Genomic DNA, 57671 nt, shown 5'->3' with positions numbered 1-57671 from the left:
TGTCTCCTGGTCTCTGACGTGGTTGGGCACAAAAGATGCCACGTGGGGTTGCGGTACTCGGGTGCCCGATGGACGCGTCAGCCGGAGGAGAGAGGGGTCCTGTGCGACTGTCGAGTACAGCTGTCCATTGTGCCACACCGCGCCGGGTCACCCCACCGCGACCGCCGCTTCCGGGATCCGGAACGGCTTTCCGCACCCGCCGCAGACGATCGGCGCCTGGGCGAGGACCGACGGGACGACGCGGACGTTGCGCCCGCAGTCGCAGACGGCCTTGACCCGCACCCCTCCCCCGGACGAGCCGTGCCGCGCCGCGGGGCCGCGGAACGAGCGCTTGGTGTCGGCGGCGGTGGCGACGGTGTGCGCCTTGAGCGCACGCTGCAGCCGTTCCGTCGTCGGGCGGTATCTGCGTTTGGCCTCGGGATTCAGCGTCACCAACGAGAATCCGCTGCTGGGGTGGGGCTCCTCGGCATGGTCGAGGCCCAGCTCCTCGGCGATCGCGAGGAAGCGTCGGTTGTGGTAGCGGCCGGCGCGGGAGGTGTCCCGGACACCTCTCGCGGCGGCGATGCCGTGGACTGCCTCATGGAGCAGCCGTTCGAAGGAGAGCTCGGCGCCACAGGCGGACGAGGACTCTCCGATCAGGGACTCTGGCGCGGCAAGATCGGGCAGCTCGGGGTGGTACCGCTGAATGTCGGCCCACGCCTGTGCCAGCTCTGCGGCAAGTACAGGTGGTGTCGTGCTCACGTCGTGACAACGAGCCTGAGTGCTCCGGTGTTCCTATTCCGGGGCATCCCAAATAATTTGCACGTACCAGTCAGTTGTCGTTGATGCGTCCGGACGAGGGCGGGTGCGCAGATCAGCGGAGAAGGCTCACAGCTCGCACCAAGGTGGTACGTAGCAACGCGTACGCACCGGCGCCGACAAGGGCCGCGCGGGCGACATTACCCGGCACGGAGCGACCGGTGCGCCGAGGGGGCCGAGGGAGCGGGGAGCGCTCGACGTGCTGCGCCCCGTGTGTCGGGTAAGACTGTGAGGAAGCGAGCAGCGGGCGCGCTGCTGCCGGTGTCCGCCCGCACCACGCGGCGCCGGGGGCGCACGACCGGAGCACGCAAGCAATGCCATCCCACCCCGTCCGACCCCTGGACGGGACCGCCGATGCGGAGTTCTCTGACATACGGAGGCTGTGGGCGCGCATACACAGCACACAGACATGGGGGACCTCACTCGGGCACGACCGACCTCACGGCGGATTGGGGCGCATTCCATGACACCTACGCTCGTCCGGCACCACAGGTACGCGGATTCGTCCGCCCCGGTGGACACCGGTACCCGTGCCCGTGACTGGGCCGAGATCCAGGAGCGCATGCTGGCGCCGCTCTACGAGGCGGTGTACGAGCGGCTCGAAGTCGGGGCCGGGACGCGGATGCTCTCGCTCGGCTGCGGTTCCGGGCTGGCACTGCTGATCGCGGCCTCGCGCGGGGCGCGGGTGACCGGCGTCGACAGCGACCGTGACCGTCTCGCCCTGGCCCGTGAGCGCCTCGTGTCCGGTCCGGGGCAGGAGCCCGTTCCGGGCCGCCCGGAACCACGGGCGAGGCTCGTGGAGGACCTTCCGTCGGCCGCGGGGGACGGTGCGCCGTACAACCTTCTGACCGCGTTCCAGCCGGTCGGCTGCGCCGCCGGTGACTCCGAGGGGCTCGCGCCCGCGCTGGCCTCCGCCGTGCCGCTGGCCGTGCGGGGCGCCACGGTGGTGCTGGCCGGCTGGGGACCGCCGGAGCGGTGCGCCACGGCTCCCGTGTTCCAGGTCGCGGCGCGGCTGACCGGGTCCGCCCGCACCCCGCGCCCCGTGAGCGGATGGCGGCCGGCGCTGCGGGACGAGCTGGAGGAGGTCGCGGCGCGGGCCGGGCTGAAGCCGGACGGCTCGGGCCGGGTGTCCTGCCCGTTCGGCTACGCGGACGTGGACAGCGCGGTGCGCGGCCTGCTGTCGACCGGGCTGTTCGACGCGGCGGTACGGGCGACCGACCGCGTCCAGGTGGAGAAGGAGGTCGCGGAGGCCCTGCATCCGCATCTGCGGCCCGACGGCACGGTGTGGATGCCGAACGTCTTCCGCTACCTGGTGTGCGTGGCCTGACGGCGGCCACCCGGTGTGCGTGCCCGACGGCGACGCGAAGGGGCACCCCGCTCGTGCGGGGTGCCCCTTCGCGTGTGTCCGGGCGGTCAGCCCATGAACTTCTTGAACTCGTCGGGGAGTTCGAAGTTCTTGTCCTCCTGGGCGGGCAGACCGAACGCGCCGCCCTGGGCCGCCTGCTCGCGTCGGGCGGCCGCGGCCTGCTCCTCGGCCTTGCGCTTCATCGGGTTGCCGCTCTTGCGCTTGCCCTTGGCCTGCTTGACCTGCTTCTTCTGACGGCCGGCGCCGCCACCCATGCCCGGCATCCCCGGCATCCCGGGCATGCCGCCGCCCTGGGCCATCTTCGACATCATCTTGCGTGCCTCGAAGAACCGCTCGACCAGGCTCTTCACGGCGGAGACCTCGACGCCGGAACCCTTGGCGATACGGGCCCGGCGGGAGCCGTTGATGATCGTCGGCTCGGCACGTTCCTTCGGGGTCATCGACTTGATGATCGCGGCGGTGCGGTCGACGTCGCGCTCGTCGATGTTGTTGATCTGGTCCTTGATCTGCCCCATGCCGGGCAGCATCCCGAGCAGCTTGGAGATGGAGCCCATCTTCCGGACCTGCTCCATCTGCGCCAGGAAGTCGTCGAGCGTGAAGTCCTTGCCCTTGCTCGACGCCAGCTTGGAGGCCATTTTGGCGGCCTCTTCCTGGCTGAAGGTCTTCTCCGCCTGCTCGATCAGGGTGAGGAGGTCACCCATGTCGAGGATGCGGGACGCCATGCGGTCGGGGTGGAAGGCGTCGAAGTCCTCGAGCTTCTCACCGTTCGACGCGAACATGATCTGCTTGCCCGTGACATGGGCGATCGACAGGGCCGCGCCACCGCGGGCGTCACCGTCGAGCTTGGAGAGCACCACGCCGTCGAAGCCGACGCCGTCGCGGAAGGCCTCGGCGGTGTTGACCGCGTCCTGGCCGATCATCGCGTCGACGACGAAGAGGATCTCGTCGGGGCTGACGGCGTCGCGGATGTCCGCGGCCTGGCGCATCAGCTCCTCGTCGATGCCGAGGCGGCCGGCGGTGTCGACGATGACGATGTCGTGGACCTTGGACTTGGCGAACTCGATGGAGTCCTTGGCGACCTGGACCGGGTCACCGACGCCGTTGCCCGGCTCCGGGGCGTACACCGCGACGCCCGCGCGGTCGGCGACGACGCTCAGCTGGTTGACGGCGTTGGGGCGCTGGAGGTCACAGGCGACGAGCAGCGGGGAGTGGCCCTGGCCCTTGAGCCAGAGGCCGAGCTTTCCGGCGAGGGTCGTCTTACCTGCACCCTGGAGACCCGCGAGCATGATCACGGTGGGCGGGTTCTTGGCGAACCTGAGTCGCCGGGTCTCGCCGCCGAGGATGCCGACGAGCTCCTCGTTGACGATCTTGACGACCTGCTGGGCCGGGTTCAGCGCCTGGGAGACCTCGACGCCGCGCGCCCGCTCCTTGACGTTGGCGATGAACGCGCGGACGACGGGGAGGGCGACATCCGCCTCGAGCAGCGCGATCCGGATCTCGCGAGCCGTGGCGTCGATGTCCGCCTCGGACAAGCGGCCCTTGCCCCTGAGGTTTTTGAAAGTCGCGCTAAGGCGGTCGGAGAGAGTATCGAACACGGCGCTCGTCGGTCCTCAGGGTCGGGGGCGGGGCAGGTCAGTCGCCCTCCAGGGTATCCGGACCCCGGAGAACGCAAAGCCCTCGCCCGTTTTCGTGACGAACGAGGGCCGGCGCGGGGCGTCAGCCCAGCTCCTTCTCGACCTCCCTGGCCACCTCGGCCGCGCGCTGCGGCGCCAGCGGTTCGCCGTCGACGTCCGTGACGTAGAAGGCGTCCACGGCGTTGGCCCCGAGCGTGGAGACATGGGCGCTGCGCACCCGCACCTCGCTCTGCTCCAGCGCCCTGCCGATCCGGTGCAGCAGCCCGGGGGCGTCCTGGGCGCGGACCTCTATCACGGTGGCCAGGCGTGAGCCGGCCGCCGCCACGGTCACCCGGGGCGGCGGCGCCTTCACCCCGCGCCGCCGCGGATAGGCGGCCTCGCGCTCGGCCAGCCGGGCCCGGATGTCCAGGGAGCCGTCCAGGGCTCGTACGAGGTCGGCCCGGAGCCGGGCGGCCTGCGGGAGCGAGCCGTACTCGGCCGCGACCCGCCAGCTGAGCACCAGCAGGTCGGCCGATTCGCCGAGCTCGTTCGGGAGCTCGACGGCACGCAGGTCGGCGGCGCGGACGGTGAGGCGGTGCAGGGCCAGGACTCCGGCCGCGGCGGGCAGCACCCCGGGACGGTCGGGCAGCGCGATGAGGAGCTCGACGCCGACGGGCTCGGGCTCGCCGTCCTCGGCGGCCGGTTCGGACCGGGTGTGCAGGGAGAGGACGGGCTCGCCGGTCCGCAGGGCCTCCACGGCCAGGCGCTCCTGCTCGGCGCTGGGCGCGAGCGGTTCCGGCTCGGGGGGCTCCTCGCCCGCGAGCAGCGCGGCGACCCGCTTGACCAGGTCGGTGACGAGCGAGGCCCGCCAGGAGCTCCAGGCCGCGGGGCCGGTGGCGAGGGCGTCGGCCTCGGTGAGGGCGTGCAGCAGCTCCAGGGTGGAGGCGCTGCCCACGGCGTTGGCGACGGAGCGCACGGTCGCGGGGTCGTCGAGGTCACGCCGGGTGGCGGTCTCGACGAGCAGCAGGTGGTGGCGTACGAGGGTGGCGACGACGGCCACGTCCTGCTTGTCGAAGCCGATACGGGCGGCCATGTCGCGGGCGATGACCTCGCCCGCGACGGAGTGGTCTCCGGGCCAGCCCTTGCCGATGTCGTGGAGCAGGGCGGCGATCAGGAGGAGGTCGGGGCGGCTGACGCGGCGGGTGAGCGAGGCGGCGCGTACGGCCGTCTCGACGAGATGCCGGTCGACGGTCCAGGTGTGGACGGGGTTGCGCTGCGGGCGGCAGTGGACGCGTTCCCAGTCGGGCAGCAGGCGGGTGATGATGCCTTCCGCTTCGAGGGCCTCCCAGACGCCGACGGTGGATTCGCCGGCGCCGAGCAGGGTGACGAGCTCCTCGCGGGCCTGGGACGGCCATGGCACGGGCAGCGGCTGGACCGCGGTCCGCAGATGGCGCACGAGGTGGCGGGAGAGCGGCAGTCCCGCCTCGGCCGCCGCGGCCGCGGCCCGGAGGGTGAGCACGGGGTCGCGTTCCGGGCGGGCGGTGCGGGCGAGCACGACTTCGCCGTCGGCCTCGACGACGCCTTCGGCGAGGGGCGTGCGTTCCGGGGCGGCCTTGGCGCCGCCGCCGAGGATGGACCGCAGCCGGGGCCGGACGGAGCGGGCGCGCAGGACGCGGTTGACCTCACGCCAGGTGACGTCGGTGGCGTACGACACGGTGCGGGCGGCCTCGTACACCTGGCGCAGCAGGGCGTCGGAGTCGAGGAGGCCGAGGGACGTGGCGACCTGGTCCTGCTCCTGGAGGGCGAGGCGGTCGGTGGCCCGGCCGGTGGTCAGGTGCAGGGCGTCGCGGGCGTCGAGGAGGGTGCGCCGGGCCTCGGCGAGCCCTTCGCGGGGTGCGTCGGCCACCCAGGAGGCGGCGACGGCGCGCAGGGCGGTGGCGTCGCGGAGGCCGCCGCGGGCCTCCTTGAGGTCGGGTTCCAGGAGGAACTGGAGCTCGCCCATGCGCTCGGCCCGCTCGCGGCAGAGTTCGTCGAGGGCCGGGAGGCGCTTGGGAGCCTGGTTGCGCCAGTCGGCGAGGACCGCGGTGCGCAGTCCGGCGACGAGGCCGAGGTCGCCGGCGACGGGGCGCGCGTCGAGCAGTCCGAGCTGGACCTTGAGGTCCTCCCCCGCGGTCTTGCGCGCTTCGGCGGGGGTGCGTACGGAGTGGTCGAGCGCGAGGCCGAGGTCCCAGACCGGGTACCAGATCCGGTCCGCGAGGGTGGCCACGGCACCCGCGTCGGCGCTGCCGTCGTGCAGGAGCAGCAGGTCGAGGTCGCTGCGCGGGGAGAGCTCGCCCCGGCCGTACCCGCCGACGGCGACGAGGGCTGCGCCGCGCAGGCCCGACTCCTCGGCGGCCGCCGCGAACAGCGCGGTGAGCCAGTCGTCGGTGAGCCGGGCCAGGGCGGCACGGCGCGGCGGCCCGGACTGCGTCTCCTCCTGGAGGAGACGCAGCCGGGCCGCCGCGTAGCCGCTGGGTCCCGAGTCCTCGGATTCGGTGGTCACTTCGGTGCTCGTCACCCAGCTGCCTTTCCGTTCACAGGGACCGTCGGTCAGAGTGCGTCCGGGCCGCGTTCACCGGTCCGCACGCGGATCGCGGTGTCGACCGGGACGCTCCAGACCTTGCCGTCACCGATCTTGCCCGTACGGGCGGCCTTGACCACCACGTCGATGAGCTGTTCGGCGTCCTCGTCCTCGACGAGTACCTCGATGCGGATCTTCGGCACCAGGTCGACGGTGTACTCGGCTCCACGGTAGACCTCGGTGTGTCCGCGCTGACGCCCGTACCCGCTGGCCTCCGTGACCGTGAGGCCCTGGACGCCGAAGGCCTGGAGGGCCTCCTTGATCTCGTCCAGCCTGTGCGGCTTCACGACTGCGGTGATGAGCTTCATGCGTCCACCTTCTTGTTCGTCGGGGCTGCCGTCGTGCCGGGGGCCGGCGGGGTGGTGCGGGTGGCCGCGCCACCGCCGGCGCCGCTGAAGTCGTACGCCGTCTCGGCGTGTTCGACCTGGTCGATGCCGGAGACCTCGTCGTCCTCGCTGACCCGCATCCCGATCGTCTTGTCGAGGACGAAGGCGAGGGCCGCGGAGACGACCAGGGAGTAGGCGAGGACCGCGAAGACACCGACGGCCTGCTTGCCGAGCTGGTCGAGACCGCCGCCGTAGAAGAGGCCCGCGGCGTCGGACTGCACACCACCGGTGGCGAAGAAGCCGACGAGGAGGGAGCCGAGGATACCGCCGACGAGGTGGACGCCGACGACGTCCAGGGAGTCGTCGTAGCCGAACTTGTACTTGAGGCCGACGGCCATGGCGCAGAGGACACCGGCGATGACACCGATGGCGATGGCGCCGAGCGGGCTGACCGAACCGCCCGCGGGGGTGATGGCGACGAGGCCGGCGACGGCGCCGGACGCGGCACCGAGGGTGGTGAAGGAGCCGTGGCGGATCTTCTCGTAGGCGAGCCAGCCGAGGACCGCGGCACCGGTGGCGACCTGCGTGTTGACGAACATGACGGCGCCGACGCCGTCGTCGTTGCCCAGCCACGAACCGGCGTTGAAGCCGAACCAGCCGAACCACAGGAGGGCGGCACCGAGCATGACGAGCGGCAGGCTGTGCGGCCGCATCGGGTCCTTCTTGAAGCCGACGCGCTTGCCGATGACGAGGATCACGCCGAGGGCGGCGGCACCCGCGTTGATGTGGACGGCCGTACCACCGGCGAAGTCGATGACACCCAGCTCGAAGAGCCAGCCGCCGGCGCCCCAGACCCAGTGCGCGACCGGGAAGTAGACGACGGTGACCCAGAGCGTGATGAACAGGGCCCAGGAGGTGAACTTGACGCGGTCGGCGAGCGCACCGCTGATCAGGGCCGGGGTCAGGATCGCGAACATCAGCTGGAAGACGGCGAAGACGTACACCGGGATGGTGTAGCCGTCCCAGAGTTCGGTGACGCCGATGCCGCTGAGGCCGACGAAGTCCGAGCTCCAGCCGATGACGGAGCCGACGTCGGTGCCGAAGGCGAGGCTGAATCCGTAGAGCACCCACAGGACCGTGACGATCCCGAGGCTGATGAAGCTCATCATCAGCATGTTCAGGGTGCTCTTGACGCGGACCATGCCTCCGTAGAAGAAGGCCAGACCCGGGGTCATGAGCATCACCAGCGCGGAGCAGATGAGCATGAACCCTGTGTTGGCGGCAGACAGCTGCGGGGCGTCTGCGGCAAGCGTCGTGATGCCTGGGGGCATCGGCGTCTCCTCGTCGTCGGTGCGGCCACGTGCGGGGGTGCGGGACCACGGTGAAAAGGTGCGGGCCGGTTATGCGCCATGAGATTCGCGCAGCGCGGTTTCCACGAATGCCGCACGATGTTTCACCGCAGTGACGAAGGCGCTGCGCGTGTTACGTCCCAATGAACCAGGAGTGTCGGGGCCGGTGTGCTGCCTACCATGCTGCCTGCGCCGCATACGGCGGGGTTGAACGCCCGGGAACGTGAACCGGCCACGACAGCGACCCGCTGACCTGGCAATGGGGGAGCCGGTCGGGTGGTACGGGGCGGCTGTCGTGGCCGGTGGCCGGAATTCCGGTCAGACCGCTTCGGCGGTCTCCGGGAGCTGCTGGGTGAGCAGGTCGGTGAGCGTGGCGACCTCGGGAATGTCGCCGAAGTCCCTGGCAGCGGTGTCGACGGTCTTGCGGAGCCTGGTGTTGACGCGCTCCGACCTGACCTTCTTGGCGACGCGCAGGGCCTGGGTGGCCAGCACGGTCGACTGCTCCGGCTCGCGCTTGAGGAGATGCACGGTGGCCATGCCGATGAGGTTGAGCGCGTAGGACCGCTGGTGCTCGTCGTCGTCGCCGAAGAGCTCGACGGCGCGGGCCATGACGGGCTCGGCCAGCGAGGCGTAGGTCGGGCTGCGGCCGGCGACATAGGCCAGGTCACGGTAGGAGTGGGCGTTCTCCCCGTGCAGTTCGGCATCCGAGAAGAAGCGGATCCAGTCGGGCTCGGGCTCGTCGTCGAGCGTGGCGTCGACGAAGGTGTCCTCGGCCATCCGGACGGCCCGCTTGCACTTGCTCGGCTGGCCCATGTTCGCGTAGGCGCGCGCCTCCATCGCATACAGCATGGCCTGGGTCCGCGCGGTGGCGCAGTCACGGCTGCCGTACTGGGCGAGGTGGATGAGTTCGAGCGCGTCGTCGGGCCTGCCGAGGTGGATCATCTGGCGGCTCATGCTGGAGAGGATGTACGAACCGAGCGGCTTGTCGCCCGCCTCCTTGGAGGCGTGCAGGGCGAGCACGAAGTACTTCTGGGCGGTGGGCTGGAGGCCCACGTCGTAGCTCATCCAGCCCGCGAGCTCGGCGAGTTCGGCCGCGCAGCGGAACAGCCGCTTGGAGGTGGCCTCCGGCTGCGGTTCCTGGAGCAGGTCGGTGACCTCGTGGAGCTGGCCGACGACGGCCTTGCGGCGCAGACCGCCGCCGCACTGGGCGTCCCACTGGCGGAACATCGCCGTGGTGGACTCCAGCAGGTCGAGCTCGGGGCCGGAGAGCTTGGAGGGGCGGCTCTGCCCGGCCGGCCGCTCCGGATCGGTCCGGCCGGGTGCGACGGGCACCAGCCAGCGCTGCATCGGCTCGATGAGGGTGGGACCCGCGGCCAGGGCGAGGGAGCTGCCGAGGAAACCGCGACGGGCGAGCATGAGGTCGCTGCGGGAGAACTCGCTGAGCAGCGCGACGGTCTGCGGGCCCGCCCAGGGCAGGTCGACCCCGGCGACGGAGGGTGCCTGGTGGGCGGCGCGCAGTCCGAGGTCCTCGACGGCGACGACGGCGCCGAAGCGCTCGGAGAAGAGTTCGGAGAGGATGCGCGGGATCGGTTCGCGCGGCTGCTCGCCGTCGAGCCATCTGCGCACCCGGGAGGTGTCGGTGCTGATGTGGTGGGCGCCGAGCTGGCGGGCCCGCCGGTTCACCTGGCGCGCGAGCTCGCCCTTGGACCAGCCGCTCCGGACGAACCACGATCCCAATTGCCCGTTGGGGCGCTTTCCGGCATTCGCCTCGCCTGCGCCGCTGCCACTCACGGATACGCCCCCATCCCGCCGAAATCTGTCGCGCGAACCTCTATCAGAATGCCGTGCCTCCGTGCTGCCTGTACGAGTGTCGAACACCTGGGACAGATCACCGGGTTGCCCGGGGCATAACCACGCGCACATGCAATTGCAGGTTCGGGTACCGACGGTAATCCTACGATCACCGCCGCCGCCAGGGTGTTGCGGAAACGCCACCATTCGCCACCCCTTCGGATGAACCCGTTCGACACAGACCGCGATTCACTTGACAGGCCGCGATCAGCAGTCGGGCGGAGTGAAGCATTCGGGGGCGCGGGAGTCGCGTCACGCACCTCGGTGTCACCACCTCGTGCGCCTGGGTGTCGCCGGCGACGGCCGAGGACGTCCATGACTCCGGGTCGTAACCACCGGTGAGTCGGACCCGTTGGAGGGGGCATGGGCTTCACGATCGGCGGAATCCGCGAGATGCGGTCCGGCACGCGGCGGCGCGGCCGTGCGGCCGGGGCGACCGCGGTGGCCGAGTACACAGGACTCTGGGGCTGGGCGGTGGCTCCGGGCGCGCGCGCCGCGGACGGCGCCTGCTCCTGCGGCGACCCCGCGTGCGCGGCCCCGGGCGCGCACCCGCTGGACTTCGCCCGCGAGGTGCCGCCCGGCGCCACGCTCGGCATGGCGGCGGACACCTGGGCCGAGGTGCCGGGCGCCTCGATGCTGCTTCCGGTGGGCCGGACCTTCGACGTCCTCGACGTCCCCGAGGCGGCGGGGCGGCGGGCCCTGGTGCGGATGGAGCGGATGGGGCTGCCGCTGGGCCCGGTGACGGTGACGCCGACGGGCCGTACACAGTTCTTCGTCGCCCCCGGGGCCTCGGCCGGACTGCCCGGGCTGCTCTACCGGATGGGCTGGGACGACGCGGATCTGGATCTGCGGGCGCTGGGCCGGGGTGCGTACATCACGGCTCCCCCTTCGGACCTGGGCGGCCTGGGGCCGGTCCGCTGGCTGCGTCCGCCGCTGCCCGGCGCCGCCGCCACTCCCCCGCAGGCAAGGCTGCTGCTGGGCACGCTGGCCTACATATGCCACCGCTGGTGAACGCGGAAGGGCGGTGACCCCTTCCGGGTCCACCGCCCTTCCGCGTTCACGGCCGTACGTCCGTCAGTCGCCGATCAGCGCGTCGACGAAGGCGCCCGGCTCGAACGGGGCCAGGTCGTCCGGTCCCTCACCGAGGCCGATGAGCTTCACCGGGACGCCCAGCTCGCGCTGGACGGCGATGACGATGCCGCCCTTCGCGGTGCCGTCCAGCTTGGTGAGGACGATGCCGGTGATGTCGACGACCTCGGCGAACACCCGCGCCTGGACCAGGCCGTTCTGACCGGTCGTGGCGTCGAGGACGAGGAGGATCTCGTCGAGCGGGCCGTGCTTCTCGACGACCCGCTTGACCTTGCCGAGCTCGTCCATCAGACCGGTCTTGGTGTGCAGCCGGCCGGCGGTGTCGATGAGCACCACGTCGGCGCCCTCGGCGATGCCCTCCTTCACCGCGTCGAAGGCGATCGACGCGGGGTCGCCGCCCTCGGGCCCGCGCACCGTACGGGCGCCGACGCGCTCGCCCCAGGTCTGGAGCTGGTCGGCGGCGGCGGCACGGAAGGTGTCGGCGGCGCCGAGCACGACGCTGCGGCCGTCGGCGACGAGCACCCGGGCGAGCTTGCCCGTCGTGGTCGTCTTGCCGGTGCCGTTGACCCCGACGACCATCACGACGCCGGGTGTCTCCTCGCCGCCCTCCGTCTTCACGGCACGGTCGAAGTCCGGGCCGAGCAGGGTGACGAGCTCCTCGCGCAGCAGCGTGCGCAGCTCTTCGGGCGTACGGGTGCCGAGGACGCGGACCCGCTCACGGAGCCGCTCCACCAGCTCCTGGGTGGGGGCGACGCCGACGTCGGCGGTGAGGAGGGTGTCCTCGATCTCCTCCCAGGTGTCCTCGTCGAGGTTGTCGCGGGACAGGAGCGTGAGCAGCCCCTTGCCCAGGGAGTTCTGCGAACGGGCGAGCCGTGCGCGGAGCCGCACCAGGCGGCCCGCGGTGGGCTCGGGGACTTCGAGCTCGGGGACCTCCGGCTCGACGACGACCGGGGTCTCCTCGACGGGAGTCCCGGCACCGGGGAGACCGGCGTCCTCGATGGTGCGCCGCGCTTCGTCGCGCGGCGCCTCGGCTTCGTCGCCGACATGGGGTTCGGCGGGAGGAGTGATGGTCGGCGTGCTCGACGGTGCCGAGGGCGGCAGCTGCTTCTTCTTGCGGCTGCTGACCACGAGCCCGCTGATCAGGCCGACCGCGACCAGGGCGATGACTACAGCAAGGATGACGATTTCCATAACGCGTCCAGTATCGGCCACCGCCGTGGTCCGGGCACGGTTCCGTGGGACGGCGAGCGGGACACATGGGCGGTATGCCACGTTTGGGGGTAAAGGTACGCTGCTGCCCGTGGAGAACCGCGGCCTGGATCCCGTCCCCGACGCCGAGCGCAGCGGCCGTGTCCGCACCCTCTTCCCCACCTGGGTGACGGCCAACATGACCGTGCTGCTGCTGACCGTCGGAGCCGGGCTCACCGTCCTCAACGGGCTGAATCTCTGGCAGGTGCTGGCCGTGGGGTTCCTCGCCCCCGTGTTCGCCTTCGGACTGGTCGGCCTCGTGTCGATCGCGGGGAAGCGCGGCGGCGCGCCCGGCATGGCGCTCTCACGGGCGGTTTTCGGACAGCGCGGCAATCTCTTCCCCGGGGCCGTGCTGTGGGTGGCCCGCTGGGGCTGGGAGACGGCCAACGCGGTCACGGGCTCCTACGCCCTGCTGGCCGTGCTCGATCTGCTGTTCGGCATCCGTATCACCCACACCCTGGTCCTGGTGACCCTGACGGCCTTCGTCGCCGCGAGCTTCCTCGTGTCGGGGCTCGGCATCCGGGCGCTGCGGGCGTGCTCGCGCGTCTCCGTGTGCCTCTTCGGCGGCGCGAGCGTGCTCGTCCTGGTCCATCTCATCGGCGCGACGCCGTGGCGGTCCGTCGTGGACCGGCCCGCGGGAACCGCGTCGGGGATGATCGCGGGCATCGGGACGCTGGCCGCCGGGGGCATCAGCTGGGTGCCGTCCGCCCCGGACTTCGCCCGTTACCTGCCGCGCTCGGCGTCCGGCCGGGCGATGGTCGTGGCGACCACGTGCGGGGCCCTGGTCACCGTGCTGCCGTTGGTGACGATGGGCGCGCTGCTGGCCGTGGAGGCGCCCGACCTGGCCGTCACCAACGACCCGGTGGCCTTCATCGGTGATCTCCTGCCGGGATGGATCTCGGTTCCGTACCTCCTGACCGCCGTCCTCGGCATGGTGCTGATCAACGCCATGTCCATGTACTCGGCCGGCTTCACCGCACAGACCCTCGGATTCGCGGTCCCGCGCGCCTGGGCCGTGGGGGTGAACGCGACGATCAGCCTGCTGCTCGGCGGGCTGCTGATGATGGTCGCGACGAGTTTCATCAGCACGTTCATGTCGTTCCTCGCCTTGCTGGGCGTGACCTTCTCCGCCTGGATCGGGGTCTTCGGCGTGGATCTGCTGAGAGGGCGTACGTACGACACCGATGCGCTCCTGGACACCACGGGCCGCCGCGGCTACTGGTACGCCGGCGGATACAGCGGGCCCGCCATGGCCGCCTGGGGCGCGGCGCTCGTGGCCGGCCTGCTCTTCACCGAGGTGGAGTGGTTCACCGGACCGCTCGCCTCCACCTGGACCGGCCGCCACGGCTTGGGCTGGGCGGCGTCGATCCTCGTCGCGGCGGGGCTGTACGCGGTCCTGCCGCGCCCCGCGGACGGGACCGGGCCCGCTCCGGCCCGCTTCTGACACCCCTTCCCCGGACGGCTGCCGCACGACAGGACGCTGCCCCGGCCGGGCATGGGCCTGGCCGGGGCAGCGGGTCGAGGAGAGGGGCAGCGGGGATTAGCCCATCTCCTCCAGCGCCTTGCCCTTGGTCTCCTTCACGAACTTGAGCACGAAGGGGATCGAGAGCACGGCGAAGCAGGTGTAGATGATGTACGTGCCCGACAGGTTCCAGTCGGACAGGCTGGGGAAGCTCGCGGTGATCGCCCAGTTGGCGATCCACTGTGCCGACGCGGCGACACCGAGGGCGGCGGCGCGGATGCGGTTCGGGAACATCTCGCCGAGGAAGACCCAGACGACGACACCCCACGACAGCGCGAAGAAGAGGACGAAGACGTGGGCGGCGACCAGTGCGACCGTTCCCTGCGTGGTCGGGAGCTTGCCGTCGACCAGATCCGCGGAGAAGGCCCAGGCCTCGAACGCCAGGGCGATGGCCATACCGGTGGAACCGACGAGGGCGAGCGGCCTGCGGCCCACCCGATCGACCAGGATCATGGCGATCACGGTGCCGATGATGTTGATGATCGACGTGGTGAACGAGTAGAAGAACGAGTCGGTCGGGTCGATGCCGACGGACTGCCACAGCGTCGCCGAGTAGTAGAAGGCGACGTTGATGCCGACGAGCTGCTGGAAGACCGACAGACCGATACCGACCCAGACGATCGGCAGGAAGCCGAAGCGGCTCCCGAGCAGGTCGCTGAACTTGGACTTGTGCTCACGGCGCATGGCCGTCTCGATCTCGTTCACGCGTGCGTCGAGGTCGATGTTCTTGCCCTCGACCTCTTCGAGGATCTTCCGGGCCCGGTCCCTCTTGCCGACCGAGATCAGGAAGCGCGGCGACTCGGGGATCGCGAAGGACAGCAGCCCGTAGAGGATCGCGGGCAGGACCATCACTCCGAGCATCCACTGCCAGGCCTCGAAGCCGGCGATCTCGCCGCGCTGGTCGCCGTCGGCGATCTGCAGGATGCCGTAGTTGACCAGCTGTGAGATCGCGATGCCGATGACGATGGCGGCCTGCTGGAAGGAGCCGAGGCGGCCTCGGTAGGCGGGCGGCGAGACCTCGGCGATGTAGGCCGGGCCGATGACCGAGGCCATGCCGATCGCGAAGCCGCCGATGATCCGCCACATGGCGAGGTCCCAGAGAGCGAACGGCAGTGCGGAGCCGACGGCGCTGATGGTGAACAGCACGGAGGCGATCTGCATGCAGCGGATACGGCCGATCTTGTCGGCGATGCGTCCCGCGGTGGCGGCGCCGATCGCGCAGCCGATCAGCGCGATGGCGATCACCTGGGCCAGCGTCCCCGACCCGATGTCGTAGCGGTCACGGATCGCTTCGACGGCGCCGTTGATCACGGAACTGTCGTAGCCGAAGAGGAAGCCGCCCATCGCTGCGGCTGCCGTGATGAAGATGACATGGCCGAGATGGTCCGGGTGGGCATCCCGGGCTCCGGACTCCGGTCCGCGCGCTGTGCTGGTCACATGAACTCCTGATACCTGGCCGCAACGTCAGGTGTGGGGGGTGAGCCCTCCTAGTGGCGCACAACTTCCAGCCGACCACCACTTGAAGGCAAAAACAACGTTGCTGAGATTATTCGTTCAAGTTTCGAAGTCAAGGCGCGATATGCGCCCAGGCGTCACTCACAAGTACCCAGGAGCACCCAAAAGGTGCGTCCAAGTGTTGAAGATTGAGTAAAGAGAATGTGACTGCCCCTCAGGCCGTCGGCCGAGGGCTCAGCGCAGCCGCTGGCTGATCACCTTGGAGACTCCGTCACCCTGCATGGAGACGCCGTACAGCGCGTCGGCGACCTCCATCGTGCGCTTCTGGTGCGTGATCACGATGAGCTGGGAGCTCTCCTGGAGCTCCTCCATGATCCGGATCAGACGCTGCAGATTGGTGTCGTCGAGCGCCGCCTCGACCTCGTCCATGACATAGAAGGGGCTCGGCCTGGCCTTGAAGATGGAGACCAGCAGGGCAACTGCCGTAAGGGATCGCTCGCCTCCGGACAGCAGCGAGAGCCGCTTGACCTTCTTGCCCGGCGGCCTGGCCTCGACGTCGAGACCTGTCGTGAGCATGTTGTCCGGGTCGGTGAGGATGAGGCGGCCCTCGCCGCCGGGGAAGAGCCGCGAGAAGACACCTTCGAACTCACGCGCGGTGTCCCGGAACGCCTCCGTGAACACCTGCTCGACCCGCTCGTCGACCTCCTTGATCACCTGCATCAGGTCGGCCCGGGTCTTCTTCAGGTCTTCGAGCTGCTCGGAGAGGAACTTGTGCCGTTCCTCCAGCGCCGAGAACTCCTCCAGGGCGAGAGGATTCACCTTCCCGAGTTGCTGATACGCCCGTTCGGCCGCCCTCAGCCGCTTCTCCTGCTCGGCCCTGACGAACGCCTTCGGCTGGTTGCGCGGGTGCTCCGGATCGTCCGGGAGCTCCTCGCCCTCCGCCGCGGGCGACGGGGGCACGGGCTGCTCCGGTCCGTACTCGGCGGCCAGGCCGGCCGGCTCGACGCCGAACTCCTCCAGCGCCCTGGCCTCCACCTGCTCCATACGCAGCCGCTTCTCGGCCCCCAGCACCTCGCCCCGGTGCACCGAGTCGGTGAGCCGGTCGAGCTCGCTCTTGAGGTCACGGCCCCGGCCGCGTTCGGCGGTCAGCTCCCGCTCGCGCTCGGCCTTGGCCGCCTCGGCCCTGGTCCGTTCCTCGTCCGCCCGTACGACGGAGACCTCGACGTGGGCGAGCAGCTGCCGGGCACCCGACGCCACGGCGGTGGCCACGGCGGCCTCGTGGCGGAGCCGGGCGCGGCGCTGCTCGGCGCGGGCGCGGGCCTCGCGTTCGGCGCGGGCCCCCCGGTCCAGGGCGTCGGCCCGCCCGGCGAGCGCCTTGACCCGTTCCTCGTGGGTACGGGCCTGGAGGCGCGCCTCCATCTCGGTCTGGCGCGCGTTGGCACCGTCGGCGGCGAGCCGGTCCCGTACGGAGGTGTCGGGCTCCTCCTCCACCGGGGTCTCCTCCGCGACCAGCAGCCGTTCCGCCAGTTCCTCGGCCTCCTCGGTGGCGCGCTCCAGCGCCTCCTGGGCACGGGCCGCGGAGGCGGTGCTGCGCTCGGCCTCCCCGGCGGCGCCCCTGGCCTGCCCGGCCAGCCGCCCCAGCTGCTGGGCGACCCCGGACTTCTCCCGCTCGGCGGCCCGGCGGCGCTCCCCGAGCTCCTCCACCCCTGCGGCGGACTCCGCGCGGCGCCCGGCCGCGAGGCGCTGCGCCGAGGCGAGCTCGTCGCAGCGCACGGCGAGCTCGGCCAGTTCGGCGGCCGCCTCGTCGACGGACGCCTGCACCTCCAGCAGGCTGGGCGCCCCGGCGGAGCCACCGTGCGCGAAGTGGGTGCCCAGCACATCGCCCTCGGCGGTGACGGCGGTCAGCCCGGGGTGCGCGGCGACCAGCTCCTCGGCGTCCTCCAGGGTGCCGACGACGACCATGCCGCGCACCAGCCCGCGTACGGCGGCGAGCAGTTCGGCCGGGCCGTGCAGCAGGTCGGCGACGGCGGGAGCGGCGCACTCACCGGGGGCGACGGCGGTCCGGGCCGCGGGCTGCGCGGCGCCGAGCCCGGTCCCGGAGACCGAGGGGCCGTATCCGGACCCGGAAACGGACGGGCCGTACTCGGCCCCGAAGTCCCCGGCACCGTACGTGTCGCCGTGCGCGGCCGTGCTCTGCGCAGGGCCGGGCACCGCGCCCTGCGCCCTCCCGGGGACGGTGCTCCGCTCCGGCCCGGGAACCGCCGGGGCCGCCGTGCCGTGCTCCGGTCCAGAGGTCTGGCCGGGCACCTGGCCGGCGGAGGCTTCGGCGGGCTCCGGCAGCGGCTCGGTTCCCTGCGCGGGCACCTGCCCGGTTCCCGTGCCGCTCGCCACCAGTGCCGCGCGCCCGGCGTCCTGCTTGCGCAGCAGACGGATCGCGTCCGCTGCGGCGGAGGGGTCCGTCACGGCGAGCGCGTCGGCCGCCGCGCCCAGCGCCGCGGCCACCGCGACCTCGTGCCCCGGGGCCACCGTGAGCAGTTCCGCGACCGGTCCGAGCAGGCCGGGGAGCCGGTCCCCCGCACCGAGCAGGGCCCCCGTGCCGTCCTTGCGCCGCAGGCCCAGCGACAGCGCGTCATGGCGGGCGGAGAGCGCGGCGCGGCTGCGTTCCGCCTCGGTGACCGCCTCCCGCGCCGCGCTCAGCCCCGCCTCCGCCTCGGCGAGTTCCCGCTTCGCGGCCTCGTGCCGCTCCGCCAGCTCGGCGTCGCCCGCGTCCAGGCCCTCGACCTCGGCCTTGAGCTGCTCGTACTCCTCCTGCGCCGCGACCGCCCGCTCCTGCGCCTCGTCCCGGGACGCGGCCAGCCGGTCGATCTCGGCCTGCGCCGAACCGGCCCGGCTCCGGGCCGCGTTGACCTGCCCGTTGAGCCGCGCGAGGCCCTCGCGCCGGTCGGCGATGGCCCGGGCGGCGTCCCGGAGCCTGCGCTCCTCGGCCGCCAACTCGCGTTCCAGTTGGCTGCGGTGGGCGGTGGTGTCCTCCAGGGCGTGCTCGGCCGCTTCGAGGGCGGCCTCCAGCTCCGCCTCCTGCTCGCGGATGCGGGCGGCCTCGCGCTCCATGTCCTCGGGGTCCCGCCCGCGCCGTTCCTCCTCGGGCGGCGCGGTGGCGCTCTTCACCCGGGCGTCGGCGAGCGAGATCGTGCCGCGTACCCGCTCGGCCAGCTGCGAGAGTTCGTACCAGGTCTGCTGGGCCCGCTGGAGGCGCGGCGCCAGCCGGCGCACCTCGTCCTCCAGGTCCGCCTCGCGGGCGAGCGCCGCCTTGAGTTCGGCCTCCGCCGCTTCCCTGCGCTGTTTCAGGGCGGCCTCGTCGGCGATCTCGCTGCGCAGCGCCTCCCGCAGCCGCACCAGGTCGTCGGCGAGGAGCCGCAGCCGGGCGTCACGCAGATCGGCCTGGATGACCGCGGCCCTGCGGGCCACGGCGGCCTGCCTGCCGAGCGGCTTGAGCTGGCGCCGCAGTTCGTCGGTGAGGTCCTGGACGCGGGCGAGGTTGGCCCCCATCGCCTCCAGCTTCCGCAGCGCCTTCTCCTTGCGCTTGCGGTGCTTGAGCACACCGGCGGCCTCCTCGATGAAGGCGCGGCGCCCCGTCGGGTCGGCGTGCAGGACGGAGTCCAGACGGCCCTGGCCGACGATGACGTGCATCTCACGGCCGATACCGGAATCCGAGAGGAGTTCCTGGATGTCGAGCAGCCGGCAGGTGTCCCCATTGATCTGGTATTCGCTGCCGCCGTTGCGGAACATGATCCGGGTGATCGTGACTTCGGCGTACTCGATGGGCAGCGCACCATCGGAATTGTCGATGGTCAGCGATACCTCGGCGCGGCCCAGCGGCGGCCTTCCGGTGGTCCCGGCGAAGATCACGTCTTCCATCTTGCCGCCGCGCAGGGATTTGGCTCCCTGTTCTCCCATGACCCAGGAGAGCGCGTCCACCACATTGGATTTGCCGGACCCGTTGGGACCGACGACACAGGTGATCCCCGGTTCGAACCGCAGGGTGGTGGCGGAGGCGAACGATTTGAAACCACGGAGGGTCAGGGCCTTGAGGTGCACGCCGCCGGACTCTACCTTTCACTCTCGGTTTCGCTGATGAAGGTGCAGGGCACATCAGACGGTAAGCGAAGAGCGACAGGCCGGTGACGGTCCAGGGGGGAAAGAAAGAAGGGACGCCGAGGCGTCCCTTGTGAATCTCGCGCGGCGCTGTGTGTACAGCCTTCCGCGCACAGCCTTGCGTGACGGATCGCGAGCGGACCGGATCACGAGCAATCCTCGGTGTTCCAGGACGACCGATCCGTGACGAAAGACATTCAGTGGTTGATCCCGAGCAGCCGGCGTGCGGCCCGACCGGCCCCGGCAGGGCCTGAGGGTCAGGTCAGCGCGGGCTCCGCCTGGGGTACGTCGATGTCGATGCTGTCGAGCAGCGACTCCTGGTGCTGGGCGGCGGCGTTGAGCGCGTCGTTCTCGTCCTGGATCCGTACGAGCTCGGATTCCAGGTCCTGGACGCGCTTCTGAAGCCGTCGCATCTCGGCGAGGAGTCGCGGGTCGGAACCGCCGACGTAACCGAGAAGCGCCTTTGCCATGATGGATGGTCCTCCACACTGAGTGACCGACCGATGCGGTGTGGGTCGTGAGGGAATCGCACCCGCGGTGCTCGGCAGTGTTCTGTATTCACTGCTGTTCTGCTGTCACCAGCTCTGCCGAACAGCTAAGGTGCGCGGGGTTTTCAGCGTCTCACCAAAAAGTTTGACGGTCAACACGATCACACGCCAGTGAGCCGGGTGTCCCGGGGGCGCGCGGCTCGACGATCATGCGGCGCGACTCTCTCGCGGGTCCCCGAGGGGCGTGGAGATCTTCGTCAATGCCGCAGCCTGACACGGCGGGGTCTTCTTGGCAACCATGTGCCCGCGCCGGGTCAATTCGCAGGTCATTTCGGGTGCGAGCCCCTCGCGGACCTTCCGGTGACCGCGTGCCGCACCGTGTGTACGGAGCGGATCCGCGCCCCCTTTCCGGGCGGGCTTCAGCGGATCGCGAATCCCTCGTAACCACCGCGGGGCGTGTCCCAGATCTCAGTGACGCCGTCCACGCGCCCGGGTGTGTCGTCGGAGCCGAGCCAGTCCAGCAGACGGTGGCAATTCTCACGTGGCCCCTCGGCGACCACCTGCACCCGGCCGTCGTCGAGATTGAGGGCGAAGCCGGTGAGATTTCCGATCTCCAAAGCATTTGCCCTGGTGAACCAGCGGAACCCTACTTGCTGTACTCGGCCGCGTACCCAAACGACGAGTCGTGCATCTTCGTTCATGCCCGAACGCTAACCGGCCAATTGCTCAAGGAGCACGTCGCCCCAATCCGCCATGGCGTAAGGTCCCCTCGCAATAGCCTCACCCGAACGGGTGATGCTGATCTTGAATTCGGTGACGCCGGCCCTGGCGTCCGGAGCACGAGGAAGGCACAGCGCATGGGACGGCATCGACGCGCAGGCGCGGCCCCCGCCGCTGAGCAGCACGCGGCGCACGCGGCGGAAGGGCCGCGCAGCGCCCGCCGGAAGAAGCGGACCGGGCTGCCGGTGCGCGCCGGACTTCTCGGTGTGTCCGCGGCCGTGGCCGTCGGAGCGGTCGCCGTGGCGTCCGGACTGCTGCCCGGCGGCGGCAGCTACAACGTCAGCGGCGACCCGTCCTCCGACCAGGTCCAGGCGGGCGGCGCTCCCGATCTGCTGACCCAGGGCGACGCGTCCGCCGAGCCGACCGGCCGCACGTCGGCGTCCGCGTCGGCCGAGGCCAGCAGGGGTGGCGACCGTTCGGCTTCTCCCTCGGCGTCCCCCTCGGCCACGCCGAGCAAGAAGCCGTCGGCCACCGCGTCCAAGCAGGCCACCAGGACGCCCGAGCGGACGAAGGCTCCGGCCGCCAAGCCGAAGAAGACCGCGTCGTCCGCCCCGGCCACCAAGGCCCCGGCCGCGCCGAAGACCGCGTCGGCCACCCCGAGCCGCACGGCCGAGAGCTCCCCGAGCCCGGCCGGCACCTCCGCCCAGGCGGCCGTGCTCGCCCTGGTCAACCAGGAGCGTGCGAAGGTCGGCTGCAGCCCGGTCACCACCAGCGCCCCGCTCACCGCGCTCGCCCAGGACTTCAGCGAGGACATGGCCGCCCGCGACTTCTTCGGCCACACCGACCCCGACGGGGCGACCCCTTGGGACCGTGCCGCCGCTGCCGGTGTGGAGGGTCTCGGCGGGGAGAACATCGCCCGCGGACAGGCCGACGCCCAGGCCGTGATGGACGCCTGGATGAACAGCGAGGGCCACCGCGCAAACATTCTCAACTGCGACTACAAGACCCTGGGCGTGGGAGTGCACCTCGGCTCCGGCGGCCCCTGGTGGACGCAGGACTTCGGCTTCTGAGAGGCCGTACGGACGAGAGGCCCCGCCGGTCGACGGACCGGCGGGGCCTCTCGCTGTCCCCGGCCGTTCCGGAGAGCCCGTCGAAGGAGCCCGCGGTCGCTCCAAAAGCCCCCGAAGGAGCCCGTCGGGCCTACAACCATGGCCGCCCACCAGGAGTCTTGATCGTCGGCAGTCATTTCCGGACTGCAGATGATCAAGACCGAAGGAACGAATGAACCGACCCAGAGGCACCACGGTGGCCACCGCCACCGCTGTGGTACTCGCCTCCGCAGGCGGCCTGCTCGCCACGGCCGCCCCCGCCTCCGCAGCGGTGACCTGCGCCTCGCCCGTCTTCAAGCGGATGTTCTACGCGAACACCAGCTTCTCCGGCACGCCCAAGGGCACGGACTGCGACTCCGTGATCGACCAGAACTGGGGCACGGGCGCACCCGGTTACAAGGGCATGCCCTCCAACGACTTCGGTGTCCGCTGGTCCATGACCCGCGACTTCGGCTCGGGCGGACCGTTCTCGTTCGCGGCGTCCTCCCGTGACGGCATCCGCGTCTACGTCGACGGCGTACGCAAGGTCGACCTGTGGAAGAACGTCTCCAGCACCGTCTCCAAGACGGTCAACGTGACCATCCCCTCGGGGAAGCACAGCCTGCGCGTCGACTTCGTGAACTGGACCGGCGCCGCCAACGTCAAGTTCTCGTACGCTCCCCGCACCACGGCGACCGTGGACAAGGTGAAGCCGCTGGTCCCCACCGGGACCGCCGTCACCTACAGCACCGCCTCCACGTCCACCAAGGTCAGCTGGGCGAAGAACCAGGAGATGGACCTCGCCGGGTACCGCGTGTACCGGCGGCTGAAGGGCGCCTCCTATCCGTCGAAGGCCCTCGCGACCACGACGTCCACCTCGTACACCGACACGACCGCGCCGAAGGACGGCAACGTCTACTACTACGAGGTGCGCGCGTACGACAAGGCGGGCAACACCTCGTCGGGCACCGCCGACCTCGGCATCACCACCGTGGACCGCACGGCCCCCGCCGCCCCGAAGGGCGTCGAGAAGAACTGGGCGATGGGCAGCCCGGCCAAGATCACCCTGTACTGGGACGGCAACACCGAGCCCGACCTCGCCGAGTACCGGGTCTACCGCTCGACCTCGCAGCCGGTCGCCCTCACCCCCGCCAACCGGCTGGCCTCCACCGGCGGCGGTTACAGCGGACCGCTGCCGCAGACCGGTGACGTCTACTACTACGTCGTCACCGCCGTCGACACGAGCGGCAACGAGTCCCCGGCCTCCGGCACCGCGATGTACTACAGCGACGACACGACCGGCCCGGTGGACACCGCGCTCAACGCGCGGGCCTCGGAGAGCGAGGCGGGCGTCACCATCACCTGGGACGCCTCCGCGGTGACCAGCAGCGACTTCGCCGGCTACTCGGTCTTCCGGACGAGCCGCCCCGGCACCAGCAGCGCCACCCGCACGGAGGTCGGTTCGGGCGTCAGGGGGACGTCGTTCACCGATGCCGCCCCGCAGCCCGGCGCCACGTACGCCTACTACGTCGTCGCGGTCGACCACGAAGGGAACGGCGGCACCCCGTCCGCGGGGCTCACGGTCACCGTCAACGGGAACACGACGGCGCCCCCGGCGGTCACCGGCGTGAGGACCGTCCCGGAGAAGAACGGCGTCACCCTCTCCTGGGACGCGAGCAAGGACCCCGGCCTCGCCCACTACCTCGTGCTGCGCGGCACCCTCGTCGACGGGGAGTGGACGTACAAGGCCGTGCCGCATCCGGCGGACTTCAAGCCCTGGCAGATCACGGAGACCACGTTCCACGACTACGTCCCGGCCGACGGACAGCAGGTCCGCTACGCCGTGGTCGCCGTCGACCAGTACGGGAACCAGCTCACCCCGGCCACCGGCGCGACAGCGGTCGACGTCACCGAGCTGGACCTCCGCCCGACCGCACCGGCGGCGACCGGCGCGCCGCTGGTGTACCTGGGCTCCGACCAGAACGGCTGGATCTCCTGGGCTCTCGCGAGCTCCACGACCCTCGGCGAGGTCACCGGTTTCGCCGTCCACCGCTGGAACCCGGTGACGCAGACCTTCGACCTGGTCCACACGGAGCCCAGGGACAACGTCACCTCCTGGAACTGGGTGGACCCCGCCCTGCCGCCGGCGAGCACGGTCTACTACCGGATCTCGGTGAACTACGCGGACGGCACCACGTCCGGTGCGAGTGAGGTCTCCGTCATCAGCCGCTGACGGCGACGGCGCTCCCGCTCCTCCTCCTGCGCAGCGCTCACCCAGGGTGGGCGCTGCGCAGGCGTAAGCTGCGGGTATGAGCGAGACACGGACGGAGCGGGTGCGGGACGACGGCGGCGACATGCCGTTCGACGTCTTCTCACGGCTGTGCCCCTCGCGCGGCACGCTGGAGCACGCCACCGGCCGCTGGGGCGGACTGACCCTGGGGGCGCTGTACGAGAGCGGCGCCCGCTTCAACGAGCTGCGCCGCCGGGTCGACGGTGTCAGCGAGAAGATGCTCTCCCAGACGCTCCACGCACTGGAGCGCGACGGCCTGGTCCACCGCGATGCCCGGCTCACCAATCCGCCGCGCGTCGACTACGAGCTGACGCCTCTGGGCCGCGAGGTCGCCGCCCGGCTGATGGACCTCATCCAGTTCGTCGAGGGCCGGATGCCCGAGGTCGTCGAGGCCCGGGCTCGGTACGACGCCGCGCACCCGGCCTGAGGCCGGAGGCCTCAGGAGATCCTCGGCGGACGCTGGCAGCGCGGGCAGAAATAGCTGGAGCGGTTCATCCAGGGCCGCCTGCGCATCGGCGTACCGCAGCGGCGGCACGGTTCGTCCTCGCGTCCGTAGGCGTCCAGCGAGCGGTCGAAGTAGCCGGACTCGCCGTTCACATTGACGTACAGGCTGTCGAAGCTGGTGCCGCCCTGGTCGAGTGCCTCGCGCATCACCTCCCGGACGTGCCCGAGCAGCTCGGCCGTCCTCGGACGGGTCAGGGTCGCGGTCGGCCGCTCGTAGTGCAGCCTGCTGCGCCAGAGCGCCTCGTCGGCGTAGATGTTGCCGACGCCGCTGATCAGGGACTGGTCCAGCAGGGCGCGCTTGAGCGTCGTACGGCGCAGGCGGAGCGCCGCGTGGAAGGCGTCGTCGTCGAAGGCGGGGTCCAGGGGGTCGCGAGCGATGTGCGCGATGACGTCGGGCAGCCCGTCCGGGGTGTTCTCGTGCACCGAGAGTCCGCCGAAGGTCCGCTGGTCGACGAAGCGCAGCTCGGTGCCGAGGGCGTCGTCGAAGCGGATCCTGATCCTCAGGTGCTTCTCGTCGGCGGCGTCCTCGGGCTGCACGAGCAGCTGGCCGCTCATGCCCAGGTGGCCCAGCAGCGAGGAGTCCGCCTCGTCCAGGGGCACCCAGAGGTACTTCCCGCGTCGCATCGCCGTGCCGAAGCGCAGCCCCCGGAGCCGGGCCGCGAAGTCGGCGCCGCCCGCGAGGTGCCTGCGGACCGCGCGGGGGTGCAGGACCTCCACGGCCTCGACGGTGCGCCCGGCGGTCCAGCGCTCCAGACCCCGCCGCACGACTTCGACCTCGGGCAGTTCGGGCACGGCTGGGCACTCCTTCGGAGAGGTGGCGGGACAGCGGAAGCCCCCCGGTGCGCGAGGGCACCGAGGGGCTTCCGCTTGCTTCAGGCCGGAGCGGCGTCCGAGTTCGGCGACGGGTCGGCAGGGGTGTCGGCGGCCCCTCCGTCGGCAGCGGTCTTGGCCGCCGCCTCCCGTGCTTCCGCGGCGGCGCTGATCTCGCGCCAGGCGGACTCCGCCGCCTGCTGCTCCGCTTCCTTCTTGCTACGGCCGGTGCCGGTGCCGTACGAGACACCACCGACGCGAGCGGCAGCAGTAAAGGTCTTCTCGTGATCGGGGCCGGTCTCCGTGACGAGGTACTCGGGGACTCCGAGGCTCTCGCTCGCGGTGAGCTCCTGGAGACTGGTCTTCCAGTCCAGGCCGGCTCCGAGGTTCGAGGACCTGTCGATCAGCGGGTCGAAGAGCCGGTGGACCAGCTCCGAGGCCGCGCTGAGGCCCTGGTCGAGATAGACGGCGCCGATCACCGCTTCAAGGGTGTCGGCGAGGATGGAAGCCTTGTCCCGGCCACCCGTGCCCTCTTCACCGCGGCCGAGCCGGATGAAGGAGCCGAGTTCGAGGCCGCGGCCCACTTCCGCAAGCGCACGCGAGTTGACCACCGCGGCCCGCAACTTGGCCAGCTGGCCTTCGGGCAGGTCGGGGTGGGTGCGGTACAGCGTGTCCGTGACCACCAGGCCGAGCACCGAATCCCCGAGGAATTCGAGCCGCTCGTTGGTGGGCAGACCGCCGTTCTCGTATGCGTACGAACGGTGGGTCAGCGCACGCACCAGAAGGGCGGACTCGAGGTGATACCCGAGCCGCCCTTCCAGAAGCGTGTGGGACGAGGCTGTGTTGATGTTGTCTGCCTGCTTCTTGGCGCTGGACAACTCAGACATCGGGCCTCTCACCAGCCGCTCAGACCTCGAGGACCTGGCGCTTGTTGTAGGTGCCGCAGCTCGGGCACGCAATGTGCTGGAGCTTCGGCTCCTGGCAACGCTCGCACGAAACCAGGGTGGGGACCGCAGCCTTCCACTGCGACCGGCGGTGGCGCGTGTTGCTGCGCGACATCTTCCGCTTCGGAACAGCCACGGCTACTTCTCCTGCTTCTCGTCGACGCCCGGTTCGGCGCCGCCCATGTTGTCCTTCTCGCCGTCCTGAACGGTCTCGGCGAGTCCTTGCAGTGCCGCCCAACGAATGTCGGCGACGTCGTGGTGGTGGTCCGGATTCTCGTCCAGCCTGATCCCGCATTCGGAACACAGACCGGCACAGGTCTCCTTGCACACCGGCTGCAGCGGCAGTGCGAGCACCACCGCGTCACGCAGCACAGGCTCGAGGTCGAACGAGTCGTCCTCGAGAAAGAACCTGTCCTCGTCGTCCTCGGCGTCGTCGACCGGGTCCGCGGTCCTGCTGCGGTTCCGGTCATCGGCGTCAGGGTACGAGAACATCTCCTGGAAGTCCGCTTCGACCTCGACGGTCAGCGGCTCCAGACACCTTACGCACTCCCCCTCGGCCGTCGCACGGGCGGTGCCTGTGACGAGCACCCCTTCCATGACCGATTCGAGGCGGAGGTCCAGCGCCAGGGGCGCGTTCTCCGGAACGCCGATGACCCCGTCGATGCCGAGGTCCTTCGGTGCTTCCGCCGTGCGGGTCAGCCGCTTCTGGGTACCCGGACGCCGGCCCAGCTCGCGCGTATCGAACACGAGAGGGCTGCGGTGGTCGAGGTGGCCGTTCAGGGCTTTTCCTGCTTTCGAGATCATGTGCGTGGTGCGGCTTTCGGGAGGGCCGCCCCTGTCCCGGGGGAATGAGGGCAGCCGGGATCGCGGACATACGCGCGACCGAAGAGCCAGGATACTGGACGTACCGCCCAGCTCCCAATCCGGTACGGACCGCTCCGGTCAGCGGCCCTGCTCGTAGCGGCGCAGCTGTTCCAGGTCGATCATGCTGGTGTCGAACAGGCTGGTCTCGTCCAGCGCGCTCTCCCCCTGCTGCGCGGGCACCTGCGCCTGCTGCGGCCAGTACTCCTGCTGCTGGTTCGGGTCGTACGCCTGCTGCTGGTAGCCGGCGTACGGGTCGGGCTGCTGCTGGTAGCCGGCGTACGGGTCCTGCTGGAGCTGCTGCTGGTCCTGGTAGCCGTAGGTCTGCGCGTACTGCGGCTCGCCCTGGGGCTGGGCCGGGAAGCCGGCCTGCGCGGGGTCCTGGTAGTCCGCCACCGGCGCGTAGTCCGGCTGCGCGGGCTCGGCGTACGTGTGCTGCTGGGGGCTCTGGGCGGGCTCGGGGGTGGCGAGCTCGGCCAGTCCGGCCCAGTGGTCCTCGTCGCTGGTGTGCTGAAGGCCGCCGGCGGCGTCCTGGGCCGCCATGTGCGCGCCGAGCTCGTCGGTGGCCACCCGGCCGTGCAGCTTCTGGCGGCCGCGGCCGACGGCTTCCAGCGTCTTCGCGAGCACGGCCTCGAAGGCGCCGAGCTTGGTGTCCACGTAGTCGTCGGCACGCCTGCGGAGCGTCTCGGGGTCGGCGCTGCGCTCGGGCGCCTCGGCGAAGTCGGGGTCCTCGTAGCCCTGCTCGTCGAGGCCCTCGCCGCGGCCGAGGAGCTTCTCGCGGCCCCGGTCGACGGATCCGATGGTCTTGGTGAGGACGACCTCGAAGTTGGCGAGCTTGCTGTCGACGTACTCGTCGGCCTCGGCCCGGACCTCTTCGGCCTCCCGGCGGGCCTCGGACAGGATCCGGTCGGCCTCCGCCTGGGCGCGCTGGGCGATCTCGGTGCCGGAGACGAGCGATCCCCGCTCGGCACGGGCGGACTCGATGATCCGCTCGGCCTCCTGCCGGGCCTGCTCGACGAGCTGCTCATGGCCGCCGATGAGCTCCTGGGCGTGGGCGAGGGAGCCGGGCAGGGCCTCGCGGACCTCCTCGAGCATCTCGAGCAGTTCGGCCCGGTTGACCACGCAGGACGCCGACATGGGCATGGAGCGGGCGTTCCCGACCGTTTCGACGATCTCGTCGAGCTTCTTCTGCACGTCCACCGTGTGCTCGCCACTCTCTGCTGCTGTTGGAGACGGACGGGACGACTGTAAGGCCAGTCGCCTCCCGTCCGACACCTGGTGACGGTCGGTCAGCGGATCACTTCCGGCCGAGACGCTCCGCGAGGGCCTCGTGGACGGTGGGCGGCAGCAGGTGCGACACGTCGCCGCCCCAGGTGGCGACCTCCTTGACCAGGGAGGACGACAGGAAGCTGTAGGTGGGGTTCGTCGGCACGAAGAGGGTCTCGACGCCCGAGAGGCCGTTGTTCATCTGGGCCATCTGGAGTTCGTAGTCGAAGTCGCTCACGGCCCGCAGGCCCTTCACGATGGCCGGGATGTCGCGCTGCTTGCAGAAGTCGACCAGCAGGCCGTGGAAGGACTCGACCTCGACGTTGCCGAAGTCGGCGGTGACCTCGCGGATCATCTCGATCCGCTCGTCGACCGTGAACAGGCCCTTCTTGGACTGGTTGATCATCACGGCGACGTGCACGACGTCGTACAGCTTGGAGGCTCGTCCGATGATGTCGAGATGTCCGTTGGTGATGGGGTCGAACGACCCCGGACAGACGGCGCGGCGCAACGTGGTTCCCTCGCTCTCCGGTGCGGTCATCGTGCGTCTTCGCACGTAGAGGCGGCGCGACCGTACCAAAACGTGGCCTCGCCGTAGCGACGGGCCCGCAGTGGCTCGAATCCTTCGGGCCAGTTGAATTCCCCGCCTCTGGTGCTCCGTTCCACGGTGACGAGAGCGCCGTCCGTGAGCCACCCCTGGGCACGGAGTGTGAGCAGTATCTCCCCAAGATCGTCGTCCGTGACGGCGTACGGAGGGTCGAGGAAGACCACGTCGTACGGGTCGGTGGGTGCCGGTCCCGTCACGATCTGTTCGGCTTTGCCGGTACGGAACTCGGCGCCGGGCAGTCCGAGGGTGCGGATGTTGTCGCGGACGGTGCGGGCGGCCCTGGCGTCGGCCTCGACGAGCAGCGCGTGCGCCGCCCCCCGGGACAGCGCCTCCAGGCCCACGGCACCGGATCCGGCGTACAGATCGGCGATACGGATGCCGTCGAGCGTCCCCAGCAGCGCCTGCCAGGTGGAGAACAGGCCCTCGCGCGCACGGTCGGAGGTGGGGCGGGTGCCGGTGCCGGGCGGGACGGCCAGGCGGCGTCCGCCGGCCGAGCCGGCGATCACGCGGGTCATGGGTGTCTGGTCCTCGGGTCGTGGGCGGCACACAGGACGGGACGCGTGCCGTGTTCCCACGATATGGCGTCCTCGCGGATCCGCCCGGTCAGCCCTTGTCGAGGTATTCCTCCCGGTCCTTGTCCAGGAGGGCGTCCAGCGCGATGCGCAGCTCCGGAAGCCGCTCCAGGGCGGGGTCGTCGGTGACGACGCGGACGGCCTCCTCGCGGGCCGCCGCGATGACCTCCTCGTCGTCGATCACGCTGAGCACCCGCAGGGAGGAGCGGACTCCGGACTGGGCCTGGCCGAGGACATCGCCCTCGCGCCGCTGTTCGAGGTCGATGCGGGAGAGCTCGAAGCCGTCGAGCGTGGCGGCCACCGCGGAGAGCCTGGCCCGGGCCGGGCTCGCCTCGTGGGCCTCGCTGACCAGCAGACAGAGGCCGGGGGCGCTGCCACGGCCGACGCGGCCCCTGAGCTGGTGCAGCTGGGACACCCCGAAGCGGTCCGCGTCCATGATCACCATGGCGGTGGCGTTCGGGACGTTCACCCCGACCTCGATGACGGTGGTGGCGACCAGGACGTCCACCTGGCCCGTGGCGAACCGGCGCATGACGTCGTCCTTGTCGTCCGGCGCCATCCTGCCGTGGAGCACCTCGACGCTCAGCCCGGTGAGCGGGCCCTTGGCGAGCTGTCCGGCGATGTCCAGGACGGCGAGCGGCGGACGCTTCTCGGCGTCGTCCTCGGGGGCGGGCTGCTTCTTGCCCGCCTTCCCCTTCTTCTCGCCGGCCTCGTCGGCGTCGTCGCCGATGCGGGGGCAGACGACGTACGCCTGGTGGCCGTTCTCCACCTCCTCGCGGACGCGTTCCCAGGCGCGGCTGAGGAAGTGGGGCTTGTCCTTGGCGGGGACGACATGGCTGGCGATCGGCGAGCGGCCGGCCGGGAGCTGGTCGAGCACGGAGGTCTCCAGGTCGCCGAAGACCGTCATCGCGACCGTGCGCGGGATGGGCGTCGCCGTCATGACGAGGAGGTGCGGGGGCTGCTTGCCCTTGGAGCGCAGCGCGTCGCGCTGTTCCACGCCGAAGCGGTGCTGTTCGTCGACGACGACGAGGCCGAGGTCGTGGAACTTCACCTTGTCCTCGATGAGGGCGTGGGTGCCGATGACGATCCCGGCCTCGCCCGTGACCAGGTCCAGGAGCGCCTGCCGACGGGCCGCGGTGCCCATGGAGCCGGTGAGCAGCACGACTTTCGTCCCCTTGTCCGAGCCGCCCAGCATCCCGCCTTCGGCGAGCTCGCCCATCATCTCGGTGATGGACCTGTGGTGCTGCTGGGCCAGCACCTCGGTGGGCGCCAGCATCGCCGCCTGGCCTCCCGCGTCGACGACGCGGAGCATGGCCCGCAGCGCGACCAGGGTCTTGCCCGAACCGACCTCGCCCTGGAGCAGCCGGTGCATGGGGTGTTCCGTCGCCAGGTCGCCGAAGATCTCGGCGGTGACCTTCTGCTGGCCGTCGGTGAGGGTGAAGGGGAGGGTTGCGTCGAAGGCGTCGAGGACCCCGTCGGGGACGGACGCGCGGGCCACCGCGGGGAGTTGGGTGTCGGCGAGGCGGCGGCGGGCGAGCGCGACCTGGAGGACGAACGCCTCGTCCCAGCGCAGCCGGTCGCGCGCGGCGGCGATGTCCGCCTTGGTCTGCGGGCGGTGGATGCGCAGCAGTGCCTCGGGCAGCGGGATAAATCCGCGGCCGTCGCGGAGCGAGGGGGGCAGCGGGTCCACCGCGTCCTGCGCGCTGGGCAGGACGGTGTCCACGGCCTTGGCGATGCGCCAGGAGTCGAGCTGCTTGCAGGCGGGGTAGATCGGCAGCAGCTGGCCGGCGAAGGCGTCGACCGCCTCCGTCATCCCGGCCTCCCCGTCCATGTCCTGCGCGTCGAGGAGCTGGTACGTGGGGTGGGCGAGCTGCATCTTCCGGTTGAAGACGGAGACCTTGCCCGCGAACATGGCCCGCCGGCCGGGGAGCAGGTCCTTGTGGGGCTTGTGGACACCGTGCCCGAAGAAGACCAGCTGGAGCCTGCCGCTGCCGTCGGTGAGGGTGACCTCAAGCCGCTTGCCCCGGCCGTTGTTGAACATCATGATCCGCGCGTCGGCGACCTGTGCGACGACCGTCACGTGCTCGTCGAGCGGGAGCTCGGTGAGCGCCGTGAGACGGCCGCGCTCCTCGTAGCGCCGCGGGTAGTGGTGCAGCAGATCACCGACCGTGTGCAGGTCGAGGTGTTCGGCCATCACCTTCGCGGTGGCTCCGCCGAGCAGCTTCTTGAGGGGTTCATCGAAAGCGGACACGCGGTCCATTGCACACCACGGCACTGACAGATGTCGCCGGGCGCCGTGTCGCGCGGGGTGTCACTCGACGCCGATGAGCAGGGGCGCCGCCTGACGGCCGCCCCGGTAGACGACGGTGTCGACGGCGAGGTAGCCCTCGCGGACGTGTTCGCCGAGTTCGTCGGCGAGCGCGTCGGGCACGTCCTGGCCGAGGACCAGGGTGACGAGTTCGCCGCCCGCCGACAGCATCCTGTCCAGGACCGTGCGGGCCGTACCGGGGACGTCCGCCCCGATGACGGCGACGTCCCCGTCGATCAGGCCGAGGATGTCGCCGGCCTGGCAGATGCCCGCCATGGTCCACGACTGGCGTTCGGCGACGGCGAGTTCGGCGTAGCGGGTGGCGCCGGCCGCCGCGGTCATCGCGACGACGTCCTCGTCGAAGCTGCGGCCCGGTTCGTGGACGGCGAGGGCGGCGATGCCCTGCACGGCGGCGCGGGTGGGAACCAGGGCGACACGGACGCCCTCGGCCCTGGCCTGTTCGGCGGCGGCGGCCGCGGTGTGGCGCAGCTGGGCGTCGTTGGGCAGCAGGACCACCTCGCGGGCGTGGGCCCGGCGGATCGCGTCGACCAGCTCGCCGCTGGCGGGGGGTTCGCCGGGGCGCGCCAGCACGGTGGTGGCCCCCGCCTCGGTGCAGAGCTCGGAGAGCCCGTCGCCGGGGACGACCGCGACGACCGCGCGCTGGACGGGGTCCTTGCCGGCCCGGACGCGGTCGGCGGCGAAGTGGGTGATCCGGATGCGGTAGGGCCGGCCGGCCTCGACCCCCGCCTCGACGGCGGCCCCGGCGTCGTCGACGTGGACGTGGACGTTCCACAGGCCGTCGCCGCCGACCACGACGAGGGAGTCCCCGAGGGCGTCGAGGCGGCTCCGCAGCCGGGCGACCGCCTCGTCCGGGGCCTCCAGGAGGTAGATCACCTCGAAGGCGGGCCCGCCCTCGGGGTCCGCCTCCGCGCAGTCGCCGGTCAGGGGCAGGACGTCCGGGGCGGCCGGGACGGCGCGTTCCCGGGGCCGCCCCCCGGCCGCTTCGAGCAGCGCCCCGAGCACGGTGACCAGGCCCTGCCCGCCCGCGTCCACTACTCCGGCCCGCCCGAGGACGGCGAGCTGGCCGGGGGTGGCGGCGAGGGCCGTGCGCGCGCCCTCGTACGCCGCGTCGAGCACGTCCCGGAGGCGGGCGCCGTCCGGGGCGGACCCGGCCGCCTCCGCCGCGGCGGTGGCGACGGTCAGCACGGTGCCCTCGACGGGGTGGGCGACGGCCAGCCGGGCCGCGGCGGCGGCCTCCGTCAGCGCCGTACGCAGGTGACTCGCGTCACCCGACTCGGCCAGTACGCCCGCCATGCCGCGCAGCAGCTGGGCCAGGATGGTGCCGGAGTTCCCCCGGGCGCCGATCAGCGCCCCGTGCGCCATGGCGCGCACGGCGTCGGCCGGGCCGGGGACGGTGGAGCCGGTCTCGTGGGCGGCGAAGACCGCCTCGACGGCCGCGGCGGCGGACTCGACGGTCAGATAGAGGTTGGTGCCGGTGTCCCCGTCGGCGACCGGGTAGACGTTGATGGCGTCGATGGCCGCCCGCTCGCGGCCCAGGGCCTCCAGGGCCAGTGAGCACCAGGTGCGCACCGCGACGGCGTCGAGAACGTCGGGGGACTGCGGCACCGTTGGTCCTCCTTGGGACGGCCGTGGGGGGCTGGCTGCACCGCAGAGTAGCCCTCGTGCCCGGGCCGGGCGGGCAGAGGTGCGGGACGGAGGGCCCCGCGAGCCGTGGTAGTTTCGTATCCCCGGGGCAGCCGTTGTATGCTGCTTCGGTTGCCCGACGAGAGTCGGGCCATTCCTCCGGTACCGCCACTTCAGTAAAATGATTCCGGCGCGCCGGAATTCACTGTAAGTGCATCTGAAGTCTTTGGAGTGACCCGTGGCTGCCAACTGCGACGTTTGCGGCAAGGGGCCGAGCTTCGGCAACAACATTTCGCACTCGCACCGCCGTACGTCCCGTCGCTGGAATCCCAACATCCAGCGCGTGCGTGCCGTGGTCGGTCGGACGCCGAAGCGGCTCAACGTCTGCACCTCGTGCATCAAGGCCGGCAAGGTCGCGCGCTGACGTCCCCGTCGTAGCGCAGCCTTCCGGTTGCCCAAAAAGCCGGTCCACCTCGGTGGACCGGCTTTTTGCTGTGCCCGGCCGGGGGGCGCGGGCCGCTTCCCGCCGCCGGACCGGTTCCGGGCGGCGGCGGGAAGCGGACCCGTGGCCTACTGGGCGTCCTCGATGGAGCCGAAGTGGTCCCAGCCGCCCTTGCTGGTCCAGGGGGCACCGTCCACGGTGACCTGGGGCAGCGCCGAGGGGTTGAGGACCTCGCCGATCACCTTCCAGCGGGCGGGGAGCTTCACGTCGGACGGGAACGTCGCCACGATCGCGTGGTCCTCTCCCCCGGTGAGCACCCACTGCAGCGGGTCGACCCCGACGGCCTGCCCGATGTCGGACATCTGCGAGGGGATGTCGATGAGCCCGGACCTCAGGTCGATGCGGACCTTGCTGGCCTCGGCGATGTGCCCGAGGTCGGCGACGAGTCCGTCGCTGACGTCGGTCATGGCCGTGGCGCCGAGCCCCGCGGCCGCGGGGCCCGCGTGGTAGGGCGGTTCGGGGCGCCGGTGGGCCTCGACGAAGGCGCGGGGTGAGCGGAACCCGCGCGAGAGCACGGCGAATCCGGCGGCGGACCAGCCGAGCCAGCCGGTGACGGCCACGACGTCGCCGGGCCGGGCGCCGGCCCGGGTGACGGGTTCGTGGTTGCGCAGGTCACCCAGCGCGGTGATCGCGACGGTGATGGTGTCGCCGCCGACGACGTCACCGCCGACCACGGCGGCACCGGCGACCTGGCACTCGTCGCGCAGCCCGTCCATCAGCTCGGCGGCCCAGGTGACCGGGAGGTCGGCCGGTACGACGAGGCCGAGCAGCAGCGCCGTGGGCACGGCGCCCATGGCCGCGATGTCGGCGAGGTTCTGCGCGGCGGCCTTGCGGCCGACGTCGTACGCGGTCGACCAGTCGCGGCGGAAGTGCCGCCCTTCCAGCAGGATGTCCGTACTGGCCACGACCCTGCGGTCGGGAGCGGCCACGACCGCGGCGTCGTCGCCGGGTCCCAGTCGTACCGCCGGAGTGGTGGTGAGCCGGGACGTGAGCTCTCTGATGAGCCCGAACTCCCCCAACTCGCCCACGGTTCCCTTCACCGAGTGTCACCTCTCATCTATCGCACCGGACACCTGTCCGGGCTGCTTCAACGGCCGGCGGTCCGGACCGTGGACGACGTGCCCACGAAGGGCCGCGGCCCCGTTGCGTACAGGCATCACCGTCCCCCTTCCGCCTCGGTGGGCTTGCGGTCGCGAGCCCCAACTGCTGTCGGTACCGTCAAGAGATACGTCAACTTCTGTGGTGCGAGCGCCACGCTGTGGGCGTCAACCGGCCGTAGGTCTCCCCGCGGCGCGCGGCAACGCGATAACGTGGCGTCCCTTTCCCCCACATGATCCTCGTGGCCGCCCTGGAGGTTCCGTGGTACAGGCGTACATCCTTATCCAGACCGAGGTGGGCAAGGCGTCGACCGTCGCCGAGACCATCGCCAAGCTCCCGGGAGTGATCCAGGCAGAGGACGTCACAGGGCCCTACGACGTGATCGTGCGCGCACAGGCCGACACGGTGGACGCGCTCGGCCGCATGGTGGTCGCCAAGGTCCAGCAGGTGGACGGCATCACACGTACGCTGACCTGCCCGGTCGTCCACCTCTGACCCCTGTCTACGCTGGTCCGGTGACTCACATCCGCCGCCGGTCCCCCAGGTCCCGTGTCCTCGCCCCGTCCGCCGCCCTGTTCGTCCTGGCAGCGGCGGGCTGTTCCACCGGCTCACAGCCCTCGGTGGCGGTTCCCACGCCGTCGTCGGAGGCCGCCGGATACTGCGAGGCACTGCACGAGGAGCTGCCGGAGAAGGTAGCGGGTCTGGAACGGAGTGATCCCTCACCGGACTCGGACCTGACCGCCGGCTGGGGGGACGGGGCGATCGTACTGCGCTGCGGAGTCCCCCGGCCCGCGAAGATGGACGATTCCCAGGCCAAGGGTGTGGACGCGGACGGCGTCAACTGGCTGCTGGAGCAGCGCGATGACGCCGGTCCGCGGTTCACGACGACCTACCGCAAGGCGTATGTCGAGGTGACGCTCGGGACGGAGTACGCCCATGACATCACCCCTCTGTCGGCGTTCGCAGTAGCCGTGAAGAAGACCGTCCCCGAGAGCCTCTGACAGCCGCCCCGGACGGGACGACCGTCCGGCCCGGGAGGCCCTCGGTCAGCGCAGGCCCGTGGGGCGGTTCAGCGCGGACGTGATCAGCCGGTCCACCAGCTCCGGGTAGTCCACGCCGCTCGCCTGCCACATGCGCGGGTACATCGAGATCGGTGTGAAGCCCGGCATGGTGTTGATCTCGTTGATGACGAACGTGCCGTCCTCGGTGAGGAAGAAGTCGGCGCGCACCAGGCCCTCGCAGGAGGCGGCCTCGAAGGCGTCGACGGCCAGCCGCTGGACCTCGGCGGTCTCCTCGTCGGTGAGCGGCGCGGGCACGAGGCCGGCCGCCGAGTCGATGTACTTGGCCTCGAAGTCGTAGAAGTCGTGTGCGGTCACCGGCGGGATCTCGGCGGGCACGCTGGCGCGCGGTCCGTCCTCGAACTCCAGCACGCCGCACTCGATCTCACGGCCGCGCAGCAGGGACTCCACGAGGAACTTCGGGTCGTGCCTGCGGGCCTCCTCGATCGCCTCGTCGAGCCCGGCGGCGTCGTCGACCTTGGTGATGCCCACGGAGGAGCCGCCGCGGGCGGGCTTCACGAAGAGCGGCCAGCCGTGCTCGGCGGCGAACTCCATGATGCGCTTGCGGGCGGCGGGGCGGTCCGACTCCCACTCCCGGGGGCGGACGACCTCGTACGGGCCGACCGGCAGCCCGAAGGAGATGAACACCCGCTTCATGTACTCCTTGTCCTGGCCGACGGCCGAGGACAGGACTCCCGCGCCGACGTACGGCACACCGGAGAGCTCCAGGAGCCCCTGGAGGGTGCCGTCCTCGCCGTAGGGGCCGTGGAGCATCGGGAAGACGACGTCGACCTCGCCGAGGACCGTGGGGACCGCACCCGGCTCGCCGACGACGACGTCGCGGTTGCCGGGGTCGACGGAGAGCGCGACCGCGCCCCGCGCGGACTCGGCCAGCTGCTCCACGTCGGGCACCCGGCGGTCCGTGATGGCCATGCGGGCCGGGTCGTCGGACGTGAGGACCCACCGCCCGTCCCTGGTGATGCCGATCGGCAGGACGTCGTACTTCGTCCGGTCGATGGCGCTCATGATGGCACCGGCGGTGACGACCGAGATGCCGTGTTCGGAGCTGCGGCCACCGAACACGACGGCCACACGCGGCTTACGGCGCTGCTCGGAGCCCTGCGCGGAGCTCTGCTCGGAGCTCTGGGGGCTCTCGGGGCGCTGGGGGAGGTTCTGGCTGCTCATATCGCGATGAGCGTACCTGCTGGTAGGGCTCGAGTCAGCGCCGCTCGGGCTTGGCGCTGCGCGACATCAGCTCCTTGACCGCGACCACCGGCGACTTGCCCTCGTGGACGATCCCGACGACCGTCTCGGTGATGGGCATGTCGACGCCGTACCTGCGCGCCAGATCGAGCACCGATTCGCAGGACTTGACGCCCTCGGCGGTCTGGCTCGTGACGGCGACGGTCTCCTGGAGCGTCATCCCGCGTCCCAGGTTGGTCCCGAAGGTGTGGTTGCGCGACAGCGGCGAGGAGCAGGTGGCCACCAGGTCGCCGAGTCCGGCCAGTCCGGAGAAGGTGAGCGGGTCGGCGCCCATGGCGAGTCCCAGGCGGGTGGTCTCGGCGAGGCCGCGGGTGATGAGCGAGCCCTTGGCGTTGTCGCCGAGGCCCATTCCGTCGGCGATGCCCACGGCGAGGCCGATGACGTTCTTCACGGCGCCGCCGAGCTCGCAGCCGACCACGTCGGTGTTGGTGTACGGCCGGAAGTACGAGGTGTGGCAGGCGGCCTGGAGGCGCTGGGCGACGGTCTCGTCCGAGCAGGCGACGACGGCCGCGGCGGGGCGGCGTTCGGCGATCTCCTTGGCGAGGTTGGGTCCCGTGACAACGGCGATGCGGTCGGCGGTGACCCCGGTGACGTCCTCGACGACCTCGCTCATCCGCTTGGCGGTGCCGAGTTCGACGCCCTTCATGAGGGAGACCAGGACCGTCTTGGACTCCAGGTGCGGTGTCCAGTCGGCGAGGTTGGCCCGCAGCGTCTGGGAGGGCACCACCAGGACCGCGAAGTCGGCGCCGCGCAGGGCCTCGGCGGCATCGGTGGTGGCCCGGATCGAGGCGGGGAGCTCGATCCCCGGCAGGTACTCCGGGTTGGTACGGGTCGTGTTGACGGCCTCGGCGACCTCGGCACGACGTCCCCAGAGGGTGACCTCGCAGCCCGCGTCGGCGAGGATCATGCCGAAGGCCGTACCCCATGAGCCGGTCCCGAAGACGGCCGCCTTGGCGGGGTGCGTCACGTGGTTCCCTTTCCCTCTGCCTTGCGCCGCTGTTCAGCACGGGCCTTGCGGTGATCGTAGAGCTCGGCGGGGGCCTTCTCGCCGCGTACCTCTTCGAGCTGGGCGGTGACGGCGGCCATGATGGTCTCGGTCGCCTGGCGCAGGACGTCGGGCGTCGGTTCGAGGCCGTAGTAACGGGAGAGGTCGACCGGCGGTCCCGCCTGGACCCGCAGGGTCTTGCGGGGGAACAGCTGGAGCTTGTTCTCCTTGGCGTACGGAGGCATCGCGAGGTTGGCGCCCCACTGGGCGACGGGGATGACGGGGGCCTTGGTCATCAGCGCGACGCGGGCGGCGCCCGTCTTGCCGGCCATCGGCCACATGTCGGGGTCCCGGGTGAGCGTGCCCTCCGGGTAGAAGGCGACGCATTCGCCCCGCTCGATGGCGTCGACGGCGGCGCGGAAGGCGTCGAGCGCGTTGGTCGACTCGCGGTAGACGGGGATCTGCCCGGTGCCGCGCAGGATCATTCCGACGAACGGCGTCCTGAACAGGCCCGCCTTGGCGAGCAGCCGCGGGACGCGTCCGGTGTTGTACTGGAAATGCCCGTACGACAGCGGGTCCAGATACGAGTTGTGATTGACCGCCGTGATGAATCCGCCCTCGGCCGGAATGTGTTCCATTCCCCGCCAGTCGCGCTTGAACAGAACCACCAGGGGCGGTTTTGCGATGACCGCAGCCAGGCGGTACCAGAAGCCGATTCTGGGGCGGGACACTCGGACGCCTTCCTCTAGGAACTGACCTGCTGCGGGGGCGGCGGCGCTGCTGCCCGTCCGGGCCCCTGCTGCTGTGTGGAGAACACCGTACGCCTCACCCGTGGGGGCGGACCTCCGGGTTGTCGTACCGGCAGGCGAGAATAAGTCCTGATGCGTACGGAGGGGGAGATCGCCACGAACACCGACCCGACCGGCCCCTGGTCCCTGGTCGTCCCGCTGAAACCGCTCGCACGGGCCAAGAGCAGGCTGGGCCGGGCGGTGGGCGGGGATCTGCGTCCGCGTCTCGCCCTGGCGTTCGCCCAGGACACGGTGTCGGCCGCGCTGTCCTGCCGGGCCGTGGGGGATGTGGTGGTCGTCACGGACGATCCCGCGGCGGGAGCGGCGCTGGCCGCGCTCGGCGCGCGCACACTGGCCGACACCCCCGCGGCCGGGCTCAACGCGGCGCTGGAGCACGGCGCGCGTTCGGTGCGTGCGAGGCGGGGGGAAGCGGCGGTCGCGGTACTGAACGCGGACCTTCCCGCGCTGCGCCCGGAGGAATTGGCTCGGGTGCTCGATTTCGCGGCGGAATTCCCCCGTGTATTTGTCGCGGACGCCCAGGGAATCGGTACCACTTTCCTTTCCGCCGCACCGGGTGTGGAATTGAGGCCCGCCTTCGGCGGCGCGTCCCGGGCGAGGCATCTGGCGTCGGGGGCGGTGGAGGTCCCGCTGCCCGGTCTCGATTCGGTCCGCAGGGACGTGGACACGGGCGAGGACCTGGCGGCAGCGCTGGCCCTGGGGGTGGGGCGGTTCACGGCCGGCCCAGCGGCTCCGCTGGTGTCCGCCGGGGACCGATAGGCTGCCGTTCATGCAGGCGACCTCGTTCACGTACGACCCCGGGACGCGCACCGGCAGCGTGCTCCTCGACGACGGCACCCCGGTGGACTTCGACGCACCCGCCTTCGACGCGGGCGGGCTCAGGCTGCTGCGTCCGGGGCAGCGGGTGCGGATCGAGACCGAGGGTGCGGGCGCTTCGCTCCGGATCACCCTGGTGACGCTCCAGACGCTCTGAAAACCCCCCTGAACAGCCCGCGGGCCGGGCTCCCCGAGGGGAGCCCGGCCCGGCGCGTAAGAGAACGAGCGGTGCCCGGTCTCACTTCTTGCGTGCGGTGACCTTCTTGGCGGTGGTCTTGCGTGCCGTGGTCTTCTTCGCGGGCGCCTTCTTCGCCGTGGTCTTCTTGGCGGGCGCGGTCTTGGCGGCGACGGTCTTCTTCGTGGCCGTCGTCTTCTTCGCCGGGGTCGCCTTCTTCGCCGCCGCGGTCGTCTTCTTCGCCGCCGCGGTGGTCTTCTTGGCGGTGGTCTTCTTGGCCGCGGTCGTCTTCTTCGCCGCCGCCGCCGTGGTCTTGCGGGCCGTGGCCTTCTTGGCGGTGGCCTTCTTCGCGGCCGCCTTCGCCGTCGTGCGGGTGGAAGAACCGCCCGAGAGGCTGCCCTTGGGCGCCTTCTTCACGGCCACGTCGTTCTTGGGGAGCTTCTTGGAGCCGCTCACCAGGTCCTTGAAGCCCTGTCCCGCGCGGAAACGGGGGACGGAGGTCTTCTTGACCCGTACGCGCTCGCCCGTCTGCGGGTTGCGGGCGTACCGGGCGGGACGGTCGACCTTCTCGAACGAACCGAAGCCGGTGACCGAGACACGGTCCCCCGCGACGACCGCACGGACGATCGCGTCGAGTACCACGTCGACAGCGTCTGCGGCCTGCTGACGGCCGCCGACCTTGTCGGCAATCGCTTCTACGAGCTGCGCCTTGTTCACGTCTTCCCCTTCGGAGACATTGCCGGAACGAAACTGTTCAGGCTTTTTCGCACGTTAGGCAGATATATACCGCAAATCAAACACGAAACGGGCTAATCACCCTAGTGCCGCAACGAAGTCGACCGCTGCGCTGTCCGCAGAGTCAGTCACCTTCGGGGAATCGGCCCTCATCGAGGTCCTTCATCAACCGGTCCAGACGCCTTGCCGCGCCTGGGAGATCGTGCTTAGCCGCGGCCGTGACGGCCAACAGCTTCCGGGACAGCGCCATCCGTACGCCCTCCGGGACTTGCAGTGAGCGCACCCTTGTGTGCGCTTCCTTCAATCGGTCGGCGACGTGGCCATAGAGCTCGAGTTGGCTGTCGCGTTCCATGCACCGATTGTGCCATCTGGGGCGAGTTGTCGCCCGAGGGGGTCTCAACAAGCGACTGCGCCCCCTGCCGGAAGGCAGAGGGCGCAGTTCGGGAAAAGCGCTGATCAGGCGACAATTGTGCGCGGCTTGTGGGACGGCCTGGCCGCCTCATAAGTCGCAATGTCCGCTTCGTTCTGAAGGGTGAGGCTGATGTCGTCGAGGCCGTTCAGCAGTCGCCAGCGGGCGTTCTCGTCGAGCTCGAAGTCGGCCGTGATTCCCTCCGCGAGGACCTGCCTCTTCTCCAGGTCGACGGTGACCTCGGCGGTCGGGTCGGCCTCGGTCAGCCCCCACAGGCTGTCGACGACCTTCTGGTCGAGCACGACGGTCAACAGACCGTTCTTCAGGGAGTTGCCCCGGAAGATGTCGGCGAAGCGCGAGGAGATGACGGCCTTGAAGCCGTAGTTCTGGAGGGCCCAGACGGCGTGCTCACGGGAGGAACCCGTGCCGAAGTCGGGACCGGCGACCAGGACCGAGGCGCCCTTGCGCTCGGGGCGGTTGAGGACGAAGTTCTCGTCCTTGCGCCAGGCCTCGAAGAGGCCGTCCTCGAAGCCGTCGCGGGTGACCTTCTTCAGCCAGTGCGCGGGGATGATCTGGTCGGTGTCGACGTTGCTGCGGCGCAGCGGGACGGCACGGCCGGTGTGTGCGGTGAATGCTTCCATGGCTCTCAGACTCCGGCGGGCGTACGGGCGTCGGACAGGTCGGCGGGCGAGGCCAGATGGCCCAGCACGGCGGTGGCGGCGGCGACCTGCGGGGACACCAGGTGGGTGCGGCCGCCCTTGCCCTGCCGGCCCTCGAAGTTGCGGTTCGAGGTGGAGGCGGAGCGCTCGCCGGGGGCCAGCTGGTCGGGGTTCATGCCGAGGCACATCGAGCAGCCCGCGTGCCGCCATTCGGCGCCGGCGGCGGTGAAGACCTTGTCCAGGCCCTCCTCGACGGCCTGGAGGGCGACCCGGACGGAGCCCGGGACGACCAGCATCCGTACGCCGTCGGCGACTTTGCGGCCGTCCAGGACCGAGGCGGCGTTGCGCAGGTCCTCGATGCGTCCGTTGGTGCACGAACCTACGAAGACGGTGTCCACGCTGATCTCGCGCAGCGGCTGGCCCGCGGTCAACCCCATGTACTCCAGCGCCTTTTCGGCCGCGTGGCGCTCCGAGGCGTCCTCGTACGAAGCGGGGTCGGGGACGTTGGCCGACAGCGGCGCGCCCTGGCCCGGGTTGGTGCCCCAGGTGACGAACGGGGCGAGCGAGGCTCCGTCGATGACGACCTCGGCGTCGAAGACGGCGTCGTCGTCGGTGCGCAGCGTCTTCCAGTACTCGACGGCGGCGTCCCAGTCCTTGCCCTCGGGGGCGTGGTCACGGCCGCGCAGATAGGCGAAGGTGGTCTCGTCGGGGGCGATCATGCCCGCGCGGGCACCGGCCTCGATCGACATGTTGCAGATGGTCATCCGGGCCTCCATCGAGAGCTTGTCGATGGCGGAGCCGCGGTATTCGAGGATGTAGCCCTGGCCGCCGCCGGTGCCGATCCGGGCGATGATCGCCAGGATCAGGTCCTTGGCGGTGACGCTCTCGGGGAGTTCGCCCTCGACGGTGATCGCCATGGTCCGCGGGCGGGCCAGCGGCAGCGTCTGGGTGGCCAGGACGTGCTCGACCTGGCTGGTGCCGATACCGAAGGCCAGCGCCCCGAAGGCGCCGTGGGTGGAGGTGTGCGAGTCGCCGCAGACGACGGTGGTGCCGGGCTGGGTCAGGCCGAGCTGCGGGCCGACCACGTGCACGACGCCCTGCTCGACGTCCCCCAGCGGGTGCAGCCGCACGCCGAACTCCGCGCAGTTCTTGCGCAGGGTCTCCAGCTGGGCACGGGAGACCGGGTCGGCGATCGGCTTGTCGATGTCGAGGGTCGGGGTGTTGTGGTCCTCGGTGGCGATGGTGAGGTCGAGACGCCGAACCGGGCGGCCGGCCTGGCGCAGGCCGTCGAACGCCTGCGGGCTGGTCACCTCGTGCAGCAGGTGCAGATCGATGAAGAGGAGGTCGGGCTCGCCATCGGCGCGCCGGACGACGTGGTCGTCCCAGACCTTCTCCGCGAGTGTCCTACCCATCGCTTTCCCTCCGGCCGGCGTCTTCGCCGGCCCAACTAGAGATTCGGGTGCCGCCGCCCGGACCCCCGACCGGGGCGGTGGCTGCGGGCCGTTGTACGGCCGCCTGTACAGGTTCGCAACTTCCGGGGAAAATTGAACTTGCGTTTCACAGAGTGAGACGCGAGTATCGTCGTATGGACAACTCTAGCGGCGTCGGCGTTCTCGACAAGGCAGCTCTGGTATTGAGCGCCCTGGAGTCCGGTCCGGCCACCCTCGCCGGGCTGGTCGCGGCGACAGGGCTCGCACGGCCCACGGCACACAGACTGGCCGTGGCACTCGAACACCACCGCATGGTGGCGAGGGACATGCAGGGCCGTTTCATTCTCGGCCCCCGGCTCGCGGAGCTCGCGGCCGCGGCCGGCGAGGACCGCCTCCTGGCGACGGCCGGACCCGTACTCACACATCTGCGCGACATCACGGGCGAGAGCGCGCAGCTCTACCGCCGGCAGGGCGACATGCGCATCTGCGTGGCCGCCGCGGAGCGGCTGTCCGGACTGCGGGACACCGTGCCGGTCGGCTCGACCCTCACCATGAAGGCGGGCTCCTCCGCCCAGATCCTCATGGCCTGGGAGGAGCCCGAGCGTCTGCACCGCGGCCTCCAGGGCGCCCGCTTCACGGCGACGGCGCTCTCGGGCGTACGGCGCCGCGGCTGGGCCCAGTCGATCGGCGAGCGCGAGCCGGGCGTCGCCTCGGTCTCCGCCCCCGTGCGCGGGCCGTCGAACCGTGTGGTCGCCGCGGTGTCCGTCTCCGGGCCGATCGAGCGCCTCACCCGCCACCCGGGCCGGATGCACGCCCAGGCCGTCATCGACTCGGCCGCGCGGCTGAGCGAGGCCCTGCGCCGCACGGGCTGAAGCCGCTGAAGGGCCACACCCTCCGCCGTACGAGGCCGAGGCCCGCACCCCTTCTTCTGCTCACGTTTCCTCTCCGAGGCCGCCCCAGCGTCGTGGCGGCCCCCTCCTCGCATCAACAGGCCCGTCCCGTAGGGGAAGTGGCCGCACGTCTCCCCAACTCCCCCGTGCACGCCGGGAACACGAGAAAAGCCCTTCACCGGAGTGAAGGGCCTTGCCGTTGTGCTCTGTTGTACCCCCGACCGGATTCGAACCGGCGCTACTGCCGTGAGAGGGCAGCGTGCTAGGCCGCTACACAACGGGGGCGTGGTTACTGCTGACTTGCGCTGGGCTACCAGGACTCGAACCTAGAATGACGGTACCAGAAACCGTAGTGTTGCCAATTACACCATAGCCCATGGTGTGACAAGTACCCCCGACCGGATTCGAACCGGCGCTACTGCCGTGAGAGGGCAGCGTGCTAGGCCGCTACACAACGGGGGCCCTAGCGATCCTGCATCGAAAACGTGGGTGCGACCCAGGTGTTCTCGCGGGAAGGATCTGTACCCCCGACCGGATTCGAACCGGCGCTACTGCCGTGAGAGGGCAGCGTGCTAGGCCGCTACACAACGGGGGCTTGTTACTCGGTCTTGCGCTGGGCTACCAGGACTCGAACCTAGAATGACGGTACCAGAAACCGTAGTGTTGCCAATTACACCATAGCCCAATGAAACGCAACCCCTGAGGGTCTTGTTCCTGTCTGCGCTTCCCGGCCGGATCTTTCGGCCCGCTCGGGCGGCGCAGGAAGAACATTACCCGAAGGTGTCCGGCGCTCCAAAACGGGTATGGCCCGCCAGCAGCCCGGGGAGCTCGTCGAGGCCCGTGATCCGGACCAGTTCGGGGCGCCCGCCCCGTCCGCGCCGGTCCAGCCACACACCGGCGAGACCCGCGGCCACGGCTCCGGCGGCGTCGATGTCCGGCTGGTCACCGACGTAGACGACCTCGTGCGGATCGAGCTCCAGCGCCTCGCAGGCCGTGCGGAAGGCCCTGGCGTCCGGCTTGTAGACGCCGAGCTCCTGCGCGCACAGCAGGACCTCGAAACGGTCGCGCACACCGAGGGCCCGCAGCTTGCGCTCCTGGTGGTCGACGGAGGAGTTCGACAGGATCGCGTGCCGGTGCGTGGCGGCCAGCGCGTCGAGCACGGGCACGGCGTCCGGGAACAGCTCCCAGGAGCTCTCGTAGTGCCCGACGTACCGGCCGAACCACGCGTCGGCGTCCTCGTCGCTCAGCTCCGCCTCCAGGAACTCCCGCACCCGGTCCCGGCAGTGCGCGGGCCAGTCGGATTCCCCGGCGGCGACGCGCTTCCAGTGGACGGAGGCGATGCGCATCCAGCGGCCGTGGTGGTCCTCGTCACTGTCGGCCAGCCCTTCCGCCCGCAGATGCCGCAGCAGGCCGGTCCGGTCCGAGCCCGCGTAGTCGAAGATCGTGTCGTCCACGTCCCAGAGGACCGCGCGAATCACCATGTCGGCGAACCTACCCGCCCGAGAACGCAGAGAAGCCGGAACACGGGAAGCGGGAGACCGCGCTCCGCCACGGGCCTCCACGGCCGCTCCGGCGCCCTGAACGGCCTGAGGCCGGGCTTCCCCGTGGGGAACCCGGCCTCCGGTGCGCGTACGGCGTTACGCGGCGAGCTTGACCAGCGCCGCGTCGATGCGGGCGATCGTCTTCTCTCGGCCCAGGATCTCCAGGGACTCGAAGAGCGGCAGGCCGACCGTGCGGCCGGTGACGGCCACCCGGACCGGGGCCTGCGCCTTGCCCAGCTTCAGGCCGTGCTTCTCGCCGGCGGCGAGAACGGCCGCCTTGAGCGCCTCGGCGTTCCACTCGGCGGCGGTCAGCTCGGCGCGGGCCGTGACGAGCAGGGCGTCGGAGCCCTCCTTCATGGCCTTCGCCCAGGACGCCTCGTCCTCGACGGGCTCGTCCAGGAAGAGGAAGTCCACGTTGGCCGTGATGTCCGAGAGAACCGTCACACGCGTCTGGGCGTGCGGGGCGATCTCGGCGAACATCGCCGCGTCGAAGGCCTCGGGCGCCCACGGGGCGAAGGGCGCCTTCAGCCAGGGGCCGCAGGCCTCGGTGAAGGTCTTCACGTCGAGCATGCGCAGGTGCTCGGCGTTGATGTGCTCGGCCTTCTTGAGGTCGAAGCGCGCCGGGTTGGCGTTGACGTCCGCGATGTCGAACGCGGCCACCAGCTCGTCGCGGCCGAAGATGTCACGGTCCTCGGCGATCGACCAGCCGAGCAGCGAGAGGTAGTTGAGCAGCCCCTCGGGCAGGAAGCCGCGCTCGCGGTAGAGGTTGAGCGAGGCCTGCGGGTCACGCTTGGAGAGCTTCTTGTTGCCCTCCCCCATGACGTACGGGAGGTGGCCGAAGGCCGGGGTGTCCTTGGCGACGCCCAGCTCGATCAGCGCCCGGTAGAGCGCGATCTGGCGCGGGGTGGAGGAGAGCAGGTCCTCGCCGCGCAGGACGTGGGTGATCTCCATCAGGGCGTCGTCGACCGGGTTGACCAGCGTGTAGAGCGGGGCGCCGTTGGCGCGGACGATGCCGTAGTCCGGCACGTTCTCCGGCTGGACGGTGATGTCGCCACGGACCAGGTCGGTGAAGGTGATGGCCTCGTCGGGCATCCGGAAGCGGACGATCGAGGTGCGGCCCTCGGCCTCGTACGCCGCCTTCCGCTCGTCGCTCAGGTCGCGGCAGTGCCCGTCGTAGCCCGACGGCTTGCCGGCCGCGCGGGCGGCGTCGCGGCGGGCGTCGAGCTCCTCGGTGGTGCAGTAGCAGTGGTACGCGTGCCCGGCGTCCAGGAGCTTGGCGGCCACGTCCTTGTAGAGGTCCATCCGCTGCGACTGGCGGTACGGCTCGTGCGGGCCGCCGATCTCGGGGCCCTCGTCCCAGTCCAGGCCGAGCCAGCGCATCGAGTCGAGGAGCTGCTGGTAGGACTCCTCGGAGTCCCGGGCGGCGTCGGTGTCCTCGATGCGGAAGACCAGGGTGCCCTGGTGGTGCCGTGCGAAGGCCCAGTTGAAGAGAGCCGTCCGGACCAGACCCACGTGGGGGTTGCCGGTCGGGGAGGGACAGAAACGTACACGGACAGGTGCGTTAGCCACGCTTGATCACCTTGTTGGTGAGAGTGCCGATGCCTTCGATGGTGACGGCGACCTCGTCGCCGACGTGCAGGGGTCCGACTCCTGCGGGGGTTCCGGTGAGGATCACGTCGCCCGGGAGCAGCGTCATGGCTTCCGTGATGTGGACGACCAGGTCCTCGACGGAGCGGATCATGTCGCTCGTCCGGCCGAGCTGGCGTTGTTCGCCGTTGACCGTGGCCTGGATGGCCAGGTTGCCGGGGTCGAGGTCGGTCTCCACCCAGGGGCCGAGCGGGCAGGAGGTGTCGAACCCCTTCGCCCTGGCCCACTGCCTCTCGCGGCGCTGGACGTCACGCGCGGTGACGTCGTTGGCGCAGGTGTAGCCGAAGACGACGTCCTTGACGCGCTCACGCGGAACCTCGCGGCACATGCGGCCGATCACCACGGCGAGCTCGGCCTCGTGGTGCAGTTCCTCCGAGAAGGAGGGGAACTCGATCGAGTCGCCGGCGCCGATCACCGAGGTGGTGGGCTTGAAGAAGGCGACGGGCACATCCGGGACCTCGTTGCCCATTTCGGCGGCGTGCTCCGCGTAGTTGCGGCCGATGGCCACGACCTTGTTGGGAAGCACGGGCGGCAGCAGCCGGACCTTGCTCAGCGGGACCTTGGTCCCGGAGAGCTCGAAGTCGGCGTACGGGATGCCCTTGATGATGTCGAGGACGAGGCTGTCGGGGCTGTCGCCCTCGACCGCGCCGAAGGCGACATTGCCGTCGATGGAGAACCTGGCGATGCGCACGGGATGCTGTCGCCCCTCACTTGCTGGCTGGCTGAAGACTGACGCTCCAGGCTAGCGCTTCGCGAGGGGGACGGCTGTGCGCGTCACGGCCGGGACCGGAGGGTCACTGCGCCGCCGCGACCGGGGCTTCCATGAGGATGGTGCGGCGCGGGTTGGCGGTCTGGGTGGGCAGGTCGACGGCGTGCTCCCGCTGCTCCGGCGTCTGCAGCGTCTCGGCGTCCTCGAGGTGCGCGAGCGTGGTGCGCCGGGGGTTGGCAATGTTGCGGAAGGTCATCGTCGTCTTCATCTGCCGTGTGGACCCTTGTCACTGGGGCGCTGCCCGGAGGTGCGCCGGTTGTCGGATTCGCTATCCCTGTAAAGCGCCAGGCTAAACATCCGATTCCCCACCGTGGCCGGGATGAGACGGCGATCATCATGTGAGTTTGCTCACGAAGTTGACGACAAAACGCCCATTGCAGACAGTTGATCATGGGATGCAAACCCGACAATCCGTCACTGAATCTGCTATTCCGCTCCCGATCATCGCGTCTGGGACACCGGTCGCGACGAGGAAGTCCACCCTTAATTGCCCGGTTTGACCATGAACACGCCGCACACCTTGTTACGTGCCCATCACACCGTGTCATCCAGGTCACAGCCCGGTACACGGGCCTTGTTGGAGATCCTCCACTGTGCTGGAATTCCACGCACCGCCGCGGGTTTCAGGCCCAGCGCGCAGGGGCGCAACGCAGCGCCGAGTGGCGGCGGGAGGGGGAAGTACGCCGGTCACTCACGACCACCATGGGGCGCGTCCAGCGCCCCACGACGCCGACACCGTCCTGCCGTGCCCACGCGCGGAGGGGCGCCTGGTCCAGAGGTTGCGACGCTAGTGCAGGGACGTTTCAAGAGGGATGGCATGGGGTCGCCCCAGCCCCGCCAGGGCCGAGGGGAAGCTCCGGCGGATCAGGAACCGCGTGGCGGGAACGACCGCGGTTCCTCACCCCAGCACGCCCAGAACCCCGGTCAGCCCGCCGAGAGCGGCGACCGCGCACAACGCTCCGGCTCGACGAGCACCGGCAGCGGCGAGGCAGCGGCGCCCCTGAAGCCGGCGGGCCCGACCAGCGCCGGCTCGCGGATGGCCCTGCGCAACTGGCGCATCAGCACGCGCCTGGTCTCCCTGCTCGCCCTCCCCGTGGTCGCGGCGACCACCCTGGGCGGGCTGCGCATCAACGAGTCCATGAACAACATGGACCAGCTGGAGCACATGCAGCTGCTCACCAAGATGACCAAGCAGGCGACCGCGCTCGCCAAGGCGCTCCAGGAGGAGCGCGACAACTCGGCGGGCCCGCTGTCCAACGGCGTGAAGGCCACCGACTTCAAGGTCACCGAGCCGCGCAAGCGCACCGACCGCGCCAAGGCCGCCTTCTTCGAGGCCACCGACGAGATCGGCAACACCCCGGGCGACGCGGCGCTGGACAGCATCCACGCGAGCGTCAGCCAGATCGGCAACCAGCTGGGCAACATCACCAGCATCCGCAAGGACGCGTACGCCAAGGGCAGCCCGAGCCTCAACACGGTCGACCAGTACAGCCAGTTGATCACCTCGCTGCTCAGCCTCTCGCAGGACATGGCGCAGGCGACCAGCAACCCGGAGATGATCAAGCGCACCCGTGCGCTGGCGGCCTTCTCCTCCTCCAAGGAGTACGCCTCCGTCGAGCGCGCCATCATCGCCGCGGCCCTGCCCGGCGGCGACAGCACCAAGACGCACCTGAACGACAACGACCAGGCGTTCGGGCGCAACGCGCTCAACAAGGCGAGCACGACCCTCAAGACCTTCGAGACGACCTACGAGTCCACGGGCAAGAGCTCCGCCGAGCTGCTGGCGCCGCTGGACAACGGGAATCCCGAGATCACCGCCGCCGACATGTACGCCAGGAAGGTGCTCGACAGCCCCCTGGGCATGGAGGGCAGCGGCAAGACCCGTACGTACATGGACTGGTTCGACCAGAGCTCGAACAAGATCCAGGCCATGAACACCATCGAGGCGACCCTCCTCGGTGAGATGGAGAGCAAGGCCCGCGAGCTCCGTGAGGAGTCGCAGCGCGACGCGATCCTCAACGGTGCGATCATCCTGATCGTCCTCGGCGTGTCGCTCGTCGGCGCCTTCGTCGTGGCGCGGTCCATGATCCGCTCGCTGCGGCGCCTCCAGGACACCGCCACCCGGGTCGCCCAGGACCGTCTGCCGGAGCTCGTCCGGCAGCTCTCCGAGACGGACCCGCAGGACGTCGACACCTCCGTCGAGTCGGTCGGTGTGCACTCCCGGGACGAGATCGGCCAGGTGGCCGCGGCCTTCGACGACGTGCACCGCGAGGCGGTCCGACTGGCCGCCGAGCAGGCGCTGCTGCGAGGCAACGTCAACGCGATGTTCACCAACCTCTCGCGCCGTTCGCAGGGCCTCATCCAGCGCCAGCTCTCGCTCATCTCCGAGCTGGAGTCCCGCGAGGCCGACCCGGACCAGCTGTCCTCGCTCTTCAAGCTCGACCACCTCGCCACCCGTATGCGCCGTAACGGCGAGAACCTCCTCGTCCTCGCGGGCGAGGAGCCGGGTCGCCGGTGGACGCGTCCCGTGCCGCTGGTCGACGTACTCCGTGCCGCCGCCTCCGAGGTGGAGCAGTACGAGCGCATCGAACTGGCCGCGGTGCCCGCCACCGAAGTCGCCGGCCGCGTCGTCAACGACCTCGTGCACCTCCTCGCCGAGCTGCTGGAGAACGCCACGTCGTTCTCCTCGCCGCAGACCAAGGTCCGGGTCACCGGTCACGCGCTGCCCGACGGGCGCGTGCTCGTCGAGATCCACGACACCGGCATCGGCCTCTCCCCCGAGGACCTGGCCGCGATCAACGAGCGGCTCGCGTCGCCGCCCACCGTGGACGTCTCGGTCTCGCGCCGCATGGGTCTGTTCGTGGTCGGCCGGCTGTCCCTGCGTCACGGCATCCGCATCCAGCTGCGGCCCTCCGACTCCGGTGGTACGACCGCGCTGGTCATGCTGCCCATGGAGGTCGCGCACGGCGGCAAGCAGCCGCCGAAGCCGGGTCAGGGCCAGCAGGGCAAGGGCGCCCCGCAGGGCGGCGCCCCGGGCGGGCTCCTCGCCGGCGGCGGTGCTCCCGCGGGCGGCCAGCGCCCCGGTCTCGGGGGGCCGGCGTCGGCTCCCGCCAAGGGAATCGGATCGGCCGCCCCGCTCGGGCAGGTCGGTGCGGGCTCCGCGCCGCGTGCCGCGCTTCCCTCGCGCGACGGCGGACCGCGTCAGCCGCAGCAGGGCCCCGGCCAGCAGGCTCCCGGACTGCCGGGCCAGGGCAGGCCCGAGGGTCCGCGTCAGGGCGGCGGCCTCGCCGGCGCCTTCTCGGGCGGTGCCCGTCCGGGCGCGCGAGGCCCGCAGAACCCTCCGGCCGGTGCGGACTCGGACAGGCCCAACCTCTTCGGCCACTCCGGCCAGCAGAGCGGCCCGCCCGCGCGCCAGAACCCGCAGGCCCAGCAGGCCCAGCTCGGCCAGGGCGGCCCGCAGCAGCCCGGTGGTCCCGGACGCCAGCTGCCGCCGCCCGGCGGTCCGCGCGCCGAACTGCCCGGTGGCAACCCGCAGCCCCAGCGTCCGCAGACCACCAGCTGGGGCGTCGAGGAGCAGGGTGCTCCGCGGCGTACGCAGCCGGACGCGCCGCGCGGTCATGAGGAGCACGACTCCGGCCGGTTCGCCCGGCCGGGCACGTCCGCCCCGAACCAGCCGTTCACCCCGCCGAACCAGCGTCCGCCGACGAACGACCGCCAGGGCCCCGGCGCCACGGCCGAGTTCGCCCGCCCGGACTTCTCGGCACCGCACGCGCCCCAGGCTCCGCAGGCCCAGGACCCGGCGAGCACCGCGCAGTTCGCCCGCCCGGACTTCAACGCCCCGAGGCCGCAGGACCAGGGCTTCGGCGCCCAGGCCCCGCAGCAGCCGCAGATGCCGGCGCCCCGTCGGGGCGACGACTTCGGCGCCCCGCGCCCGCCCGCACCCTCCGCGGGTGAGCCGCCGCGCCGTCCCGCCCTGCCGCAGCAGCCCGAGGTGCTGCCGCCGGCCGGTCCCGGTGACGGACGTACGCCGCTGTACGACACGCTGGAGACGAACTGGTTCCACGGCCCGCAGCAGGGTGGCCAGCAGCCGCCCGCCGAGCCGCAGGAACCGGCCGCTCCCCGGCCCGCCGACAGCCCGGCTCCGCCCATGCCCAGGCGTGGTGCGGCCGACACCGGTTCGTGGCGTGCTTCGCCGAACGACGAGCTCGTGCGGCAGGCGGAGCGGGTCAAGAAGCCCGCCGCCGGCGGGATCACCACCTCCGGACTGCCGCGCCGCGTCCCACGTGCCAATTTGGTGCCGGGCACTGCTCAGCAGCAGAATCATCAGTCCGGACCTCAGGTTTCGCGTGCGCCCGATGACGTACGCGGCCGTCTGACCAATCTCCGCCGGGGCATCCAGCAGGGACGACAGGCCAACAACGGCTCGTCTACCGGCAGTTTCCAACTCGGCCCCACTCACCAGCAGGAGCGTTAGTTGAGCCCCATGAGTCAGGCCGCGCAGAATCTGAACTGGCTGATCACCAACTTCGTGGACAACACCCCAGGGGTGTCCCACACGGTGGTGGTCTCCGCGGATGGCCTGCTGCTGGCGATGTCCGAAGGTTTCCCGCGCGACCGCGCAGATCAGCTGGCGGCCGTCGCCTCCGGGCTGACGTCGCTGACCGCGGGTGCCTCCCGGATCTTCGAAGGCGGCGCCGTGAGCCAGACGGTCGTGGAGATGGAGCGGGGATTCCTCTTCCTCATGTCCATCTCCGACGGATCGTCGCTCGCCGTCCTCGCCCACCCGGACGCCGACATCGGCCTGGTCGGGTACGAGATGGCCCTGCTCGTCGACCGTGCGGGGACCGTCCTCACCCCTGACCTCCGCGCCGAGCTACAAGGAAGTCTGCTCCACTGAGCGGCCATGCGGCAGACACCTGACACGATCCCCCCAGGTACTACTCAAAACCCTCACCCGTCCGGCCGCCACAGCCCCTCACCGGCCACCTTCAGACGGCAAGCCGACACCCTGCTGTCACGCCCGGAGGATTTATGACCCCGCCACCCGCCTCACCCGATCCGTACGGCGCACTGCACCACGCGTCGTACGACGGTGAAGGCGATCAGCCGCTGGTCCGTCCCTATGCCATGACCGGCGGCCGGACCCGGCCGCGTTACCAGCTCGCGATAGAGGCGCTGGTCAGCACCACCGCGGACCCCGCCCACCTCGGGACGCTGCTCCCCGAGCACCAGCGGATCTGCCACCTGTGCCGTGAGGTCAAGTCGGTGGCCGAGGTCTCGGCCCTGCTGTCCATGCCCCTGGGTGTGGCGCGGATCCTCGTGGCGGACCTGGCGGAAGCCGGCATGGTGGCCATCCACCAGCCGGGCAACGGAGAGGCCGGCGGCGCGCCGGATGTGACACTGCTCGAAAGGGTGCTCAGTGGACTTCGCAAGCTCTAGCGACGGTACGGCCCGCTCCACCACCTCGGCGAAGATCGTGGTGGCAGGGGGCTTCGGCGTGGGTAAGACCACGTTTGTCGGTGCCGTTTCGGAGATCAATCCGCTGCGCACCGAAGCCGTGATGACGTCCGCGTCCGCGGGCATCGACGACCTGACCCACACCGGGGACAAGACCACCACCACGGTGGCCATGGACTTCGGACGCATCACCCTGGACCAGGACCTGATCCTCTACCTGTTCGGCACCCCCGGACAGGACCGCTTCTGGTTCATGTGGGACGACCTGGTCCGCGGCGCCATCGGCGCCGTCGTCCTCGTCGACACCCGCCGCCTCGCCGACTGCTTCCCCGCAGTCGACTACTTCGAGAACAGCGGCCTCCCCTTCGTCATCGCCCTCAACGGCTTCGACGGACACCAGCCCTACACCCCCGACGAAGTACGCGAAGCACTCCAGATCGGGCCCGACGCCCCGATCATCACGACCGACGCCCGGCACCGTGCGGACGCCAAGAGCGGTCTGATCACTCTGGTCGAGCACGCACTGATGGCCCGGCTGAAGTAGCCGTAAGTCGGAATGGATCTACGGAACTTGCTGTAGTCACGCGGGGGCGGCCTGTGTCCTTTGACACGATCCGCCCCCGCGTTCATAACATTTCGACAGAGAATTGGCCCCTCGCCGATACACGACGCGCACGGCCGGTACCACTGCGCTCACACGAGCCTCGCCTTTTGACGGGGCTCGCTCTTTATGCCCGTTTTATCGGCGGTCCGCCTCACTCGGAATCACACATTCCGACTGTTTGGAAGGCGACCGGTCCGCGTGCTGCAATGCCTCGAACTACCCAGTAGTACGGCCCCTGAACGATAATCCGGCACAACGTAGGTGCCGACGCCGAGAGGTTGTTGGTCGAGTGAGGCGAAGCAACGAGGGCTCCGCGGCCCAGTCGGAGCGGGGCAACTTCACCCCTCCGCCGCGCGCTGCGGTGTCGCCTGCGGACATGTCGTCCGAGGCGGAACCGGCAGGTGGCAGCACCAGCCGGCTGTCACCCAGGAACTGGCGGGTGCCCACCCGGCTGAACGCGATCCTCCTGATCCCGGCGCTGGTCGGCCTGGTCATGGGCGGCTTCCAGGTGAAGGGGTCGGTCGACACCTGGAACGAGGCCCAGGACGCCGAGAAGACGGCCCTGGTCGTCCGGGCCGCCTCCGCGTACGGACAGGCGCTGCTGAACGAGCGTGACCTCACCGCACAGCCGCTGCTGTCCAACAAGCGCACCGCGGCCGAGGTGGAGGACGTCCGTGCCATCACCGACGCCGCCGCCGCGAAGTTCGACCTCGCCGTGCAGAACATGCCGGAGAAAGAGGGCCTGGACCGCCGCCTGAAGCTGTTCAAGGTGGAGGAGCCCCTGCTCCCCGAGCTCCGCAAGGCCGCCTACGCCGAGGCCATGGACCCGGTGAAGACGGAAGAGGGCTACACCAAGGTCCAGCACTCGCTGATGGAGTTCTCCAACGAGCTCGGCCTGGGTACGGGCAACATCACCAGCTACGGCCGGACCGTCTACGCGATCGAGCTGTCCAAGGCCGCCGGGTCGCTCCAGCGCTCCATAGGCATGCACCTGCTGGTGCGTCCGAGCCAGGAGCAGCGCAACTTCAACGGCCAGGTCACGGCCTTCAGTTCGTACAACTACCTGGAGCAGATCGCCCTCGGTGAGTTCGTCTCCGGCGGTACGGAGGCCGACGCGGCGCGGCTCAAGGAAGTCATGGCCGAGAAGGCCGCCGAGGGCGCCAAGCAGCTGAAGGCGGCCAAGGAGCAGGCCGACGCCGCCGGGAAGCCCTTCGTGACGCCCCCGAGCGTCGACGGTTCCGTCTTCGACGGCATGGCCCAGCAGATCGGGCAGGGCAAGTCCCCGGAGCAGCTGAAGGCGAAGGGCATCACGCCCGAGACCTGGATGGCCGCGGCGACCGCGAAGTTCGACGGCTACACCACGGTCGAGAACGAGCTCGTCGACAAGGCCGTGACCGAGGCGGCGGAGATCTCCACCGACGCCCGCAACGACGCCATCCTCAACGCGGCGATCGTGATCATCTCGCTGCTCGCCGCCTTCATCATCGCCGGGCTCATGGCCCGCCAGATGAGCCGCTCGATGCGCCAGCTGCGTACGGCCGCCTTCGGCATCGCCGAGCAGCGGCTTCCGATGCTCGTCGACCAGCTGTCGCGGACCGAGCCGGGCCGGGTGGACACCCGGGTGCAGCCGATCCCGATCAACAGCCAGGACGAGATCGGCGAGGTCGCCCGCGCCTTCGACCAGGTGCACCGCGAGGCCGTCCGGCTCGCCGCCGAGCAGGCCATGCTGCGGGGCAACGTCAACGCGATCTTCACCAACCTGTCGCGCCGCAACCAGTCGCTGATCGAGGGCCAGCTGACCCTCATCACCGACCTGGAGAACAACGAGGCGGACCCGGACCAGCTGGAGAGCCTCTTCAAGCTGGACCACCTGGCCACGCGTATGCGCCGCAACGGTGAGAACCTCCTCGTCCTCGCGGGCGAGGAGCCCGGCCGCCGCTGGAACCAGCCAGTGCCGCTGGTCGACGTGCTGCGGGCCGCCTCCTCCGAGGTGGAGTCCTACGAGCGCATCGAGCTCACCGGGGTGCCGGAGAGCGAGATCCACGGCCAGGCCGTGACCGACCTCGTGCACCTGCTGGCCGAGCTGCTGGAGAACGCCACCACCTTCTCCTCCCCGCAGACCAAGGTCCGCGTCACCGCCACCCGGCTGCCCGACGGCCGCGTGATGGTCGAGATCCACGACAAGGGAATCGGCCTCACCGCCGAGGACTTCGCGGACATCAACCACAAGCTGGCGAACCCGCCGACCGTGGACGCCGCGGTGTCCCAGCGCATGGGTCTCTTCGTGGTCGGCCGGCTGGCCGACCGGCACGGCATCCGTGTCCAGCTGCGCCCCTCGGGCGAGCAGGCGGGGACGACCTCGCTGGTCATGCTTCCGGACGCCATCACCCACGGTGGCGGTGGCGAGCTGGCCCAGGACAACGACTTCACGGTCTCCTCGATCATCCCGGAGCAGCAGCAGGCGCCGGCCTTCGAGCCGATGTCCCAGCACGCCCCGATGCGCACGGCGGCGGAGCTCGGCTTCGACGACTCGCGCTACGAGATACCGGCGGCGGACGCCCCCCAGCTGGACCCGGTCAACCGCTCGCTGATGCGCGAGGAGCGCCGGGCGGCGCTGGAGGCCCAGACGGGCGGCGAGCGCCCCGCGTTCCAGGACAACGGCGCCGGGCAGCAGGGCGCGTACGCCCAGGAGCAGTACACGCAGGAGCAGTACGGCCAGGAGCAGTACGCCCCCGAGCAGTACGCCCAGGAGCAGCAGTTCGCACAGCCCGGTTACGAGGGCGGCTACGAGCCGTACGCCGCCGGGAACGGTTTCCAGGAGCAGCAGGCCCCGGGGAACGGCTTCCAGGAGCAGCAGCAGAACGGCTATGCGGAGGCCGCGTACGCCGCCCCGGACGGCCGGCAGGAGCAGTACGCCGACCCGTTCGCGGCCCGGGCCGACCAGGCCGGCCAGGGCGACTGGGCAGGTCAGGGTTCCTACCAGGGGGCGTTCGAGCCCCAGGCGCAGCCGGAAGCGGAATCCGTGCCGAGCGCTCCCGCCGAGACGCCGGAACGCGTAGGCTTCGACCGCCCGGGGCCCACCCCGAATCCCGGTCACGACCTGACCGACGCGGGTCTTCCGCGCCGCGGTGCCGGCCAGCAGCACTGGCAGCCCACCGGCCGCGGAAACGATCAGCCCGCGGCGCCGGAGCAGCGGCAGCGTCCGCAGCCCGAGCAGCCGCAGCAGACGGAGCCCGCGAGCGGGGAGAGCACCGACGACTGGCGCTCGGCCAACGACGAGCGCTGGGAGCGGGCCGAGAAGCTCCGGGACCCCAAGGCGGGTGGAATAACCCCGTC

General features: G+C 70.8%; 49 protein-coding genes and 5 tRNA genes (1 of these 54 running past the window's edge). 17 read left to right on the top strand and 37 right to left on the bottom strand.

Annotated features, from left to right (window positions below):
• Positions 1 to 147: 147 nt before the first annotated feature.
• A complete protein-coding gene (locus AMK10_RS06765) occupies positions 148 to 741 on the bottom strand; it encodes a hypothetical protein (protein ID WP_003965961.1) in 594 nt (197 codons plus the stop codon).
• 520 nt (positions 742 to 1261) lie between these two features.
• On the opposite strand from AMK10_RS06765, the gene AMK10_RS06760 reads away from it, so the two are divergent.
• Complete coding sequence (locus tag AMK10_RS06760; RefSeq protein ID WP_073745733.1) at positions 1262 to 2125, top strand: methyltransferase domain-containing protein; 864 nt, start codon at positions 1262 to 1264, stop codon at positions 2123 to 2125.
• An 86-nt stretch (positions 2126 to 2211) separates the two neighbouring features.
• Here AMK10_RS06760 and ffh read toward each other — a convergent pair whose 3' ends face one another.
• The 5 genes from ffh to nsdA form a co-directional block, all read right to left on the bottom strand.
• Positions 2212 to 3759, bottom strand: coding sequence for a signal recognition particle protein (gene ffh, locus AMK10_RS06755; protein ID WP_073745731.1), 1548 nt, complete (start codon positions 3757 to 3759; stop codon positions 2212 to 2214).
• A gap of 121 nt (positions 3760 to 3880) precedes the next feature.
• Positions 3881 to 6334, bottom strand: a complete 2454-nt coding sequence (locus tag AMK10_RS06750; RefSeq protein WP_073745729.1) for a [protein-PII] uridylyltransferase — start codon at positions 6332 to 6334, stop codon at positions 3881 to 3883.
• Between the two features lie 32 nt (positions 6335 to 6366).
• Positions 6367 to 6705, bottom strand: a complete 339-nt coding sequence (locus tag AMK10_RS06745) for a P-II family nitrogen regulator (protein ID WP_033304048.1) — start codon at positions 6703 to 6705, stop codon at positions 6367 to 6369.
• Positions 6702 to 8054: an ammonium transporter gene (locus AMK10_RS06740; protein WP_073745727.1), complete on the bottom strand. Its 1353-nt coding sequence runs from the start codon at positions 8052 to 8054 to the stop codon at positions 6702 to 6704. Before AMK10_RS06740 ends, AMK10_RS06745 begins: the two co-directional genes overlap by 4 nt.
• 336 nt (positions 8055 to 8390) lie before the next feature.
• Positions 8391 to 9863 carry a transcriptional repressor NsdA gene (gene nsdA, locus AMK10_RS06735; RefSeq protein ID WP_073745725.1) on the bottom strand — a complete coding sequence of 491 codons (1473 nt, stop codon included), beginning with the start codon at positions 9861 to 9863 and terminating at the stop codon, positions 8391 to 8393.
• A gap of 423 nt (positions 9864 to 10286) precedes the next feature.
• On the opposite strand from nsdA, the gene AMK10_RS06730 reads away from it, so the two are divergent.
• Positions 10287 to 10934: a bifunctional DNA primase/polymerase gene (locus AMK10_RS06730; protein ID WP_073745723.1), complete on the top strand. Its 648-nt coding sequence runs from the start codon at positions 10287 to 10289 to the stop codon at positions 10932 to 10934.
• Positions 10935 to 10997: 63 nt separating this feature from the next.
• On the opposite strand, the gene ftsY is transcribed toward AMK10_RS06730, so the two are convergent.
• Positions 10998 to 12203 carry a signal recognition particle-docking protein FtsY gene (gene ftsY / locus AMK10_RS06725; protein ID WP_073745721.1) on the bottom strand — a complete coding sequence of 402 codons (1206 nt, stop codon included), beginning with the start codon at positions 12201 to 12203 and terminating at the stop codon, positions 10998 to 11000.
• A gap of 109 nt (positions 12204 to 12312) precedes the next feature.
• Between ftsY and AMK10_RS06720 the strand changes: the two genes are divergently transcribed.
• A complete protein-coding gene (locus tag AMK10_RS06720) occupies positions 12313 to 13704 on the top strand; it encodes a purine-cytosine permease family protein (RefSeq protein ID WP_073745718.1) in 1392 nt (463 codons plus the stop codon).
• A gap of 96 nt (positions 13705 to 13800) precedes the next feature.
• Here the strand turns inward: AMK10_RS06720 and AMK10_RS06715 are convergent, their stop codons facing one another.
• The 4 genes from AMK10_RS06715 to AMK10_RS06700 form a co-directional block, all read right to left on the bottom strand.
• A complete protein-coding gene (locus AMK10_RS06715; RefSeq protein WP_073745716.1) occupies positions 13801 to 15219 on the bottom strand; it encodes a sugar porter family MFS transporter in 1419 nt (472 codons plus the stop codon).
• A 252-nt stretch (positions 15220 to 15471) separates the two neighbouring features.
• Positions 15472 to 19332 carry an AAA family ATPase gene (locus AMK10_RS06710; RefSeq protein WP_073745714.1) on the bottom strand — a complete coding sequence of 1287 codons (3861 nt, stop codon included), beginning with the start codon at positions 19330 to 19332 and terminating at the stop codon, positions 15472 to 15474.
• A 314-nt stretch (positions 19333 to 19646) separates the two neighbouring features.
• Complete coding sequence (locus tag AMK10_RS06705; RefSeq protein ID WP_033304037.1) at positions 19647 to 19859, bottom strand: hypothetical protein; 213 nt, start codon at positions 19857 to 19859, stop codon at positions 19647 to 19649.
• A 437-nt stretch (positions 19860 to 20296) separates the two neighbouring features.
• On the bottom strand, positions 20297 to 20578 hold the full coding sequence (locus AMK10_RS06700) for an acylphosphatase (protein WP_073745712.1): 282 nt from the start codon (positions 20576 to 20578) through the stop codon (positions 20297 to 20299).
• 156 nt (positions 20579 to 20734) lie between these two features.
• On the opposite strand from AMK10_RS06700, the gene AMK10_RS06695 reads away from it, so the two are divergent.
• The 3 genes from AMK10_RS06695 to AMK10_RS06685 all read left to right on the top strand — a co-directional run bounded on the left by AMK10_RS06695 (position 20735) and on the right by AMK10_RS06685 (position 24402).
• Positions 20735 to 21667, top strand: a complete 933-nt coding sequence (locus AMK10_RS06695) for a CAP domain-containing protein (protein WP_073745710.1) — start codon at positions 20735 to 20737, stop codon at positions 21665 to 21667.
• A 211-nt stretch (positions 21668 to 21878) separates the two neighbouring features.
• Positions 21879 to 23918, top strand: coding sequence for a PA14 domain-containing protein (locus tag AMK10_RS06690; protein WP_073745708.1), 2040 nt, complete (start codon positions 21879 to 21881; stop codon positions 23916 to 23918).
• A gap of 76 nt (positions 23919 to 23994) precedes the next feature.
• Complete coding sequence (locus tag AMK10_RS06685) at positions 23995 to 24402, top strand: winged helix-turn-helix transcriptional regulator (RefSeq protein WP_073745706.1); 408 nt, start codon at positions 23995 to 23997, stop codon at positions 24400 to 24402.
• Positions 24403 to 24413: 11 nt separating this feature from the next.
• Here the strand turns inward: AMK10_RS06685 and mutM are convergent, their stop codons facing one another.
• The 9 genes from mutM to AMK10_RS06640 all read right to left on the bottom strand — a co-directional run bounded on the left by mutM (position 24414) and on the right by AMK10_RS06640 (position 33473).
• On the bottom strand, positions 24414 to 25271 hold the full coding sequence (gene mutM / locus AMK10_RS06680; RefSeq protein WP_073745704.1) for a bifunctional DNA-formamidopyrimidine glycosylase/DNA-(apurinic or apyrimidinic site) lyase: 858 nt from the start codon (positions 25269 to 25271) through the stop codon (positions 24414 to 24416).
• Between the two features lie 80 nt (positions 25272 to 25351).
• Complete coding sequence (rnc, locus tag AMK10_RS06675) at positions 25352 to 26176, bottom strand: ribonuclease III (RefSeq protein ID WP_073745702.1); 825 nt, start codon at positions 26174 to 26176, stop codon at positions 25352 to 25354.
• A 19-nt stretch (positions 26177 to 26195) separates the two neighbouring features.
• Positions 26196 to 26369, bottom strand: coding sequence for a 50S ribosomal protein L32 (gene rpmF / locus AMK10_RS06670; protein ID WP_003965982.1), 174 nt, complete (start codon positions 26367 to 26369; stop codon positions 26196 to 26198).
• 2 nt (positions 26370 to 26371) lie between these two features.
• Positions 26372 to 27037 (bottom strand): YceD family protein, encoded by a 666-nt coding sequence (locus AMK10_RS06665; protein WP_073745700.1) that lies wholly within the window; start codon positions 27035 to 27037, stop codon positions 26372 to 26374.
• Between the two features lie 138 nt (positions 27038 to 27175).
• Entirely contained in the window at positions 27176 to 28294 is a 1119-nt protein-coding gene (locus AMK10_RS06660) for a cell division initiation protein (protein WP_073745698.1), read from the bottom strand.
• A 97-nt stretch (positions 28295 to 28391) separates the two neighbouring features.
• Positions 28392 to 28871: a pantetheine-phosphate adenylyltransferase gene (gene coaD, locus AMK10_RS06655; protein WP_198959652.1), complete on the bottom strand. Its 480-nt coding sequence runs from the start codon at positions 28869 to 28871 to the stop codon at positions 28392 to 28394.
• Positions 28872 to 28897: 26 nt separating this feature from the next.
• Positions 28898 to 29482: a 16S rRNA (guanine(966)-N(2))-methyltransferase RsmD gene (gene rsmD / locus AMK10_RS06650; protein WP_073745694.1), complete on the bottom strand. Its 585-nt coding sequence runs from the start codon at positions 29480 to 29482 to the stop codon at positions 28898 to 28900.
• 88 nt (positions 29483 to 29570) lie between these two features.
• Positions 29571 to 31799: an ATP-dependent DNA helicase RecG gene (gene recG, locus AMK10_RS06645; protein ID WP_073745692.1), complete on the bottom strand. Its 2229-nt coding sequence runs from the start codon at positions 31797 to 31799 to the stop codon at positions 29571 to 29573.
• 51 nt (positions 31800 to 31850) lie between these two features.
• Entirely contained in the window at positions 31851 to 33473 is a 1623-nt protein-coding gene (locus AMK10_RS06640; RefSeq protein WP_073745689.1) for a DAK2 domain-containing protein, read from the bottom strand.
• A gap of 256 nt (positions 33474 to 33729) precedes the next feature.
• Between AMK10_RS06640 and rpmB the strand changes: the two genes are divergently transcribed.
• Positions 33730 to 33915, top strand: coding sequence for a 50S ribosomal protein L28 (gene rpmB, locus AMK10_RS06635; protein ID WP_026171429.1), 186 nt, complete (start codon positions 33730 to 33732; stop codon positions 33913 to 33915).
• 146 nt (positions 33916 to 34061) lie between these two features.
• On the opposite strand, the gene AMK10_RS06630 is transcribed toward rpmB, so the two are convergent.
• Positions 34062 to 35033, bottom strand: coding sequence for a thiamine-phosphate kinase (locus AMK10_RS06630; RefSeq protein WP_073745687.1), 972 nt, complete (start codon positions 35031 to 35033; stop codon positions 34062 to 34064).
• A 319-nt stretch (positions 35034 to 35352) separates the two neighbouring features.
• Here AMK10_RS06630 and AMK10_RS06625 point away from each other — a divergent pair, with 319 nt between their 5' ends.
• Together AMK10_RS06625 and AMK10_RS06620 are read left to right on the top strand one after the other, a co-directional pair.
• Entirely contained in the window at positions 35353 to 35586 is a 234-nt protein-coding gene (locus tag AMK10_RS06625) for an Lrp/AsnC family transcriptional regulator (RefSeq protein WP_033304016.1), read from the top strand.
• Positions 35587 to 35606: 20 nt separating this feature from the next.
• Positions 35607 to 36092 carry a DUF3515 domain-containing protein gene (locus tag AMK10_RS06620; RefSeq protein WP_073745685.1) on the top strand — a complete coding sequence of 162 codons (486 nt, stop codon included), beginning with the start codon at positions 35607 to 35609 and terminating at the stop codon, positions 36090 to 36092.
• Between the two features lie 45 nt (positions 36093 to 36137).
• Here the strand turns inward: AMK10_RS06620 and AMK10_RS06615 are convergent, their stop codons facing one another.
• Genes AMK10_RS06615 through AMK10_RS06605 form a run of 3 tightly spaced genes read right to left on the bottom strand, consistent with a single transcriptional unit; the run spans position 36138 to position 39128 of the window.
• Positions 36138 to 37334, bottom strand: a complete 1197-nt coding sequence (locus AMK10_RS06615) for a D-alanine--D-alanine ligase family protein (protein ID WP_073745683.1) — start codon at positions 37332 to 37334, stop codon at positions 36138 to 36140.
• Between the two features lie 34 nt (positions 37335 to 37368).
• Entirely contained in the window at positions 37369 to 38379 is a 1011-nt protein-coding gene (locus tag AMK10_RS06610) for an NAD(P)H-dependent glycerol-3-phosphate dehydrogenase (RefSeq protein WP_073745682.1), read from the bottom strand.
• Positions 38376 to 39128 (bottom strand): lysophospholipid acyltransferase family protein, encoded by a 753-nt coding sequence (locus AMK10_RS06605; protein ID WP_073745681.1) that lies wholly within the window; start codon positions 39126 to 39128, stop codon positions 38376 to 38378. The genes AMK10_RS06610 and AMK10_RS06605 overlap by 4 nt, the downstream gene beginning before the upstream one ends.
• A 150-nt stretch (positions 39129 to 39278) precedes the next feature.
• Here AMK10_RS06605 and cofC point away from each other — a divergent pair, with 150 nt between their 5' ends.
• Both cofC and AMK10_RS06595 read left to right on the top strand, forming a co-directional pair.
• On the top strand, positions 39279 to 39962 hold the full coding sequence (gene cofC, locus AMK10_RS06600; protein ID WP_073745679.1) for a 2-phospho-L-lactate guanylyltransferase: 684 nt from the start codon (positions 39279 to 39281) through the stop codon (positions 39960 to 39962).
• A 10-nt stretch (positions 39963 to 39972) separates the two neighbouring features.
• Entirely contained in the window at positions 39973 to 40176 is a 204-nt protein-coding gene (locus AMK10_RS06595; RefSeq protein ID WP_073745677.1) for a hypothetical protein, read from the top strand.
• Between the two features lie 81 nt (positions 40177 to 40257).
• Here the strand turns inward: AMK10_RS06595 and AMK10_RS06590 are convergent, their stop codons facing one another.
• The 4 genes from AMK10_RS06590 to leuC all read right to left on the bottom strand — a co-directional run bounded on the left by AMK10_RS06590 (position 40258) and on the right by leuC (position 43409).
• A complete protein-coding gene (locus AMK10_RS06590; RefSeq protein WP_073745675.1) occupies positions 40258 to 40911 on the bottom strand; it encodes an HU family DNA-binding protein in 654 nt (217 codons plus the stop codon).
• Positions 40912 to 41053: 142 nt separating this feature from the next.
• Positions 41054 to 41281, bottom strand: a complete 228-nt coding sequence (locus AMK10_RS06585) for a hypothetical protein (protein ID WP_073745673.1) — start codon at positions 41279 to 41281, stop codon at positions 41054 to 41056.
• Between the two features lie 104 nt (positions 41282 to 41385).
• Complete coding sequence (gene leuD, locus AMK10_RS06580) at positions 41386 to 41979, bottom strand: 3-isopropylmalate dehydratase small subunit (RefSeq protein ID WP_073745671.1); 594 nt, start codon at positions 41977 to 41979, stop codon at positions 41386 to 41388.
• 5 nt (positions 41980 to 41984) lie between these two features.
• Entirely contained in the window at positions 41985 to 43409 is a 1425-nt protein-coding gene (gene leuC / locus AMK10_RS06575; RefSeq protein ID WP_073745669.1) for a 3-isopropylmalate dehydratase large subunit, read from the bottom strand.
• Between the two features lie 173 nt (positions 43410 to 43582).
• Between leuC and ndgR the strand changes: the two genes are divergently transcribed.
• Positions 43583 to 44299, top strand: a complete 717-nt coding sequence (ndgR, locus tag AMK10_RS06570) for an IclR family transcriptional regulator NdgR (RefSeq protein ID WP_014048551.1) — start codon at positions 43583 to 43585, stop codon at positions 44297 to 44299.
• A gap of 230 nt (positions 44300 to 44529) precedes the next feature.
• Here the strand turns inward: ndgR and AMK10_RS06565 are convergent.
• The 9 genes from AMK10_RS06565 to AMK10_RS06525 form a co-directional block, all read right to left on the bottom strand.
• A tRNA-Glu gene (locus tag AMK10_RS06565) sits at positions 44530 to 44602 on the bottom strand.
• 20 nt (positions 44603 to 44622) lie between these two features.
• Positions 44623 to 44694: transfer RNA gene (locus AMK10_RS06560), tRNA-Gln, on the bottom strand.
• A gap of 12 nt (positions 44695 to 44706) precedes the next feature.
• A tRNA-Glu gene (locus AMK10_RS06555) sits at positions 44707 to 44779 on the bottom strand.
• A gap of 60 nt (positions 44780 to 44839) precedes the next feature.
• Positions 44840 to 44912 (bottom strand) — tRNA-Glu (locus AMK10_RS06550).
• A gap of 18 nt (positions 44913 to 44930) precedes the next feature.
• Positions 44931 to 45002: transfer RNA gene (locus tag AMK10_RS06545), tRNA-Gln, on the bottom strand.
• An 85-nt stretch (positions 45003 to 45087) separates the two neighbouring features.
• Positions 45088 to 45798 carry an HAD family hydrolase gene (locus AMK10_RS06540; protein WP_073745667.1) on the bottom strand — a complete coding sequence of 237 codons (711 nt, stop codon included), beginning with the start codon at positions 45796 to 45798 and terminating at the stop codon, positions 45088 to 45090.
• Positions 45799 to 45954: 156 nt separating this feature from the next.
• A complete protein-coding gene (gene gltX / locus AMK10_RS06535; RefSeq protein ID WP_073745665.1) occupies positions 45955 to 47427 on the bottom strand; it encodes a glutamate--tRNA ligase in 1473 nt (490 codons plus the stop codon).
• On the bottom strand, positions 47420 to 48196 hold the full coding sequence (locus tag AMK10_RS06530) for a fumarylacetoacetate hydrolase family protein (RefSeq protein ID WP_073745663.1): 777 nt from the start codon (positions 48194 to 48196) through the stop codon (positions 47420 to 47422). Before AMK10_RS06530 ends, gltX begins: the two co-directional genes overlap by 8 nt.
• Before the next feature lie 103 nt (positions 48197 to 48299).
• Positions 48300 to 48482: a hypothetical protein gene (locus AMK10_RS06525; protein WP_073745661.1), complete on the bottom strand. Its 183-nt coding sequence runs from the start codon at positions 48480 to 48482 to the stop codon at positions 48300 to 48302.
• Positions 48483 to 49091: 609 nt separating this feature from the next.
• Here AMK10_RS06525 and AMK10_RS06520 point away from each other — a divergent pair.
• The 5 genes from AMK10_RS06520 to AMK10_RS06500 all read left to right on the top strand — a co-directional run.
• Positions 49092 to 52748, top strand: coding sequence for a sensor histidine kinase (locus AMK10_RS06520; RefSeq protein WP_073745659.1), 3657 nt, complete (start codon positions 49092 to 49094; stop codon positions 52746 to 52748).
• Positions 52749 to 52757: 9 nt separating this feature from the next.
• Entirely contained in the window at positions 52758 to 53171 is a 414-nt protein-coding gene (locus AMK10_RS06515) for a roadblock/LC7 domain-containing protein (protein WP_006127850.1), read from the top strand.
• Positions 53172 to 53305: 134 nt separating this feature from the next.
• A complete protein-coding gene (locus AMK10_RS06510) occupies positions 53306 to 53713 on the top strand; it encodes a DUF742 domain-containing protein (RefSeq protein WP_003966010.1) in 408 nt (135 codons plus the stop codon).
• On the top strand, positions 53694 to 54275 hold the full coding sequence (locus tag AMK10_RS06505; protein WP_073745657.1) for a GTP-binding protein: 582 nt from the start codon (positions 53694 to 53696) through the stop codon (positions 54273 to 54275). The genes AMK10_RS06510 and AMK10_RS06505 overlap by 20 nt, the downstream gene beginning before the upstream one ends.
• A 349-nt stretch (positions 54276 to 54624) precedes the next feature.
• Positions 54625 to 57671, top strand: partial view of a sensor histidine kinase gene (locus AMK10_RS06500; protein ID WP_073745655.1) — the 5' portion only. The gene runs 190 nt beyond the window's last position; the window shows 3047 of its 3237 coding nt (coding positions 1-3047); its start codon is at positions 54625 to 54627; its stop codon lies off the right edge, out of view.

Source organism: Streptomyces sp. CB02058 (assembly GCF_001905505.1).
Lineage (GTDB): Bacteria > Actinomycetota > Actinomycetes > Streptomycetales > Streptomycetaceae > Streptomyces.
This window is presented reverse-complemented; position numbering and strand designations above follow the sequence as displayed.

What these genes read in the sequence shown, in the direction of transcription:
- AMK10_RS06695 (WP_073745710.1), top strand. Translation starts at nt 20,735, where the DNA reads ATGGGACGGCATCGACGCGCAGGCGCGGCCCCCGCCGCTGAGCAGCAC.
- AMK10_RS06540 (WP_073745667.1), bottom strand. Translation starts at nt 45,798, where the DNA reads ATGGTGATTCGCGCGGTCCTCTGGGACGTGGACGACACGATCTTCGAC.
- AMK10_RS06595 (WP_073745677.1), top strand. Translation starts at nt 39,973, where the DNA reads ATGCAGGCGACCTCGTTCACGTACGACCCCGGGACGCGCACCGGCAGC.
- AMK10_RS06525 (WP_073745661.1), bottom strand. Translation starts at nt 48,482, where the DNA reads ATGAAGACGACGATGACCTTCCGCAACATTGCCAACCCCCGGCGCACC.
- ndgR (WP_014048551.1), top strand. Translation starts at nt 43,583, where the DNA reads ATGGACAACTCTAGCGGCGTCGGCGTTCTCGACAAGGCAGCTCTGGTA.
- AMK10_RS06520 (WP_073745659.1), top strand. Translation starts at nt 49,092, where the DNA reads ATGGGGTCGCCCCAGCCCCGCCAGGGCCGAGGGGAAGCTCCGGCGGAT.
- AMK10_RS06730 (WP_073745723.1), top strand. Translation starts at nt 10,287, where the DNA reads ATGGGCTTCACGATCGGCGGAATCCGCGAGATGCGGTCCGGCACGCGG.
- AMK10_RS06685 (WP_073745706.1), top strand. Translation starts at nt 23,995, where the DNA reads ATGAGCGAGACACGGACGGAGCGGGTGCGGGACGACGGCGGCGACATG.
- AMK10_RS06740 (WP_073745727.1), bottom strand. Translation starts at nt 8,054, where the DNA reads ATGCCCCCAGGCATCACGACGCTTGCCGCAGACGCCCCGCAGCTGTCT.
- AMK10_RS06760 (WP_073745733.1), top strand. Translation starts at nt 1,262, where the DNA reads ATGACACCTACGCTCGTCCGGCACCACAGGTACGCGGATTCGTCCGCC.
- AMK10_RS06700 (WP_073745712.1), bottom strand. Translation starts at nt 20,578, where the DNA reads ATGAACGAAGATGCACGACTCGTCGTTTGGGTACGCGGCCGAGTACAG.
- AMK10_RS06615 (WP_073745683.1), bottom strand. Translation starts at nt 37,334, where the DNA reads ATGAGCAGCCAGAACCTCCCCCAGCGCCCCGAGAGCCCCCAGAGCTCC.
- rsmD (WP_073745694.1), bottom strand. Translation starts at nt 29,482, where the DNA reads ATGACCCGCGTGATCGCCGGCTCGGCCGGCGGACGCCGCCTGGCCGTC.
- AMK10_RS06510 (WP_003966010.1), top strand. Translation starts at nt 53,306, where the DNA reads ATGACCCCGCCACCCGCCTCACCCGATCCGTACGGCGCACTGCACCAC.
- recG (WP_073745692.1), bottom strand. Translation starts at nt 31,799, where the DNA reads ATGGACCGCGTGTCCGCTTTCGATGAACCCCTCAAGAAGCTGCTCGGC.
- AMK10_RS06690 (WP_073745708.1), top strand. Translation starts at nt 21,879, where the DNA reads ATGAACCGACCCAGAGGCACCACGGTGGCCACCGCCACCGCTGTGGTA.
- rnc (WP_073745702.1), bottom strand. Translation starts at nt 26,176, where the DNA reads ATGTCTGAGTTGTCCAGCGCCAAGAAGCAGGCAGACAACATCAACACA.
- AMK10_RS06745 (WP_033304048.1), bottom strand. Translation starts at nt 6,705, where the DNA reads ATGAAGCTCATCACCGCAGTCGTGAAGCCGCACAGGCTGGACGAGATC.
- AMK10_RS06585 (WP_073745673.1), bottom strand. Translation starts at nt 41,281, where the DNA reads ATGGAACGCGACAGCCAACTCGAGCTCTATGGCCACGTCGCCGACCGA.
- leuD (WP_073745671.1), bottom strand. Translation starts at nt 41,979, where the DNA reads ATGGAAGCATTCACCGCACACACCGGCCGTGCCGTCCCGCTGCGCCGC.
- cofC (WP_073745679.1), top strand. Translation starts at nt 39,279, where the DNA reads ATGCGTACGGAGGGGGAGATCGCCACGAACACCGACCCGACCGGCCCC.
- ftsY (WP_073745721.1), bottom strand. Translation starts at nt 12,203, where the DNA reads ATGGAAATCGTCATCCTTGCTGTAGTCATCGCCCTGGTCGCGGTCGGC.
- AMK10_RS06515 (WP_006127850.1), top strand. Translation starts at nt 52,758, where the DNA reads ATGAGTCAGGCCGCGCAGAATCTGAACTGGCTGATCACCAACTTCGTG.
- AMK10_RS06705 (WP_033304037.1), bottom strand. Translation starts at nt 19,859, where the DNA reads ATGGCAAAGGCGCTTCTCGGTTACGTCGGCGGTTCCGACCCGCGACTC.
- AMK10_RS06665 (WP_073745700.1), bottom strand. Translation starts at nt 27,037, where the DNA reads ATGATCTCGAAAGCAGGAAAAGCCCTGAACGGCCACCTCGACCACCGC.
- leuC (WP_073745669.1), bottom strand. Translation starts at nt 43,409, where the DNA reads ATGGGTAGGACACTCGCGGAGAAGGTCTGGGACGACCACGTCGTCCGG.